Below are 57,671 nucleotides of genomic sequence, written 5' to 3'. Positions count from 1 at the left end.
AAGAAATTGAAAAACAAATAAAAGCAACACTAGTTTGTTAGTCCAAATTCAATCCTAACACTTATAAAAATTAAATAAACTTTTAAAATTAGAACTTTTCTTTTGTCGAGATTCTATTTTTTTTAAACCTATTCATTTTAACTAAAATCTTACATTTATGAATCAAAAAAAATTACTAATCAGCCTTGTGTTCTTAGGCGCTACCCAAGTTAATGCCCAAGAAACCACTACCACATCTGGTGGAAATGCTAGTGGAACAAATGGCTCTTTAAGCTATACGATTGGACAAACTGTATATACTACCTTCTCGGGTACAACAGGTTCCATAGCGCAAGGAGTGCAACAAGCTTTTGAAATTCAAACCGTTTTAGGAACTGAAAATTTTAATATTAACTTACAAATGTCTGTTTTTCCTAATCCAACGTCAAACTGGTTCCAATTAGATATTAAAAATTATGACTTTGAAAAATTAAGTTATCAAATTTTAGATATCAATGGAAAAGTAATTATACAAAGCAAAATTAGTTCAGAAACAACTACAATTACTACAGAAAACATATCTACAAACCTATATTTTGTAAAAGTGTTAGACAATAATAAAGAATTGAAAACCTTTAAAATCATTAAAAAATAAATTCAAATAAACTAAAACTAAAACTAAAATGAAAAAAATCAAACAAATTTTATTATTAACTAATTTAGTAATTGGTTCAATAGCTTTTGCACAAGCACCAGAAAAAATGAGCTATCAAGCCGTGGTACGAAACACTACAAATAACTTAGTGGTAAATCAAGCTGTAGGAATGCAAATTAGCATTTTACAAGGCTCATCTACAGGAACTGCAGTGTATGTAGAAACTCAAACCCCAACTACAAATACAAACGGTTTAGTAAGTATAGAAATTGGTAGCGGTGCTGTAGTATCAGGAAACATGACTACTATCAACTGGGCAAACGGTCCCTATTTCATTAAAACAGAAACGGATCCAACAGGTGGAACTTCTTATACGATTTCAGGAACTTCTCAATTGTTAAGTTCGCCATATGCATTATATGCGAAAACATCAGGAAGTTCTACCCCTGGACCTCAAGGCCCACAGGGTCCACAAGGCCCTACTGGTCTTATCGCAAGCGGATCAATTGCTGGTAATACACCTTATTGGAACGGTTCTTCTTGGGTAACAAATAGCAGTAATATCTTCAATAATGGTGGCAATGTTGGAATTGGAACTTCTAGTCCAAATGCTGCTGCAAAACTTGATATATCATCTACAACGCAAGTATTCTTACCGCCACGTATGACAACTGCTCAACGCAATGCAATTTCTAACACACCTACCGGTGGAATGATTTTTAATACTTCTGAAAACAAACTTCAAGTTTATAAAGCAGCTCTACCTGCACCTGTTGATGGAACAGGAAATTCAGGTACATGGGCTTTGTATGATGGTCCTGCTCAAGGTCAAGTAATTCAACCACTATCTAGTGGAGCGCTAACAAGCATTCAAGCTCAAGTAGCAATACGTGTATCTTCGGGGGACATTGTTTGTAAAATTTACAATGCTCCAAACGGAACGTTGTTAGCTACCTCAACGAATACTATAAATGCGCCATGGGCTGGTTCAGAATTCAATTTTGTAACTGGTTTGTGGAGTTTTAGTGGTTTCAGTTTTGTGGCTGGTACAAATTATTATGTTGAATTCACAGCAACTAATGGAAATAGATTTTTCATTGGTATGGCTAATAATACTTATCCAAGAGGTGCTCATTATACGGGATTACAAGGTTCTACAAATGTAACAGATTTCGACATCGATATGATTGTTAATTATGGAGTATCAGTTCCTGCAGCATGGGAAAACTTACACTAATGTGAGAAAAAAAATGTAAAAGTGCCGCATACTATAGCGGCACTTTTTATATAAATGAAGCACCTAGAAAACAAATTGCTTACTTTGTTTCAAATTCATACCAATTATATTTTCTTGATGATATGAATAATTTATTTATTGTTTTTAGGGTAAGTTAAAAGAAATTAATAAAATCATAGTCATTAAAAAAAGGAATCAACTCGGAATTACTTTTATTTATGTTTATTCTAGTATTAGAAAAAAAATCAAGTCTTAAACTTATGACTAAAGATGTGTATAATTGAGTAATATCAAAATTAAACTAGGATATTATAAACAGAATTTATCAAAACATTCCCCCGAAATTAATCTTTAATTATCCCTTCAACCTTTTAAGTGTTAGAAGAAATCTCGGCCAAAAAATAAAAAAATATTCTAATTTACATGCCTAGTGTTTGCAAATCTTTCGTAAAAAATTTTCACCATTAAATCTGACACCAATACGATTATGAAAGTGTTTTATTTTATTTGAAAAATATGTCGTCTTGTAAAACATTACACATTTTTTTATGAGCTAAATTTAACTTTTTATAAGTTGGTTCAAAACTAGCAGTATTGATACATTTAATTTCTATCAAATCAATAACAAACTGAATACTTTATTTATCAAATAAATAAATTTTGAGAGACATTGAAAACCTTCGTAACTTTGCCCTATGAGACAAATAAAACTAATTTGGGATTTCCGTGGGCCTGCTTCAGCTAAAACAGCAGAACATCATGACATTCATTTGAAAGAATTTTTAGAAAAAGAGAATTACGCCCTAAAAATTACAGGTTTTGAAATTTTAAATGACATGTATGCCATTGCTTATTTAGTTGTGGAAGAAGCTGATATGATTAGGTTTAGAGATGCTTTACGACCACATAGAGGTGAGGTTTTTGAAACAAAAGCATAAAAAAAATCCAAATCCCAAATAAATGATGAGATTTGGATTTCAAAAAAAGAGAAAAATATATTAGTTGAGATTAGGCACAATTACTTTGTCTAAGACATGAATTACACCGTTATCACATTGAACATCCGTTGCTACAATGTTACTAACTCTCATATTGTAGTCAGTAATCTTTGCACCACCAGTAGCATTTACAATAAACGTTTGACCTAAAAAGGTATTAATGTTTGTGTTAGTTGATGGAATACCAGCTGCTAAAATATTAGCACCTGTTACCACATGATATTTTAAAGTTTTCTCTAAAACAGTTTCTGGAATAGCGTTAAGGTTAGCCCAATTGAATTCTGTTAATAAGTTTCCAAACGCCGTATTAGTAGGAGCAAAAACTGTAAAAGGAGAATTTGCAGTACCTGATAAAGTAGCCACAAAGTTTTGATCGGCTTGGTCTGGTCGAGTTAACGCAGCTACTAAAGTTGAGAAATTAGGATTGGCAGTAGCATGAGTTACCACTGTTGGCAAACCTATAACAGCATCAACTTTATGAATGACTCCGTTTGAAGCATCGATGTTTGCACTATTGGTATCAACAGAAGATACACCGTTTAAACGTATTCCATTTGATGAAACATTTACAAACATACTCAATGTGTTAGAAGTAGAAGCTCCGCCTGTAGCTAAGGTTTTTACATAAGTTGTACTTAACTCATTAGAAAATAATTCGTCAGCAATTACGTGATTTAACAAAACTTCTTTAAGTAAAGGCACAGGAACCGCGTCTAAATCTGCAAAATTATTAGCTGCTAGAAAAGCATTAAAAGCAGCATTAGTAGGAGCAAAAACGGTGTAATTTCCAGCAGAATTTAATGTATTAGTTAAGCCTGCCTTATTGAGTGCAGTGACTAAAATTGAAAATTCAGTTCTTGAACTTGCTAGTTGAGCAATAGTTTGCTGTGGAGGAGTTGTTGTGCCTTCTTCATCATCACAACTTGTGCTAAGAAAAGATACAAGTAATAAACTCATAACTTTTAGGGTTACATTTAAATTTTTCATAGTAATTGTTTTTTTTGTTTAAACAAATTTAGTAATTGTTAAACAAAAAATACAACGATTTCGTAAATTTAGCAGATATTTATTTTTTGTTGAACTTTGGTAAACAGTTATTTATGACTTTTAAATGGTTCAAAAAAGAAAATAGTTAGACAAAATAAAAAATCCAAATTCTAATGTATACCTATTAGAATTTGGATTTTTTAAAAATTTTAGTATTTGTGTTTAGTTGGCTACTTCACTAATAAATTTAATTCTCATGAGTCGAAGTTCTTCAGTATCGTAATCGCCATCGAATTCTTTTAAAGCTTTTTCGATACTATCTGATTCAGATTCCATAAAATACTCGTGAATTTCTTCCTGTTGCTCTTCATCTAGAATATCATCTATCCAATATTTAATATTCAATTTTGTACCTGAAAATACAATTTGTTCCATTTCTTTTAACAAATCGTCGAACTTTAAACCTTTGGCAGAAGCAATATCGTCTAAAGCCAGTTTTCTATCAATATTTTGAATGATATACAATTTGTTAGCCGAATTTGCACCAGTCGATTTTACCACTAAATCATCTGGACGAATGATGTCGTGATCTTCTACATATCTTGAAATTAATTCGATGAAAGGTTTTCCGAATTTCTTCGCTTTTCCTTCACCAACTCCGTGAACATTGCTCAATTCATCAATTGAAATTGGATATTTCAGAGCCATATCTTCTAAAGATGGATCTTGGAAAACCACAAAAGGAGGTACATTATGTTTTTTCGCTTCTTTTTTACGTAAATCCTTCAACATAGCCATTAAAGCTTCATCTGCCGTTCCTGTAGATTTTGCTGCAGCGATGATGTTTTCATCCTCTTCTTCGCTATACTCATGATCTTCAGCCACCATGAAAGAATACGGTTTTTTGATGAAATCATTTCCTGCTTGAGTTACTTTTAGAACTCCGTAACTTTCAATATCTTTTGAGATTAAACCTGCAACTAAAACCTGACGAATTAGAGCCATCCAATATTTCTCGTCGTGGTCTTTTCCACTACCGAAAGTTTTAAGCGTATCTATTTTTTGAGCCTTAATTATCGCATTAATTTTACCTACTAAAGCTAAAATAACCTCTTTAGGTTTGAACAATTGTTTCGTATCAATGATGACTTCTAATAAAGTAACAATTTGATTTTGAGCTTCGGTTTTCTTTTTCGGATTTCTAACATTATCATCCATATCTGCACCTTCCCCATTTACCTCATCAAATTCTTCACCGAAATAATGCAATAAATACTTTCTTCTCGACATAGACGTTTCCGCATAAGCCACTACTTCTTGTAACAACGCAAATCCAATTTCTTGTTCCGCAATTGGTTTTCCTGACATGAATTTTTCTAATTTCTCAATGTCTTTGTACGAATAGTAAGCCAAGCAAATCCCTTCTCCATCATCTCGTCCTGCTCTACCAGTTTCCTGATAATAACTTTCTAGCGATTTTGGAATATCGTGGTGTATGACAAATCGTACATCTGGCTTGTCAATTCCCATACCAAAAGCAATCGTTGCAACCACTACATCTACATCTTCCATTAAGAACATGTCTTGATGTTTCGCACGGGTTTTGGCGTCTAATCCAGCATGATAAGGCACTGCTGAAATACCATTAACTTGTAAAACTTGTGCAATTTCTTCCACTTTTTTACGACTTAAACAGTAAATCACACCTGATTTTCCTTTGTGTTGTTTGATAAAACGAATCAAATCGCTTTGAATGTTTTTAGTTTTTGGGCGAATTTCGTAATATAGATTTGGCCTATTAAAAGAGGCTTTAAACGTGTTAGCATTAGGCATATCTAAGTTTTTCAAGATATCTTCTTGAACTTTCGGAGTGGCCGTAGCTGTTAATCCAATAATGGGCACATCGCCTAACTGTTTGATAATGCTTCTTAAATTTCTGTATTCAGGTCGGAAATCGTGCCCCCATTCTGAAATACAATGTGCTTCATCAATAGCTACAAATGAAATTTTTACTGATTTTAAAAACTGAATGTAATCTTCTTTGGTTAAAGATTCAGGTGCTACATACAGCATTTTGGTTTTACCTGATAAAATATCAGCTTTTACCTGATTGACCTCTGTTTTATTAAGCGATGAATTTAAAACATGCGCCACACCAATATCTGACCCCATGCTTCTAATAGCATCCACTTGATTTTTCATTAACGCAATAAGTGGTGAAACTACAATAGCAGTTCCTTCCAAAACCAAAGCAGGCAATTGGTAACATAACGATTTACCACCACCAGTTGGCATAATAACAAAGGTGTTATTACCAGATATAATACTTGTAACTACTTTTTCTTGTAATCCTTTAAATTGAGAAAATCCAAAGTATTTTTTTAATTCCTTGTATAAATCAATATTCTGCTCCGTCATAAAAAAATGGGTTGAACTTATAAACAAATAATTTTAGACAATTATTATTTGAATTTTGTCTAAATTTGCAATTATAAAGATACAACTATTCTTTAAAAACAAAAATATAATTCATTTAATTTTGAATACAACACAAACTATCCTAGAAAACGCCAAGCAATCTATACTTTCACAAAGCGAAAGTATTCAAAAACTAACCCATTATCTTACAGATGATTTCGTAAAAACTGTACAACTAATTTACGAATCGAAAGGAAGATTAGTGGTAACAGGAATTGGAAAAAGTGCTATTATCGCACAGAAAATTGTGGCTACATTAAATTCTACTGGAACACCATCGATTTTTTTACACGCAGCAGAAGCGATTCATGGCGATTTAGGTATGATTCAAACTGGTGATTTGGTGCTATGTATTTCAAAAAGTGGCAACAGTCCGGAAATTAAAGTTTTAGCGCCAATCATAAAAAATTTCGGAACTACTTTAATTGGAATGACTGCGAATCCTACCTCTTTTTTAGCCACTTCATCAGATTTGGTTCTTTTGGCTCATGTAGATGAAGAATCCTGTCCATTAGGTTTAGCGCCTACAAATAGCACAACAGCGCAATTGGTTTTAGGTGATGCGATTGCGGTTTGCTTAATGAAACTAAGAAACTTTCAAGCTGAAGATTTCGCAAAATACCATCCAGGTGGTGCTTTAGGAAAGAAATTATTACTTCGAGTGAAAGACATGTTAAACAATACGCACACACCTCAAGTAACTCCAAATGCTTCTATTAAAAAAGTAATTATGGAAATTTCTGAGAAGCGTTTAGGTGTTACCGCTGTAGTTGAAAACGATAACGTAATCGGAATTATTACCGATGGAGACATTAGAAGAATGTTAACGGATAGAGAAACTTTTTCCGATTTAACGGCACAAGACATAATGACCAAAAATCCGAAATCAATTGCTTCAACGGTTTTAGTTTCAGAAGCTTTGGATGTTTTAGAAGATTATAAAATTACACAATTGATGGTAATTGATAATGGAACTTACAAAGGGGTGTTGCATTTACACGACATTTTAAAAGAAGGAATTGTATAATGGCAAAAAAGAATAAAAAAAACATTAACGAAATGACTTTTTTAGATCATCTTGAAGAACTAAGATGGTTATTAGTAAGAAGTTCAGCAGCGATTTTAATTGGCGGTGCGATTGCTTACTTTTTTAACGAGTTTATTTTTAATACTATTATTTTCGGACCGATGAAAGGTGATTTTATTACCTATCAGTTTTTCTGTGATTTAGCGAATACATATGATTTAGATAAAAGTTTCTGCGATACTACTTTAAATTTTAGCATTCAAAATACAGAAATTGAAGGACAAATTTCATTAATGGTTTGGACTTGTATCACCGCAGGATTCGTCATTTGTTTTCCTTATATTTTATTACAATTTTGGAATTTCATTAGTCCGGCTTTGTATAAAAAAGAAAAAAGAAATGCCGTGAAATTCATCGTAATTTCTTCTTTATTATTCTTTTTAGGTGTGGCTTTTGGATATTTCGTATTGACACCATTATCGTTAAACTTTTTATCAACTTTTTCTGTTTCAGATGTGATTAAAAATGATATAAACGTTAATTCTTACATCGGAACTGTTAAAACCACAACTTTAGCTACAGGTTTAGTATTTGAATTACCCATAATTATCTATTTCTTATCTTCGTTAGGATTAGTCACGCCTGCCTTTTTAAGAGAATACCGTAAATGGGCATATGTAATTATACTAATCATCGCAGCAATTGTAACACCGCCAGACGTAATCAGTCAAATTATAGTAACTATTCCGCTGGTAGTTTTATTCGAAATTAGTATTATTATAAGTGCTTTCATAAATAACAAAAACAAAAAATCTATATCTATAACATAATGAGTAATTTAATCACAGAATTCAACGACTATCGCGCTAAAATGAATGAAAAATTATTAGCCGATGACAACAAAGTAATCAAAAGAATCTTTAATTTAGACACTAATGCATACAGCGAAGGCGCATTAGATGTAAAAACAAAAGAACTATTAGGATTAGTAGCATCAGCCGTTTTACGTTGCGACGATTGCATCAAATACCATTTAGAAACTGCTTACAAAAACGGAGTAAATCGTACAGAAATGATGGAAGCGATGAGTATTGCCACTTTAGTGGGTGGAACCATTGTTATTCCTCACTTAAGAAGAGCATATGAATTTTGGGAAGCGTTGGAAAATGAGCCAATTAAATAATTAGCCAATAAGACAATGTGCCAATTTGGCTATGTAAAAAATTAACTAAATATTAGAAAACAGAATTTTATTTAATGAGTATTTTTTTGATATTTTTACAAGTTCACAAAATTGTCGAATTGCCCTATTGAAAATTGACAAATTAAAAAACATAGGCACATTGCCGAATTGACCAATTGACATATTAAAAAACATGAAATTAAGAGCCGAAAATTTAGTTAAAACATACAAGAAAAGAAGTGTTGTAAAAGGGATTTCAGTAGAAGTAAATCAAGGAGAAATTGTAGGTTTATTAGGTCCGAATGGTGCTGGAAAAACGACTTCTTTTTACATGATTGTAGGTTTAGTTAAGCCGAATTCTGGAAATATTTATTTAGACGACATGAATATTACAGATTTTCCTATGTACAAACGCGCACAAAACGGCATTGGTTATTTGGCACAAGAAGCTTCTGTTTTTAGAAAATTGAGTATTGAAGACAATATTTTATCGGTTTTACAATTGACCAACTTGACCAAAAAAGAACAAGAAGCCAAAATGGAAAGCTTAATTGAAGAGTTTTCTTTAGGTCATATTCGTACCAATCGTGGCGATTTATTATCCGGTGGTGAACGAAGAAGAACAGAAATCGCAAGATGTTTGGCTACAGATCCAAAATTCATTTTATTAGACGAACCTTTTGCTGGAGTTGACCCTGTTGCGGTAGAAGATATCCAGCGAATTGTCGCACAATTGAAAAACAAAAACATCGGAATTTTAATTACCGACCATAACGTTCAAGAAACTTTAGCCATTACAGACAAAACGTATTTAATGTTTGAAGGTGGCATTTTAAAAGCGGGAAAACCAGAAGAATTGGTAGAAGACGAAATGGTAAGAAGAGTGTATTTAGGACAAAATTTCGAATTGAGAAAAACAAAAATAGATTTCAATGCTCCGAAAGAGGCAGAAATAGATTTCTAGAATATAAAAAGGCCTATTAGAAAACGATCTGATAGGCCTTTTTTAATTACTTTTATTTTATACACACTTTCTTTAAATCCTCCACACTTCCGTTAAAAACATTCACATCGACTAATTCGTTGATGCCATGTAGTTTCGCCTTTTCGGTAAATTGCCACATCAAATACTCGTCTTCAATTTTTTCTTTCCATGGATTATAATTAGCAATCCAAAATTGATATTCTGGAAAATCTTCACGCAAAAAATCTTCGTAATATTTTTCGCCAGAATAAATAATAGGTTTCACGCCATAATGTTTTTCAACAAGGGTTAACCAATTTTGCAAACCTACTTTTAGCTTTTCCATAGATTGTCCTTTTGGCATTTTTTCGATATCTAAAATGGGTGGCAAATGTCCTTTTCGTAATTTTACATGTTTGATAAAATGATTTGCTTGCTCTGTCGAATTTTCATCTGGACGATAATAATGATAGGCGCCTTGAATGTAAATGGATTCGGTTAAATTTCGCCAGTTTTTCTTGAACTTCAAATCTACTTTATTACTACCAGCAGTAGCTCGAACGACAACAAATTTCAATTCAAATTGTTCTTCGATAGCTTCTACATTCTCCCAATCTATGGTGCCTTGATACTGTGAAACATCAATTCCAAAAATTTTTCCTTTGTGATTTTCAACTATTTCATTGATTCGCTTATCTTCTAATTTTCTTTGATTAGCTGTTAATTCGTTTGTATTGATTTTAAATCCCAAATAATATAAAATCCCATCTTTTTTCTGATACACAAAAATAATCGTGAACAATAACAAAAAAAGTCCAAGAATCCATTTCACAGATTTCGGACTTATAATCGTTTGTTTTTTACTTTTAGAAGGGTATTTTCTTCTGGTTGCCATTACACTTTCTTAAGCATCGTATTATTTACAACCGATAAAATCACATATAATAAAATGATCATTGGAATTGCAATGAATTCTAAAAGTATTATTAAAATCAAAGAAAGAATTAAAAAAACCACTTGTATTTTATATTTTTCCCAGCTAAAACTTTTCACTTTTAAAGAGAATAAAGGAATTTCGGCATTTAATAAATAGGCACTTAAAGCAGTAATTCCTACTAAAACAAACGGATTACTTAATACATCTACTAATACCTCATAATCTGAATGAAACTGAATCATCGGAATACTCATAATTAATAAAGCATTCGCCGGTGTTGGCAAACCAATAAATGAGTCGGTTTGACGTGTATCTACATTAAATTTAGCCAATCTGTAACAAGAAGCTAAAGTAATTAAGAAACCTATATATGGTACCACGCCCATGTAATACGTATCTTCTGTTAAATTATATTGTGCTTGATTTTCCTGAATATCACCAAGCATTTTATACATCACCAAACCTGGTACTACTCCACTAGTAACCATATCAGCTAAAGAATCTAATTGTAAACCAATTGGACTTTGAACGTTCCAAATTCTAGCAAAGAAACCATCCCAAAAATCGAAGAAAATTCCTAAACAAACCAATGAAAAAGCTTCATTGTAATTTCCGTTAAATGCATGAATCAAAGCTAATAATCCAGCTAATAAATTCAACAAAGTAATAGTGTTAGGAATGTGTTTTTTTATGCTCATCTTCTTAAAATTTTCTTAAATGTGATCAATTCTATAGCAAATGTAAACAATAAAATGAAAGAATTTGAGTTTATTAAGTAAGAAATTATGATATTTGTTGTTAGAACTAAATTTGCTTTGAAGAAGATACTATTTTTATTTGTCCTATTGGCTTCTGTGTCAATTTCGGCTCAAACTATTCGTAAATATTCCAACGAATTTTTAAACATTGGTGTAGATGCTGCAGCGTTAGGGATGAGTAATGCCGTAACTGCGCAAACTGCCGATGTGAATTCGGGATATTGGAATCCTGCCGGAATTTTGCAATTGGAAGACAAACAAATTGCCTTAATGCATGCGAATTATTTTGCCAATATTGCGCAATACGATTACGCAGGTTTTGCAATGCCTATTGATGACCGAAGTGCTTGGGGATTATCTTTAATTCGTTTTGGTGTAGATGACATTTTGAATACCACTCAATTAATTGATAGTGAAGGAAATATAGACTATAACAGGATTTCTCTTTTTTCTACAGCCGATTATGGCGTGACGTTCTCTTATGCCAGAAAATTACCTTTAGAAGGTTTTAATTACGGAGTAAATGCGAAAGTAATTCGAAGAATAATTGGAGATTTCGCTTCTTCTTGGGGATTTGGATTTGATATTGGTTTACAATTTGAAGGCAAAAACGATTGGAAATTCGGCTTGATGCTTCGTGACATTACAACCACTTACAACACTTGGACCATTAACGAAGAAGAATACGAAAAAATTAAAGACGCTGTTCCTGGTGAAAACCAAGAATTACCTGAAACTAGTGAAATAACCTTACCTAAAGCACAATTTGGAATTTCAAAAAAATTCGAATTTCATTACGATTACACCTTAACTACTGCCGCCAATTTGAATATGGAATTTGCCCAAACCAATGATATTATTTCTACAAGTTTGGCTAGTATTAGTCCAGCAGTGGGTTTCGAATTTGGATACATTGATTTAGCATTTTTACGTGCTGGAGTTGGAAATTTTCAACAAATCACCCAAATTGACAATACCAATAAAGTCAGTTTTCAACCGAATATTGGTTTAGGTTTTAAATACAAAGGCATTCAAGTAGATTATGCTTTAACTGATTTAGGCAATCAAAGTGCCGCTTTATATTCGAATGTGTTTTCTGTAAAAGTCGATTTAGGAATTTTTAGAAGATAAATTTTGAGTGTTCAGTCGCAGTAACAGTTCTCAGTCGCAGTGTTCAGTAAAACCAGTATGAATTTGATAAATCTTTTTACTCATAAAAAACCAATATGCTAAAAAAAATACTTTTCTTATTACTTCCAATTTTTAGTTTTTCACAAAACGTTGTTTTATCTGATTATTCAAAAGTAAGTATTTTAACTTGCGGAACGGCTCCTGTTTCTTACGCCATGTACGGACATACAGGTATACGAATTACCGATTTCACTCAACAACTTGATGTGGTTTTTAATTATGGTGCTTTTGATTTTTCAACGCCTAATTTTATGTTGAAATTCGTTAAAGGTGATTTGCAATATTTTGTAACTAGCGATAATTATTACGATTTTGAATACAATTATAAATTAGACGGTAGAAGTATTGTAGCACAAGAATTGAATTTAACATCGCAACAAAAACAACAACTGTTTAACGAACTTAACAGCAGCCTAACTTCAGACGAACGTTTTTATACTTACAAATTTATTGATAAAAATTGTACGACAATGGTGGTAGATAAAATCAATAAAATCTTAGGTTCTGAAGTCTTAAAACAACCAAAATCAGAACAAACTTATAGAGAAATTTTGTATCCCTACATGTCTGATTTTTATATGAAATTAGGGATTCAAATTATTTTTGGCACGAAAGTCGACCAACCTGCCACTCGCCTATTTTTACCGTTAGAATTAGAAAAAGTGTTAGAAACTGCGACTAGCAATGGAAAAAAAATAGCACAACCTACTAAAGTATTAAACGAACAAACAATTAGTGCACCAATTTCATATGTAAATTCAATTTATTCCTTACTGGCTGCTATTATAATTTTAATTTTATTAAATAAAAAAGGCATAAAAATAACCTATTTCATTTTCGCAGGAGTATTAGGTTTATTTTTCAGTTTAGTGGGTTTGTATTCCTTACATGAAGAAATTTTATGGAATTACAACATCTTGTTATTTAACCCATTATTGCTAGTTTTTGCTTTTTATTACTGGAAAAACAATACTTCCAAAATTATTTTATTTGGACAAATTTGTATTGCTTTCACCCTAATTTATTTGGCGTATATCGTAAACAAAGTGCAATTATTAATTGTGTTACCAATTGTAGGGCTACATTTGTTCTGGTTGATTAAGATTGTGATTAGTGAGAAGAAAAGGTAGTATATTTATTGAATATTAATATAATTACCATGTATAAAAGTATTTTTTATGATTATATTTGTAAAAAACTAATTAATGTCAAATAAAGTAACATATAATCAAAATCAATTAAGAGATTATTCTTCTTTATTTTCTAGAAGTGACGCTGAGCTTTGGATGAAGTCAAACTTTGAATCTATTGATTATAAGATTGAACGTTATGATATAAAATGGCAAAACTTTTCAAACGCAACTTATTTGGACTACCTCAAATACGTTTATCAGATTCTTGAAAATTATTACCAAAATGAATATATCTTTAAAAATTCTTTTCTAAATGAATGGTTAATTAAAGAGATTGGGCAAAACAACACAAAAGTTTTTAATGAATTTCGAGTTGGAAATGCTGTAGCAGATTTAGTTATGTTTAATGGTAAGTCAAAAGTATTTGAAATAAAGACTGAATTCGATTCAACAAAGCGATTAAATTTACAAATTGAAAATTACAGCAAAGCTTTCAATCAAATTTTTCTCATCGTTCCAGAGTCAAAATTATCTATTTATTCTAAAATTGATAAAAACATTGGATTGATATCTTTTAATAATAATGAAAAATTAGAAAAATTCATTTTACAAAGAGATGCTTTTACAAATTCTGAAGTGGATTATGATACTATAATGAAAGTTCTTCACACGAATGAATATAAATCTATTGTAGAATCTTTTTATGGCGAATTGCCAATTATGACAAGTTTTAATCAATATAATATATGTAAAGAACTTATAAAAAAGATTCCAAATAATACATTAAATAAAAAATTCATTGAAAAAATGAAAAGTAGAAATTTGGAAAATGCATTATCAAATCGTTATTACAAAGAATTTAATCAAATTAGCCTTGCACTTAAGTTAACTAAGAAGGATAGAGAAATTATGATTAAAAATCTTAAATCACAAATAAAACTATAAAGTATGTATTATCCGTTTTTAAGAGCTAGACAATTTGAACTTATAACTTTACGTGAATTAGCAATTGAAGGCGCTACTCAAGGCTGTATTTTTCCAATACTTGAGCCAGTAAAATCTACATTTAACAATCTGAATTTAGCTTATAAAGTTTTTGAAGAACGTAAACAAAGTGTATACTTAATCGTAAATCCTGCATATGGTGAACTTACTGGTGATGTTGAACATTATTTAGATTATATAAACAATTTAAATAATGATATTGTTTTACCTGCTTTTCATTATAGAAATAATAGAAAATACATTACTCAATGCATAAATAAATACAATCTAAATCAATGCATGTTGATTTGTAAAAATGATATTCATGAAAACGATGAAGATTTTAAAGAATTGGCTCAATTAGATGAAGTTACAATAATAAACACCGAAGACCCATCTAGAAATAGGTCCTTACATAGATTCACACAAAGCCTCGACAAAACTTATATAAGATTAGATGATTTATTTGAAAAACAAGCTAGAAATAGTGATTTTCTAAGTATTGAAGAGCATCGATTTTCCGAAGAACATATTTATTATTCTGAAGACGGATATGATGGTTTTTCAGATTATACGGTATTACCAAGTGAATTCATAGATGGAGGAAGTACTCCTAGAGCTGTAGTAATTCATCTTACATACTTGAATGTTCAAAATCAAATAATGATTAGGCATTTTACTTCCGAAAGCAATGATTCTATTGCTAATATTCAAGGGAAATTTGCTGAAGCCGCCGAAAAAGCAGTTGATTACTGTAGAGCAAATAGCCTTACTAATTCAGCTATTATAGAATTAGAAAATTATTTTGACGAGCAACATTATCCTGGATTAGGTACCGTAAAAAAAATATCAATAAAAAATCATTTGTTGATTTTATCACAATACTTAAGAAATAGATAGTAAAACATGGAAGTTTGCCCAAATTGTTTTGAGGATGCAGAACTTAAAGGATTCATTTCATCTTCAAAAAATATAGGAATCTGCAAAATTTGTGATTCTTCAAATGTACCTTTATTATTAATTGATGAACTTATTGATTTTTTTCAAGGACTTATTGATAATTTTAAAGTTTTGCCTGATGGCGAACCTTTAATATCAAAAATTCAAAGTAATTGGAATTTCTTTTCAACTTTAAATATTGGCTCAATTATTCTTAACGAAGTATTATCAAAAATCACTTCTGAAATAAAAAATTCTGAGTATTTAGTAGACTATACAGATGATATTATTGAAAACTTTTCATTTTGGGAAATATTAAAAGATAATCTGAAAAAATCAAATAGATATATTACAAATATTGAGTATTTAACTGAAGATTTAGGTTGGGATGGTTTTTTTAACACTCAATTTGAACTTAAATCTTCTGATGAACTATACAGAGCAAGAGTACATCATAAAAGCAATCTAGAAGCCTATTCAATAAAAGAAATGATGTGTCCGCCTTTCAATCTGGCTGGTGGCGGTAGAGCTAATCCACTTGGAATTCCTTATTTATACTTAAGCGATAACCCAGAAACTGTTTTGTATGAAGTAAGAGCTTCATATCTTGATGAATTAAGTATTGGATTATTTAATCTAAAAAAAGAAATTGATTTTGTTAAAATTGTTGATTTCACAGAACAAACTTCTTTATTTCAGACAACAAATATAAAACAAACTATAAAATCAAAACTTTTAAGAGATGAAATAAGTAGAGACTTATCAAAACCAATGAGGAGATATGATAGTGAAATTGAGTACATTCCTACCCAATTTATTTGTGAATTTATCAAAATCTTCACTGGGGCAAGTGGAATAAGATTTTGCAGTTCATTAGATCCATCTGGAAAAAATATAGTTATGTTTAATCAAGAATTAATGGAATGCAAAAATGTTTTCCTAAAGAAAATTGACAAAATGCATTTAAAAGCTGTTGACCATAAAACAAAAGACTCCTAAAATAAGGAGTCTTTTGATATTTATTAAAAACCAACTTACGCTTTTCCAGCAGCAATCAAATTTAAAGCGGAACCAGCAACAAACCAACCTATTTGGCTTTCGTTGTACGTATGATTTGCTAAAATAACATCTTTTGTGCCGTCTGTGTGGACAAACTCTAAAGTTAAAGGTTTTCCCGGTGCGAATTCTGTCAAATCTAAGAAATTGATCACATCATCTTCTTGAATTTTATTGTAATCGGCTTCGTTAGCAAAAGTTAGTGCTAACATTCCTTGTTTCTTCAAATTCGTTTCGTGAATACGTGCAAATGATTTTACTAAAACTGCTACAACACCTAAAAAACGGGGTTCCATAGCCGCATGTTCACGCGAAGAACCTTCCCCATAATTGTGATCTCCCACAACTATTGAAGGAATACCAGCAGCTTTGTAAGTACGAGCTACAGCAGGAACTTCTGCATAGTCACCAGTTACTTGATTTTTTACGGAATTCGTTTTCCCATTGAAAGCATTTTCGGCTCCAATTAACATATTATTTGAAATATTATCTAAATGTCCACGAAAACGCAACCACGGTCCGGCCATAGAAATATGATCTGTGGTACATTTTCCGAACGCTTTAATTAACAACTTCGCCCCTTCGATGTTTTTACCGTTCCAAGGTGCAAAGGGTTCTAATAATTGCAATCTATCTGAAGTTGGCGAAACCACAACCTCAACTGAAGCACCATCTTCAGCAGGCGCTTGAAAGCCGGCATCTTTTACATCAAAACCTTTAGTCGGTAATTCATCTCCTTTTGGAGGATTTAATTTTACTTCTTCACCCGTATCACTTAGTAAAGTATCTGTTAACGGATTAAAATCTAAACGACCAGAAATTGCTATAGCGGCCACCATTTCTGGTGAAGTTACAAACGCATGAGTATTCGGATTTCCATCGGCTCTTTTAGAAAAATTACGGTTAAAGGAATGAATGATGGTGTTTTTCTCTTGTTTGTCTGCTCCAGCTCTGTCCCATTGTCCGATACATGGTCCGCAGGCATTAGTAAAAACTTTTGTTCCCATTTTTTCGAAAGTGGCGATAATTCCGTCTCTTTCGATTGTATATCGAATTTGTTCTGAACCTGGATTGATTCCGAATTCAGCTTTTGGAGTGATGCCGTGAGCAACAGCTTGCTCTACAATTGATGCGGCTCGACTCATATCTTCATAAGAAGAATTCGTACAAGAACCAATTAAACCCCATTCTACTTTTATGGGCCAACCGTTTTGAGCGGCTTCTACTTTCATTTGTGAAACTGGCGTTCCCCTGTCTGGTGTAAAAGGACCGTTAATATGTGGTTCTAACTCTGATAAGTTAATTTCAATTAATTGATCGAAATATTGCTCTGGATTCGCATATACTTCGGCATCACCTGTTAAATAATTCGCCACTTTATCTGCTGCATTTACTACATCTTGTCTTCCAGTAGCGGCTAAATACCTTCTCATCGAATCATCGTAACCGAAAGTCGAAGTGGTCGCTCCAATTTCTGCACCCATATTACAAATGGTACCTTTTCCTGTGCAAGACATGGATAACGCACCTTCACCGAAATATTCTAAAATAGCACCTGTTCCACCTTTAACAGTCAAAATATCTGCCACTTTTAAAATAACATCTTTTGGAGAGGTCCAACCGTTTAACTTACCTGTTAATTTTACTCCGATTAGTTTTGGAAATTTCAATTCCCAAGACATTCCGGACATGACATCAACAGCATCCGCACCACCTACTCCGATGGCTAACATTCCTAAACCACCTGCATTAACCGTATGTGAATCGGTACCAATCATCATTCCGCCAGGAAAAGCATAATTTTCTAAAACGATTTGGTGTATAATTCCAGAACCCGGTTTCCAGAACCCAATTCCGTATTTGTTAGAAACAGAAGAAAGAAAATCGAATACTTCTTTGGATTGTTTATTGGCGAAAGCTAAATCTTCCACAGCTCCCGATTTGGCTTGAATTAAGTGATCACAATGCACAGTTGTTGGAACCGCAACTGTTTTTTTTCCGGCACGCATAAATTGCAACAAAGCCATTTGAGCCGTAGCGTCTTGACAAGCTACTCGATCTGGAGCAAAATCTACATAATCGACACCTCTTTTAAAAGTTGAAGTAGGTGTTTTTTCCCATAAATGAGCATATAAAATTTTCTCCGTTAAGGTAAGTGGACGACCAACTAATTCACGAGCTTTGTCTACTCGCTCCGCCATAGTTGCATACACTTTTTCAATCATTTGAATATCGAATGCCATAGTATTTATTTTTATGTTGTTGTTTTATTTTTATTTATCACAATTTACAAAAAATAAAGAAGGTAAAAAAGAAAAAGCTCGAGTTTAACGCTCGAGCTTTTAAAATTATATATATGTAATCAATTGATTATAAAACCATTTGCTTATTTGAAGGGGCGAATTTTGTTAAATTGATGCCTTCAACCGCTTTTTTGTATTCTTCAATCGTAGGTGTTCTTCCTAATATAGTAGATAAAACCACTACTGGTGTAGAAGAAAGTAACGATTCTCCTTTTTTCTCATCCGTATCTTCTACCACACGACCTTGGAACAAACGGGTTGAAGTAGCCATAACTGTATCTCCTTTAGAGGCTTTTTCTTGGTTACCCATACATAAGTTACAACCTGGGCGCTCTAAATACAACATGTTTTCGTATTCTGTACGTGCCGCACCTTTAGGCGCATTATCATCAAATTCGAAACCTGAGTATCTTTGTAACACTTCCCAGTCGCCTTCCGCTTTTAATTCATCTACAATATTATATGTTGGAGGAGCTACTACAAGAGGTGCGTTAAATTTCACTTCACCATTTTGCGCTTCTACATTTTTAAGCATTTGTGCTAAGATTTTCATATCACCTTTGTGCACCATACAAGAACCGATAAATCCTAAATCTACTTGTTTGTCACCGCCGTAGAATGAAAGAGGACGAATGGTATCGTGTGTATAACGTTTTGAAACGTCTTTGTTGTTTACATCTGGATCAGCAATCATTGGCTCATTAATCACATCTAAGTCGATTTCAACTTCCGCGTAATATTTTGCATTGGCATCTGGACGTAAACCTGGTTTTTCACCTGATTTAATTTCAGCAATACGTTTATTTGCTTTATTGATTAATCCTTGAAGCACTTGCGTTTTGTTATCCATTCCTTTATCAATCATGATTTGGATTCTTCCCTTCGCAATTTCTAAAGATTCAATTAATGTGTCATCTTCAGAAATACAAATTGAAGCTTTGGCTTTCATTTCAGCGGTCCAATCTGTAAAAGTAAAAGCTTGATCGGCAGTAAGCGTTCCTAAGTGTACTTCGATAATTCTTCCTTGGAAAACATTTTCTCCACCAAATTTATGTAACATTTGTGCTTGAGTAGCGTGAACTACATCACGGAAATCCATGTAACTAGCCATTTGACCTTTGAAAGTCACTTTCACAGATTCTGGGATTGGCATAGAAGCTTCTCCAGTCGCTAAAGCTAAAGCAACTGTACCTGAATCGGCACCGAAAGCTACACCTTTAGACATTCTTGTATGTGAATCACCACCAATGATGATGGCCCATTCATCTACAGTAATATCGTTAAGTACTTTATGAATAACGTCTGTCATCGCGTGATATTCTCCTTTTGGATCACGCGCTGTAATTAAACCGAAGTCGTTCATAAACTTCATTAATTTCGGAATATTCGCTTGTGCTTTTTTATCCCAAACAGAAGCCGTATGACAACCTGATTGATAAGCACCATCAACAATTGGAGAAATGACTGTTGCTGCCATTGATTCTAATTCTTGAGCTGTCATTAATCCTGTAGTATCTTGAGAACCCACAATATTCACCGTTACACGAACATCAGAACCTGCATGTAAGGCTTTTTTAGAGATAGTTCCCACCGAATTTCTATTGAAAATTTTCTCTACAGCGGTTAAACCTTGTCCTTCAACAGAAACTTCTTTAGATGGAGCGTAAACTAATGGCGCTTCAATTCCTAAAGTTTTAGCTGCAAAAGTTTGAATTTTTTTACCAAAAACTATCGCATACGAACCACCAGCTTTGATGAATTCCATTTTCTGAGGCGTGAATGCTTTAGAAATGTCGATTAATTCTTGGTCTCCGTTATATAATTTTTTTGTTTTTGTATTGATAGTAAGCACTGTTCCTGTTGCTACAGAATATACTTCTTCTAAAATTGGATCACCACTTTCATTACGAACTACTTCTCCATTAGCGTCTGTCTTTTTTACCCAGTTTTTCAAATCGATTCCAATTCCACCCGTTACATCCACTGTTGTTAAGAAAATTGGAGAAATTCCGTTAGTTCCTGCTACGATTGGTGCGAAGTTTACGAATGGCACATAAGGACTCGCTTGTTTCCCTGTCCAAAGCGCTACGTTATTGACACCTGACATACGAGAAGAACCTACACCCATAGTTCCTTTTTCTGCAACTAACATTACTGATTTATCAGGATGTTGCGCTTGTAAGGCTTTTATTTCTTGTTGTGCTTGAGGCGAAATCATACATTTTCCATGCAATTCACGATCTGAACGTGAATGTGCTTGATTTCCTGGCGATAACAAATCGGTAGAAATATCTCCTTCACCTGCTATGAAAGTCACAACTTTGATTTCTTCAGCAACTTCTGGAAGTTTGGTAAAAAATTCTGCTTTTGCGTAACTTTCTAAAATTTCTCTTGCAACTTCATTATTACTTTCGAAAGCTGCTTTCAAACGATCCATATCTGCATCGTAAAGATATACTTGAGTTTTAAGAACTTCAGCAGCCGCTTTAGCAATAGCGATATCATTTCCTAATGCTAAATCCAATAATACTCCAATAGATGGACCACCTTTCATGTGAGATAATAATTCGAAAGCGAATTCTGGAGTAATTTCATTGACTACTTCTTTACCTAGAATTATTTCTTTTAAGAAATTTGCTTTCTCAGTAGCAGCACTTGTAGTTCCTGGTAAAGTATTGTAGATAAAAAATTGAAGCGCATCGTTTCTGTATTCATTAGTAACCTCTTTAATTAGCGCTATAATTTCGCTTAATAATTCAGCGCTATCAATTGGTTTTGGATGAAGACCTTGGCCTTTACGATCTTCAATTTCCTTAATATATTCTTTATAAAGATTCATTTCCATATCGAATTCTATATTATAAATTAGTTTGTTTGTTTGTGTTTTTTTCTAAAGTGGTACAAATTTAAATAATTCTTTTTGGATTAAAAAATTTATAACAAAAAACGATATTCGCAAAATTATTATTTGTAATTATTCTATTTTACTGAATTAAATTCAAAAATAGCTATAAAAAAAACAACTTCTTTAGGAATTCTTAATTTTAAGAAATTAAACTACGAATTTCGAAAAAAACAACATAGTATTTTGTCAAATTGATAAAACCAATCTGAACAAGTCGCTATTTTTTATATTTAAACATCCAATCATACATAGCGTCTTGATGAAACAAACTCTCGACACTTCCATGATTCCCACCTTTTATTATGGTTAGTGTTGCATCTGCATTGGGATTGCATTTTTTTATAGCATTATAAACCTTCTGAGATTCAGATAGTTTTACAATATAATCTTTATCACCATGTTGAATCCACATAGGAACTTTAGCCAAATTACAACCATCTGCAACATTTCCACCGCCACAAATCGCCACAGCTGCGGTGACTCTGTCTGGATATTTTCCAACGAAATGCATGGTTCCGTAACCTCCTAAACTCATTCCACAAACATAAACGCGTTTTTCATCTGTAGGATAATTTTTTTGAACGTAGGTTAGAATTTCTAATACTTTATCTGGATTCCAATTTCCCGAAGCAATTTGAGGTGCAATTACGATCGCATTTATTTTTCTTCCTTTATCCATCGCACGTAAAACACCATAACGCTTTACCCTATTTAAATCTGTTCCGGAAAGACTTTTCCCATGAAGAAAAATTAAAACTGGAAGTTTCTCTTCTTTAGTAACGGTTTTTGGAATTTGAAGCCAAAATGGATAAGTTGTTTTTCCAATAACTGTATGTAATTTCTCTTCTGGTTGTTGAAAAGAAAATGTAATAACTAGAAATAAAAGGATCAGTTTTTTCATGAGAATGGTTCAGATTTAATTTCAAATCAGTACAAATGTAACAACTTAACCAAACAACTAAAACTATGTTCCCTTAAAGTTTTATTAAAATAAAAGTAAAAAATTCATCCTAATTCAAAATTAATTATAACTTTGTAATTCAAAGTACTTTTAATTATTAAATTTATCAACGATGGAAACCACAGAAAAAACAAACTATTTTTACCGCCAACCGGGTGTAAAATCGAGTATCGTAATTACGATATTGAGTACAATTATGCTTATTATAGCTTTAAATTCAGATGAAAATAACTTTAAGATGCTCGAGTTTTTTGCTTTTTTTACAATTGTAGTAGAATTAGCATTTGGAGTTATAGTAACATATCATGTATTAAAATATAAAGAAAAGTATAAGCATTTACTTCCGTTTTTATTTTTAAACTGGTTTATTGGATGCTTTTCCACAAATGTATTTATCAATATTTTTGAAAATTTACCAATATGGGTGTATGTAACAACTTTTGTTTTTTGCTTTACTAATTTTGCTATTTATTCGAACTACAAACATAAATATGCTTCACCTCTATTCTATCTTATCAATGGAAGTACTTTTTTGCTGATTATTTATTACAGTGTATATTTAATACCATTTGCACCTTACTCATTTATTGGAATTATTGCATTAGGTTTAGGCTTTTATGGAATTGTTCCCCTAATTGTTACCGTAGTGCATGTTTTAACTATCATAAAAGCAATTCCCAATCAGCGACCTAATTTAATTGCCTTTTCAACAGGATTCATTCTTCCTAGTGTAAGTTTTATCATTTTTACCGTTTTATTAAACAATGAAAGTAAAAAAATAAATGCTTTTAGTACTACAAATTCCTTTGAAGAAACAAGTATTGATTTGCCTACTTACATCGTCATTTCACAAAATCTAAACCCAAACTTTTTTAACGAAATCATTCTAAAAAAAGACCTCGTTTATATTGCATCAGAAAACTTTTTTGAATTTAGAGGTTTTGGTGATTTTGGAACCAAACAATATAATGAAAGAAAAACACATAATCCGATTATAAATTTAGCTTATGTGTTTTGCGAACCTTTAAATATTAGCAAAGATGATAGAATAAATATTTTAAAATCGAACTTTGATAAAAGATTGGAAACCGAAGAACAATTATGGAGTGGTACTGATTTATTTACAAAAAACATCAAAGAAGATGTGAAGATTTTTGCAGATCATAGATTGGCGTATACAGAAATTACTATGGATATTGCTTGTGCAGAAAAAACTTGGGGACAAAAAGAAGCCATCTATTCGTTTCAACTTCCAGAAGGTGCAGTGGCTACATCCTTATCACTTTGGGTAAATGGAGTAGAAAGAAAAGGCGTATTAACTACCAAAGAAAAAGCTGAAAAAGCATATAAACAAATAGTCGGTGTAGAGGCAAGAGACCCATCTTTAATGCAATGGAAAGAGGGAAACCGAGTAGTGGTGAGAGTATTTCCAATTAGTTACGAATTACCTAGAACATTTAAATGTGGCTTTACTACTCCACTTCAGGTGGATAAAAATAAAATGATTTACGAAAGTCTGGATATAAAAGGTCCAAATATTAATGCTGCCAAAACCATTTCCAGACTGCAAGTAGTAGGAAGCTCTACTATTAAAACATCTAAAAATTTTGAACTAAAAGAAAAATTTCAAATAAATGAATCGATAGGTTTAGAAAGTTGGAATGCTGAAATGCCGTTAAACGTTAAGACCTATTCAAAATCTTTTGTATGGAAAAACAAAGTGTATGAAATAAATGAAATAGAAACTACAAAAAGTCAGTTTACACCAAGTGAAATTATTTTGGATTTAAATAGCAATTGGAAATTAGACGAAATTGAATCTCTATTGAGCAATAACAATCAAAAATACTATGTAATTCGTGATGATGAAAAACAAGAAATCAATAATCAGAATTATAAAATTGTATTTGAGAAATTTGAAAATCTTAGCTATTCGCTTCTTCCTTTTTACAACTTAAAAGAAAAGAGTTTAGTTGTAACAAAATGCGGAATGATGTCTGCAAACTTTGAAGAATTAGCAACCTCTAAATACTTAAAAAAAGTAAAAACTACTACCAAAAATAAAAAGATTAAAGTTATAAATATATCGGATAACTTAAATCCATTTTGGCAAACGGTAAAAGAACAAAAATACATTACATATGCTAAAATGGATTTGAAAAACTGTATAAACACAATTCAAACCCATAGTTTTCCCATAAATAAAAGTGCAGAGAATCTAATAAATATTGAGTCGGCGAATATTTCCATTCAAGAAAATGACTTAACCACTGAAACAGAAAAAAACGGCAACAATCATATTTTCAGAATGTATGCCTTTAATAAAGTCTTAGAAGAACAAGTAAAAATACAGAGTGATACTACAGCTCAAAATCAGTTTGTTTCATTGGCTAAAGAAGCAAATATTGTAACCCCTATTTCATCATTACTGGTTTTAGAAACAGATGAAGATTACGAAAAAAATGGGATTGAAAAAAATGTGAACACATTAGGAAATGCTTCCATCAAAAATGACGGAGCTGTTCCGGAACCGCACGAATGGGCATTAATTTTCTTAGCATTAGGAATGTTGTTTTTTTATTATAAAAACCAAAGAAAAACCGCATAATGATTTCATACTTAGAAAAATACAAGATACATATAATTGCCACTTTAGTAATTGGATTGTTAGCGTTTAACCATAAAATTTTATTTTTTGGATTAGACAGTGACTTTTTCGGCATCTTGTTTTCTGTTATTTTATTTATAATAGGAAGTAGAACTACTAAAATAAAAATCAATTATTTACTTATAGCTATAATTATAGGATTTGAATTTATAAGTTATAGATTGCATACCAAGTCGTTACATTTTTTGTCATTGATGCTTTTAATCTGCTTGGTGTATTATAGCATAACTAAGAGATTTTCTTTTATTGCTTTCATTTGTATTTTGTTATTTTCTAGTGTATTTAATAAATTTTTCGAACATTTAACCACCGAGATTAAGCAACAACTTTGTTATGTGGTTTTTATCACTTTAAAAAATGTGATTGAAATTGATAAAATTGAAGGCGTTAATTTTTATATTGAAGGTGCAAAAATTACAATTGATACGGCTTGTATGGGACTTTCCATGTTTAAAACAGGCTTATTAACTGGTGCCATACTTTTAACCTTAGAAGAAAAAAAGGAAAAAAAATATTTTGGAATTTTTCCAATTATCCTTTTCTCAATCGCCTTAATTGTTTTAAATATTATTTCCAATTACTTCAGAATTGTAACTTTAATTCTTTTAGATTGTACACAAGAAAATGCCTTACATCATAGTGTTGGACTGGTTTGTTTTACGATGTATCAAGTGGTACCAATGTTAGTATTGATTCGGTATTTTAAACCAAAAATCACTACCGAAACTACAACAACTAAACATCTAAATATCGCACCAATTGGTATAGCCTTAATTTTAGTGTTGATTACCAGTGTAGAAATGAAAAAAGAACAAAATCTCGATTTATTAGTTAATTTGAATCCAGCATACAATTTAAAAAACGGGAAATGGGTCAATTCGGAAGTCTTTAAAATTATAGAAGAGCAAAAACTAATTTATATAAAAACACCAATACACAAACCTTTAATTTGTTGGACAGGCGACGGATATCGCATTTTCGAATCGAAAGAAATCACTCGAAACCATGAGACCATTTGGTATAATAAAATGGAGAAAAACAAGGTTATATACGATTCGTATTGGTGGTATGAATGTGGCAATAAAAAATACAACTCGTTTATTGAAGTCATGCTCATGAAATTGATTTATAACCAACCCATCCGCTTGATTAATGAAATCAGTATAGAAAGCAAAAAGCCTAACAGAAGTTAGGCTTTTTATATATTAAAACAATTTTCTAATAATATCTTCTTCTGAAATTCCTTCGGCGTCTGCTTTGTAATTTTTTACTATTCTGTGACGTAAAATTCCGAAAGCTACCGCTTGGATATCTTCAATATCTGGAGAAAATTTTCCATTTATAGCGGCATTAGTTTTTGCTGCTAAAATTAAACTTTGCGAAGCACGTGGTCCAGCGCCCCAATCTAAATAATTTTTAACAAAATCTGTAGCCAATGGATTATTTGGACGCGTTTTTGAAACTAAAGATACCGCATATTCTATTACATTATCTGTAACTGGAATTTTTCTGATTAGATTTTGATATTCTATAATTTCTTCGGCAGAAAACAAAGGATTGATGGTTACTTTTACATCAGATGTTGTAGCTTTTACCACTTGTACTTCCTCTTCAAAAGTAGGATAATCTAGATTTATAGCGAACATGAAACGGTCTAATTGTGCTTCTGGTAACGGATAAGTTCCTTCTTGTTCGATAGGGTTTTGTGTAGCTAAAACGAAAAACGGTAAATCTAATTTAAAACTTTGCCCGGCAACAGTAACTGACTTTTCTTGCATGGCTTCTAATAAAGCTGCTTGCGTTTTTGGTGGTGTTCTGTTGATCTCATCTGCCAAAATAATATTTGAAAAAATTGGTCCTTTTATGAATTTAAAATTTCTAGATTCATCTAAAATTTCACTTCCTAAGATATCAGAAGGCATTAAATCTGGCGTAAACTGAATGCGTTTAAAATTTAATCCTAATGCTTCAGAAATGGTATTTACCATTAAGGTTTTGGCTAAACCAGGCACACCTACTAAAAGTGCATGACCACCAGAAAAAATACTCAAAACAATTTGATTCACTACTTCATCCTGACCTACAATAATTTTAGCAATTTCTTGTTTTAATTGCTTTTGTTTTTGAACTAATTTTTCAATTGCTGCTACGTCTGACATATTTTTTAAAAGATAAAAGGTAAAAGTAAAAAGATAAAAATTTCTTTTAAAATGAAATTATTTTTTTAACCAGTTGTTTTCGAATGTACAATCTTTATAATCTGCACTTATTTTGATATGATTTTTCTCAATTTTTTCAGCCAACCATTTGTTAATTTCTTTAAACTGTTTGTCTGAAAGCGCTAATTCTTTTATTTTCATATAATCTGTGCTAAAATCTGCTTTGTGTTCTTCTGTTTTTTTGTTTACTTTTAAAATTTTGAAGAATTTTGTGCCTTGTCTTTCTTGTTCGATAAACACTTTAGACATTTCATTTTCCTTTAAAAGATTAACTTGATTGTATAATTCTGGTGGTAATTTTGAGATCTCAAAACGCGCTTCAGATGAACGAGGATTTAATAATAACCCACCATTAGTTTTAGTTTCTTTATCGTCTGATGATGCTTTAGCAGCATCTTCAAAAGTAATTTCACCTTTTTCTATTTTTGTTCTTATAGCTTCAATTTTTTCAGCAGCTTCTCTCATGGCCTGAGAAGATACTTTTGGCGTAATTACAATATGACGAAGTTCAATATCTTGACCAATAATTTTATCAATCATAATGATATGATATCCAAATTCTGTTTCAAAAGGTTCAGAAATTTCTCCTTCATTTAAACGAAAAGCCACATCTTTAAATTCTTTTACAAACTGTGTTTTTTTATTCATTTTATAATAACCACCGTTTGAACTTGAACCAGGATCTTCAGAATAAATTACGGCTTTACTATAAAAACTTCCGCCATTATTAATTACATCGTTTCTAATTTCGTTTAACTTATCAATTACTTTTTGTTTGTCTTCTTTAGAAACAACGGGTTTAATTACAATTTGCGACAGTTCAATTTCTGCTCCAATAGTTGGAATTTCTTCTTTAGGAATACCATTAAAAAATTGCTTCACTTCATCTGGTGTAACAGTAATATCATCTACAATTTTACGTTGCATTTGCGACGTTAATTTGTTCATTTTAATGATTTCGAAAAAATAGCTTCTAAAATCTTGCTCGTCTTTTTTCTTGTAATAAGCGAATAATTTTTCTTTAGAACCCATTTGCTCTACCAAAGCATCCATCTGGTTATCCATGTACGTATTCACTTCTTCATCTGTAACTACAATACTATCTTGAATGGCCTGATGCGCATACAATTTATCTTCTAACTGCTTCCCTAATAATTCGCAACGTGTAATATTTTGGGTATCTATATTTTGAGTTTTTAATTCTAAATACATTAAATCGATATCTGAATCTAATACGATATAATTTCCTACTACAGCTGCTACACCATCTACTTTTTGTTTCTTTTGTGCAAAAGTAACTACTGAAATCAGTAAGAATGCAAAAGCAAAAAAGTTAGTTTTATTTAAAAATTTCGAAATCATTGTCTTTAATGGCATCATTTGTTATTTCTGTTTGAATTTTATTTATTAAATCTGTTTTTCTTTTATTTAAAAGTATTTGTTTTATTGTTGGCGCGATATAATCTAAAGGAACAATATTGTTTTTAGGAATCATATTTTTCACCTTAACCAACCAAACCGAAGTGGCATCTACATATTGATATGAAATACCAGCATCAATATATTTTGAAAAATTATCCTGATTTACAAAAGGCAACCTTTCATATACTTGTTCTATATCTACCCAAACACTATCATTAAATGCGTAATCTTTAAATTGTATGGCTAAATTTTTAAGTTCTTTTTTATCTTTTTCTTTAAAACTAGAAAACTTGGCGCTAATGCTTTTTAATTTATTATTTCCTTTAACCAAGTTAATATATCTTAACTTCACTAACGGATTATTGGCTTTAAAATTATTTTTATTTAGTGTATAATAATTCTCAATTTCTTCTTTTGTAATTAGAGTATCAACTTTGGTAACTACTAATTGCTCGAGATAAGCTTTTGAATATAAATCTATTTTGTATTGATTGATTAATTCATCCAGCTCAGTTTGTTTACTTTTACTAATATTTTTTGTTGCATTATTCATAAGCAACTGCTGCATTGCCCATCGATTAATGAAATCTTTTACTAGTGCAATACTGTCTTTCTTTGGTGTGCCAGAAGGGATTAAATTTTCTAAATCATTCTGATACAAATAACTATCATTTACTCTAGCTATTGCTTTTTCTTTGTTTGTATTTTCTTTACTACAAGAAAGTACTAGTAACAAAAAAATGGAACAACCAAAGTATTTCATTATATATTATTTTAATTGCTGTTTTACTTTTTCAAAAACTTCTCGGTTTATTTTTACAGTAAATTCCTTTTTTAAAGTATCTACCCAATTTGCTTCTAGAAATTGTTGATAGTCGTTGATTACTCTGCTTTTACATTCATCAAAGCTTTTAGTTTCCGAGGGTTTTATATTCTTTACATAAACCAGAAAAGAATAATTTGCATCTTTATAGGTATTTTTAGCCCCTTTGGTAAGTACAGGAATTTTATCTAAAACATCATAATTTTTTTCAAAAACACCCGATTTTACCATTATTTGCACTTTATTATCTTTATTAAATTTGGCTTTAATATCCTCAATACTTTTCCCTTTTAGAAGCATCTTTTGTGCTGATTCTAGAACTTTTGCATCAGTAGAAGATAAAATATCTACATCATATCTTTCTTTCCAAATGTATTTGGTTAGATTGTCATTATAGTAATTTTTCAGCCCGATGGTGTCTAATTTTGATTTCGTCCAAATTTCTTTTTCCATTAAATCAAAAAGCAACAATCCGTCTCTGTATTCTTCCATAACGTTTTTGAAATCTGAAAATTCATTTTCCAAATTATCGGTGTAATAAGCGATTAATTGCTCACTTTTCCATGACTCATACAACTCAGCTACTAATTTTTTTAGTGGTTTAGTAGTTAATTTATTTTTCTGTTGAGAGAAAATATAAGATGCAAATGAATTGGTTGCTACTTTTTTATTTTTCTCAATCACTAAAACTTCACTTTCTAAGGCAGAATTATCTTTTGGAAGTTCCCAAGTTTGACTATATATGGCGTCTGTAACTAATTTTTCAATATTTTGGTAATTCTTAGTATTAGTTACTACCGAATATTTTGATTTAAGCTTGTTAGCTAAAGTGTTCGTAATTATAATAGAACGCTCATCTCTTTTAATTTTAGCTTCTAATTCTGACTTAGATTCTTCCATCTTTTTTAAAGGATGCTTTTCTATAAGTTTTACAATATGCCAACCAAAACCTGATTCAAATGGTTGGGAAATTTCGCCTTGTTTTTCTAATGAAAAAGCAACATTTTCGAAAGCTTCCGAACTCAACTGCCCAGTACCAAATCGTTGTAAAACGCCACCTTTAGCTGCACTTGATTTATCTTCTGAAAACTGACTTGCTAAAGCCTCAAAACTTTCACCTTGCTGAATTTTTTTAGAAATATCATCAATAGTTTGTTTCGCTTTGGCTTTGGCTTCTTCTGTAGCATCTGCAGGATTTAAAATCATAATATGCGCTACAGTAACTTCACCTTTATTATCTCTAATATCTGTAACTTTAATAATATGATATCCGAAACGAGTTCTTACCGGATTAGAAAGTGCTCCGATTTTAGTTTTATATGCTGCACTCTCAAAAGGGTAAACCATTCTAAAAGCAGAAAAATAGCCTAAATTACCTTTATTTTCAGCTACAGACGGATCTTGAGAATTTGCTAATGCTACCGCCTCAAAACTTTCTCCTTTTTCAATTCTTCTTTTCAAATCTAATGCTTTGTTGTAAAAAACTAAAGTATCTGATCCTTTAATATTTTCATCAAAAGTTATTAATATGTGGGAAGCTTTTACTTCTTTTAAACTTCTGCTATATGCTTCTTCTATAAGTTGGTTGGTAACCTTTGAATCGTTTAAGTACGTTTTTGATAACTGATTTCTGTATGAATTTAGTTCGTTTTGATATTTAGAACCGTTTTGCAATCCTAATTTATAGGCTTTATTTACTTTTAATTTATAGCCTACAAACAAATCTAAATACTGATTTAAGTCTTTCTGAGAATCATCTTTCACCAAATCTAAATTTTTTAAATAAATTCGCTTAAATTCCTCAACATTATAGGAAGTAGTATCAATTGAAAATAAAACTTCTTTTGAATTTTGAGCCCTTGAAATGCAAGAGATAATTAAAAATAACGTTAAAAATAAGTTTTGTAATTTCATTGTTTTTAAATAGATTTTGATTGCAACAAGCAAAAATATGAAATGATTACAATTAAACAACTAATTGAAGATATATTAACTAAAATTTTAGAATCAAAAAACAAAATTATAGACCATCTATCTTTTTTTTCTTAGTTTTTAAAATAAATCTTTCTTTTTTATTTTTTTTTTATATTTTTGTTATTTGAATAAAGAACCCCAATAATATAAAATAAATGAAAAACAATTTACTTAAATTCTACTTATCTGGTTTTGTTACTTTTATAAGTTTAATTTCCACAGCTCAACCGGTTGATCCACCTGCAGATCCTGACCCACTACCTGCTCCAATTGATTCCCAAATAATTTGGTTAGTCATAGGCGCAATAGTCATAGCGTATTACACTATTAAAAAAAATAAGGTAGCCAATACCTAATTATTCTCGAACACTTCTAATTCAATTAGAAGTGTTTTTTTTTTTTTTTTTTTTGCAAATAAATTATAAGATAAATACCCCAAATTTATTACCTATAATATTTATGAATTCTTTTTCACACAACAACAATTATATTACAATTGGAATTGTTATTTTCTTTGTAAATTTAATTTTGTACAGCACCTGTTCTTTTCTAGAATATCCTGTGACACATAACCTATTTTGGTATTTAAGAATACCTTTATTGTTAGTAATTTACCTACTTTCGGGAGAAAAAAACGTAGTTTATATTGTCTCGTTAATACTTTATCAAATTGCATCTTTATTTTTTGCATTTGGCAGTACTAATCTTTTCATATTAGGTAGTGTCGCATCACTTTCTTATAAATTATGTTTACTTTATCTTCTTTTTCCTTTAGTTGTAAAAAAAGATTATTTAAAAATTGCAATTTTATGTCTTCCTTTATTTATTATTTATTTATTAATTGTAGATTTAGTGGCAACAGATTTAGGATCTACTAAATTTTTATGGATAACAAATTCGCTAGTTACATCTATTATGGGTGGAATTGCAATTGTACATTATAATAGAAACTATGATTTAAAAGGATATTGGTTAATTATTAGTTCCATTTTGTTCATCATACAGATTGGTGCATTTTTTATCAATAAATTTTATTTAAAAAACGGATCTATATATCAAATGGTAATTTTTTCATCGGGAATATCTCATTTTGCATTTTATAAATTTATCGTTTTAAGAGAAAATGAATTAAAAAAAATGAGTCTTTAAAAAGACTCATTTTTTTTAATTCATTTTATTTTTTATTTGCTCTTGCAATAAGTGTATTTTTTAATAACATGGCAATTGTCATAGGACCAACTCCTCCAGGAACTGGTGTGATGTATGAAGCTTTTTTAGAAACGTTTTCAAAATCTACATCACCAACAATTTTATAACCTTTTTCTGTTGTTTCGTCGATTACACGTGTAATTCCAACATCAATAATTACTGCGTCATCTTTAATCATTTCTGCTTTTAAATAATTTGGGACACCTAAAGCAGAAATAATAATATCTGCTTGAGAAGTAATCTGAGTAATATTTTTGGTATGTGTATGTGTAACCGTTACTGTTGAATTTCCTGGAAAACCTTTTCTACCCATTAAAATACTCATTGGCCGTCCTACAATGTGGCTTCTTCCAATCACAACTGTATGCTTTCCTTGAGTTTGTACGTTATATCTTTCCAATAATTCTAAAATCCCAAATGGTGTAGCTGGAATAAACGTGCTCATATCCAACGCCATTTTTCCAAAATTCTCTGGATGAAATCCGTCTACATCTTTAGAAGGGTGAATGGCCATAATCACTTCTTGCGTATCAATTTGTGGCGGCAAAGGCAATTGCACAATAAACCCATCGATATTGCTGTCTTCGTTTAATTCTTTAATTTTTTTTAGTAACTCTGTTTCAGAAGTGGTACTTGGCATTTTAATTAAGGTAGACTCAAAACCCACTCTTTCGCAAGCCTTTACTTTACTACCAACATACGTTAAACTTGCGCCATCATTTCCTACAATAATAGCTGCTAAATGAGGTACTTTTTCGCCTTTAGCTTTCATTTTTGCTACTTCTGCAGCAATTTCTTCCTTAATTTCTTCTGATACTTTTTTTCCGTCGAGTAGTTGCATGTGTATAAATTTGTGTGTTGTATTTATATAAAAAAGACGCGATACATCGCGTCTTTACATCATTTCATTCTAGGCATTGATGGCATTCCTTTCATTCCGCCCATCATTTGCATCAGTTTTTTTCCGCCTCCGCCTTGCATCATTTTCATCATTTTGCTCATTTGATCGAATTGTTTCATCAATTGATTTACTTCTTCAATTTTTCTTCCTGCTCCTTTAGCAATTCTTGTTTTTCTTTTCACATCAATTATGGCTGGCTTACTTCTTTCTGCTGGAGTCATCGATTGAATAATAGCTTCTACATGTTTAAAAGCATCATCTTCTATTTCAACATCTTTTAAGGCTTTACCTGCACCAGGAATCATTCCGACAAGATCTTTCATGCTTCCCATTTTTTTTATTTGTTGAATTTGAGCCAAGAAATCATCAAAACCAAATTCATTTTTAGCAATTTTCTTCTGAATTTTTCTAGCTTCTTCTTCATCGTATTGTGCTTGAGCTCTTTCCACTAAAGACACCACATCTCCCATTCCTAAAATTCTTTCAGCCATACGAGAAGGATAGAACACATCAATAGCATCCATTTTTTCTCCAGTACCGATAAATTTTATAGGTTTATTGACAACCGATTTAATAGAGATAGCTGCTCCACCACGAGTATCACCATCTAATTTTGTTAAAATAACTCCGTCAAAGTTTAGTCTGTCATTAAAAGCTTTGGCTGTATTTACTGCATCTTGACCCGTCATGGCATCCACAACAAACAAAGTTTCATGTGGCGTAATTGCTTTATGAACGTTTGCAATTTCGTTCATCATTTCTTCATCCACTGCTAAACGACCAGCTGTGTCAATAATTACTACGTTAAAACCGTTAGCTTTTGCATGCTTAATAGCGTTTTCAGCAATAGAAACTGCATTCTTATTTTCAGGTTCTGAATATACTTCTACACCAATTTGATCTCCAACAACGTGCAACTGGTTAATTGCAGCCGGACGGTAAATATCACAAGCAACTAATAATGGTTTTTTATTTTTCTTAGTTTTTAAGAAATTGGCTAACTTTCCAGAAAAAGTTGTTTTACCAGACCCTTGTAAACCAGACATTAAAATTACGGTAGGATTTCCAGATAAATTAACACCCGCAACATCACCACCCATTAATTCTGTCAATTCATCTTTAACTAATTTCACCAACAACTGACCTGGTTGTAAAGTAGTTAATACGTTTTCTCCTATAGCTTTGTCTTTTACACGAGTGGTAAAATCTTTAGCAATTTTAAAATTAACATCGGCATCTAATAACGCACGACGCACTTCTTTTAACGTATCAGCAACATTTACATCGGTAATTTTTCCGTGTCCTTTTAGTATATGGAATGCTTTATCTAACTTATCGGTAAGATTATCAAACATAATAATTGAGCTTTTTAATGAAGTGCAAATTTAGTAATTTGATTTTTAAGATATCAAATTATTGAAATAAAAAAAACCGCTTATTTTCATAAACGGTTAAATTTTTAATAAAAACTTATTATTTTTTTGAACAACAAGATTTTTTAGCTGCTGTTGAACAAGATTTACCATCTTTTTTATCTGTACAAGCTTTTTCAGTCTTAGCCTTTTTCTTTTCTTTTTCTTTGAAAGTTACTACTGAAGCTGAAGAAACCATAAACGCCATAATAGCAACGATTGACAATACTTTTTTCATGATATTTATTTTTAAATTAATTTATTAAATAATTATAGAATTCAAATATATAAAATTTTATAAATGAAAATAATAAAATTATCTTAATTTTTTTCAAAAGTCAGATAATCAGTTCCACCGTTGCCTCCACTAACATGAATAAGTTCGATTTTTGTTGCATTGTAAGAAATAATATTCCAATCTTCAGTTAATTCTGTAAAAGTTGCTGGAGTAGAAAAGGCAATATTAAAATCTAAATCGTTACTTGGACTATCATCCAGACTATTATCTGAGGTTACCGACCAAACACCTGTAACTGTTGTACTTCCGTTTACTGCGGTTAGTACATTATTTGCACCAAAAGTAAAAATATAATTTGCAAAGTTGTTAGTTTCTATGCTGCCAGAATCGTTATAAAGCGTAATTCTCCAATTTCCATTGTTTACCGTATTGATCACTGGTGTTGGATCTACAGAATTGTTTGATGGACTGTCATCATTGTCATTACAAGTCATTGCTGTGGTTAGCATAAAAAATAATGCAAAAGCTGAGATTAATTTGATTTTTTTCATAATAGTAGTTTTATCATATAACGTAAAAAATAGCAAAATATTGTGCTTACACTCTGACTATCAACACTTTTGTATTTGACATAATTCAAAAAACTCAAAAAATGTTATGAAAAATTTTTTAAACATTGCTTTTTTGTTTCACAATACTCACAATTTCATTTTTAGAAACTACACCCGATTGTCGCCATAACATTTTTCCGTTTTGAAACAACATCATAGTGGGAACACCTTTTACTTGAAATTGAGCTGCAATTTCTTGATTTTTATCTACATCAACTTTAATGATACTTACTGTTTCACCTAAATCTTCTTTAACTTCTACTAAAATTGGTGCTAAAGCTTGACAAGGTCCGCACCAAGTAGCAAAAAAGTCAATTAATACGGGCTTATTTCCATTAATTAATTCTTGAAATTTACTCATCTTTTCTGTTTTTTGTAGGTAGATTGCAACCTCTTGGACCGCAACCTAAATTAAAAATTGCCTGAAATAAAAAGAAAATTCCAAATGCAACAAAAACCCATTGCTGCTGTTCATAAGCCGAGTAAAAACAAAAACTTGATACAGCAATTCTAAAATAGCGCATAAAATGCCAATTATCAAATAGTATTTTCTTCATCTTTTCAATTCTTTAAGTAAAAGTACAAAACTAAAACGTTTGCTTTGTAACAAAGATTACATTAAAACTGAAAATAAATGAAAGGTTGCGGCCCGGCAGAAGCAGTTGCAAAAACTAGCCAGAAAACTAATCCTAAAACAATAGCTCTAGTAATTAGAGGCATCGCTTTAAATACATTTTGAATGGCAACAGTTACTTTTTCTGGAATATAATGCCAAAAATAACCTAAGAACATTAAGACAAATACGTTTTGATACCCTTGAGTAATCGTTAACCACTGATTGAAATCGAAAGTAACTTTTCCAATATTTTGAATGATTTGTAACGCCGTAGTAAAATCTTTTGCACGGAAGAAAATCCAACAGAAGGCTACAAAATGAAACGTAACAACTATAGCAAAAAACTTTAAAAAGGGAGTAATAAAGAATATCTTACGTTTTGCTGGCGGATAATATTCTAAAAATATTTTATGAACAGCTAAGGCCATTCCGTGTAAAGCACCCCAAATTATGAATCGCAAACTTGCACCGTGCCACAATCCTCCTAACAACATAGTAGTCATTAAGTTAACATTAGTGTACATGGTTTTTTCTTTTTCTTTAGAAAATAAAAATGTAAAAGCAAAAATTACGGTTGAAGCTACTGCAATAAGTAAAGGAATTGTACTTGTTGCTGAAAAAGAAATTCCCCAAATAATTAAACCTACAAAAAACAAACCAGGAAATAAAAACCCTGCAAACGTTCCGTAACGGTTTCCTCCTACTGAAATGTATAAGAAATCTTTTAACCAAGTAGATAAGGAAATGTGCCAACGACGCCAAAAATCTGTAATTGATGTCGATTTATATGGCGAACGGAAGTTGGTTGGTAATTTGAAACCTAATAATAAAGCCACACCAATTGCCATATCTGAATATCCCGAAAAATCACAATAAATTTGAATGGTATAGCCATAAGAAGCCATTAAGTTTTCGAAAGGCGTGTAACTATTTGGCAAATCGAAAACCCGATCTACAAAGTTTAAAGAGATATAATCAGAGATTACTGTTTTTTTAATTAAACCTCCAATTATCAATAAAAAAGCGCGGTTAATATCGTCTTGTGTAACATTTAATTTCTGATAAATTTGTGGTAAGAAATCTTTCGCTCTAACGATTGGTCCAGCTACTAATTGCGGGAAAAAGGAAACGAAAAATAAATAGTCCACAAATCGTTTGGTAGGTTCGATTTCTTTTCGATACACTTCAATAATGTAACTGATAGATTGAAAGGTGTAAAACGAAATTCCCACAGGTAAAATCACGTCAAATCCTTTTAAATTTCCTTGAGAAATTTGATTCCATGTATCAATTAAAAAATTACTGTATTTGAAATACCCTAAAAATCCTAAATTCAGAATAATACTAAACGTTAAGCATAGTTTTTTGTTTAAAACACTTGAAGTTCGATGAACTAAATTTCCTAAATTATAGTCTACTACCGCAGAACCTAGTAATAATAAAAAGTAAATCCCACTTGATTTATAGTAGAAAAACAAAGAAAAAATAATCACGTAAATCATACGCAACGTATTTGCTTTTCTTAGCAAAATATACCAAAAATAAAAAACTAAAAATAAGCCTAAAAATAAGCCTGTATTAAAAAGCAAAGGTTCTTTTTCGTTATAAACGAACCATTTTTCTACTACTTCTGGAGTAACCTTTCCTATATTTTTATAAAACCATTCTTGTAACACGCTTCTTTATTTTTCAGATTTATATAATTCGTATGATTGAATGAATGCATCAAAAAACAATTCGCCTTGTTTTTCGTAACCTGCATTCGAATAATGCACTTTATCTCGTGCCATTAAACCCATTCTCGAATTGATATTAATATTTTTATTTCCACCAAAAACCTCTAATAAATTCCAAACCGCATACTTTTCTGTTGCAGCCATTTCTATGATTTTTTCAGCGTATTTTTCGATGTAAATATTTTTATGTTTTCTATGTAAAACTGATGGTGGCGAAGTGGTAACCAAAATGGATGCTTCTGGACATTTTTGTTTTATGCCATCAATCATTGTTTTTAAATTTTCGAAATAAGTAGCAACATCTTGTTTATCAAAACTTTCATTGGTTCCTAAAGAAATCACAAATAAATCAGCTTCTAAGGCAGGTAATTGTTCAAAAAACAAAGGAAATTTATTGTAATCGTTACTTTTCGCACCATTCACACCAATAGAAGAATACGTAACACCCGGATTTTCATTTTCTAAAATCAAGCCATTTAAAGCAAAATCATTAACATTTTCATTGCCGATAATTGTAACTTTATCAATTGGAGTAGTAGCTGTATAATTGCTTGAATTAGCCGTATTTTCTAGCGCTATTGGTTCATAAACATATTTAACTGTTGTAACCGTTTTGTACGTTGTAACCGATTTTCCTCCGGGAATTTTTAAAATCTTTCCATCACGAATATTATCTGATGTTAAACCGTTAGCGGCTTTTAATTGTTTTAAAGAAATGTTGTATTTATCAGCAATTCCACCTAAAACTTCACCTGGTTTTACTTTATGTGAACTTGTGGCAGGTGTTTTTACAGCGACTTTTTCTTGAGTGGTATAACTTTTTTTAGCAAAAGCTACATTAAAATAATTTTCATTTTTTGGAGAAATAACTTTCAGTTTCGTAAAATCGAATTGAGCATCTTTTACCAACATATCTATATGAAAACTTTTTTGTTTCGGTTCGAAAGAAATTCCACTTAAACCTACTGGTTTTGATAAATCTGCATATAAATTTCTAGTTGCAGAAAATCCGCCAGAACCTGTAAAACGAATTGGAGCACTATTATTTGTTCCGGCTAAACTGTAAGGAAAAGTAAATCCAAAACCAGCGTTTCCAAAAACTTGTTGCATTCTTCTTCGAATTTTAGCGGTATACAAATCGGCTTGAATGTGCGAATCGCCAATATGTACCATTCGTACTTTTCTGTCTTGATTTTCTTCTAACAAATATAATTTTTCGAAAACATTAGCTAAAGCTTTCTCGTTTAAAATGACATTACCAAACGCCTCAAAATTGGCGGTATCGATAGCTACAGCACTACTATCCTTTTCCACTTTTAACGAATCCGTTTGTGAAAAACCAAGAGTTGTAAAAAGTAATAGATATAAAAACTTATTCATTTACAGTATCGTTTACTACGGGAACCGAATCATTAACTACTGCTTTTGGTTTTGCTTTTTTCTTAGCTAAAGCTCGTAATTTTTTATATTCTTGATATCCTGTATCTATTTGTTTATAAATTAGTTGTGCAATTTCTTTGGCACCTCTATGATTAAAATGTGTGTAATCTTTATTCGCTCTAGCAGGCACATTTTCTACCCATTTCACCATCGAACCATCGCCACCCATAAGTGTGTATAAGTTTACCAAACCAGCTTCCGCTTTTACAGCGTAGCGTTTTTGTGCCAATACTAAAGGAGAAACCGCAGAATCTGATTTCATTTCCATGTCGTATTTAGTGGATTTATCGGCAGTTGTGATGATTAAAATGGCTGCTCCAGGAAAACATTCTTTGATGTGTTTGACAACTGAAGTCATTTTTCTTTCGTACCAAGAATAATTTAAAGAGCCATAATTTAATACGTTGGTTCCGAATTGTAAAATAATTAAATCATAGCCTAATTTTTGTTGAAAAGCGTTCATTAAATCTACATTCAAGGAACCTAAAGGCAAACCAGAATTTCCTCGCGATGAAAAATTATCAACGTGAATTCCCTTTCCATTATCGAAATTAAAACCATAAAACGGAATAGAATCTGCATTAATGAAATTCACTTTTACATTTTTAACATTATCAGCAACTTGAGTGGTATTTAACATCGAAATCGGATTCAGTTTTTTGTAAACTGTATCTTTTCCGAATATTTGACGCAAACTTGCTTTTCTGTTTTTAGAACTTCCGTAAAAAAGTGTCGGATTGTTTAAAGTGGTAGCAAAACGATTTCTTCCTGCTTTGTATTTTACCCAAGTAGCATTAACTGTATCTTTTGCAAAAAATACTGAACCATTTACTCCAAAAGAACGTAAAGGACTTTTAGTTTTTAAATAAGATTGAGCTTTCCAATTGGAAGAAAATTCATGAAGTATAGAACCTCTAGAACCCGCAGATTCTGAAGTAATATTTACAAAACCTACACCTTCTCCACCAAAAACACTTTGAAACTGTGTTCGAACATCTTGTACAATCATATCGCCATCGGTCATCGAATCGCCGAAATAAGCAATACGAGCTTTTCCTTTTTTACTGGTTTCTAATTGGTATAATTTCTCGAAAAATGGAATCAAATATTGATATCCTTTATATTGTTCAAATTTTTCACTAGAAAATTTAATTCCAAGTGGATTCGAGACAAATGAAATTGTTTTGTTGGTTAATGTATCTTCATCAGATAAATTTCCACCTTCAGCCACGGCTTCTAACATTAAACTATCCACCACTACATTTTTGCTATTCGCAGTAGTATCAGGAAATAATTTTCTAGGTAAAAAGGTTTTAAACCCAATAAAAGAAGCAATGGCAATGACAACAATTAGCCACGATTGAAAAAAATAGGATTTGTTTTGGTTCACTTTATTATTTTATAAGGCGCTATTTTTTTGCCACGAAGGCACTAAGGCGCAAAGTTTTTATTTTAATGTTGTACTTCAAACTTCGTAATTCGTAAATCTTACTTCGTAAATTTTACTTTTACATACGTTCCGGAACACTAATCCCTAATAATCCGAAAGCATTTTTAATGACGTTACTAACTGAATTGGACAATTGCACTCTGAAAACTTTTTTATTCACATCATCTTCTCCTAAAATCGACACATTCTGATAGAATGAATTGAATTCTTTTACTAAATCGTATGTATAATTCGCTATTAAGGCTGGACTATGATTTTCAGCTGCATTTTGAATAATTTCTGGGAACAATTGTACTTGTTTGATTAATTCTTTTTCTTTTTCATGTAAGGCATCAAGTTGCGATTCTTGACTATAATCGAAAGTAGCTTTTCTTAAAATCGATTGAATACGAGCGTAAGTATATTGAATAAAAGGCCCAGTATTTCCGTTGAAATCTACTGATTCTTCAGGATTAAACATCATTTGCTTTTTCGGATCTACCTTTAACATGTAATACTTTAATGCCCCTAAACCAATTGTTTGATACAAACTAGCTTTGTCTTCAGCGGAATAGTCTTCTAATTTTCCTAAATCTTCTGAAATTTGTTTGGCTGTTGCAGTCATTTCAGCCATTAAATCATCGGCATCTACTACAGTTCCTTCACGAGATTTCATTTTTCCTGAAGGCAATTCTACCATTCCGTAGGATAAATGAAATAAGTGTTCAGCCCAATCGTATCCTAATTTTTTCAATATTAAAAATAAGACTTTAAAATGATAATCTTGCTCATTTCCAACCGTATACACCATTCCACCAATGTCTGAAAAATCTCTTACACGTTGAATAGCAGTTCCGATATCTTGAGTCATATATACCGAAGTTCCATCAGAACGCAGTACAATTTTTTCATCTAAACCATCTGGCGTTAAATCAATCCAAACCGAACCATCTTCTTTTTTAAAGAAAACACCATTGTTTAAACCTTCTTCTACGACATCTTTTCCTAATAAATACGTGTTGCTTTCGTAATAATAACTATCAAAATCAACACCTAAATTATTGTATGTTACTGCAAAACCATCATACACCCATTGGTTCATGGTTTTCCAAAGTTCGATTACTTCTGATTTTCCATTTTCCCAATCTAAAAGCATTTGTTGTGCTTCTAAGATTAGCGGCGCTTGTTTTTTGGCTTCTTCTTCAGTTTTTCCTTCTGCCATTAAAGCTGCAATTTCAACTTTATAAGCTTTATCAAATTCCACATAAAAATTACCCACCAATTTATCACCTTTTAAACCTGTTGAAGCTGGCGTTGCTCCGTTTCCGAATTTCTGCCAAGCCAACATCGATTTACAGATATGAATTCCTCTGTCGTTGATAATTTGTGTTTTATATACTTTTTTTCCTGATGCCTTGATAATTTCAGCAACCGAATATCCCAATAAATTATTTCTGATATGACCTAAATGCAAAGGTTTATTGGTGTTTGGTGAAGAATATTCTACCATAACCGCTTTTTCACCTTCTTTTGGCGCTACAAAACCGAATTTTTCAATATTTTTAATACTATTGAAATATTTCAAGTAATATTCATCTGAAATTACAAGATTTAAAAACCCTGCAACCACGTTAAACTTAGCAACCTCAGCTACATTTTCTACTAAAAACTCACCGATTTTTGTACCAATTTCTACAGGATTTCCTTTAATTTGTTTCACCAAAGGAAAAACCACCATAGTAATATCTCCTTCAAAATCTTTTTTAGTCGACTGAAATTCAACTCGTTCTATTGAAATTTGAAACAGTTGTTCAACGGCATTCTGAATGGGTGCGGAAAGAATTTCTTGTAAAGACATAATCGTTTTTTTTATAGCGTGCAAAGATAGAATTTTTAACGTATTGAAAAGTCAATTTGTAACAAAAATGCAGAAATTTTGTCTAACCTTACAATTGCAAAAATTATTAAGAAACAATTAACATAGAATCAACATTAGTTAAATAGTTTTGCACCGTTTTTAAAAATCATCAATCCATCACAAAAATTCAAAAAAAAGAAATGAAATTAATTAAATTTTTTAGCGCAATTATGTTGCTAACTACCACTTTAATGTGGTCTCAAGAAACAAAACCAGGTGTAATTTCTGGAAAAATTATTGACAAAGCTACAAATGAACCTGTAGGTTTTTCTACAGTTAGTATTTTAGATGGCACAAAACCAGTGGCAGGTGTGTCTACAAAAGAAGATGGTAGTTTTGAAATTAAAAACTTAGAATTAAAAAGTTTGACCGTAAAAGTGAATTTTATTGGATATAATGATGCTTCAAGAACGGTAACATTAACCGAGGAAAACAAAGAAATTAATTTAGGAAATATTACTTTAGAGGCAAGTACAAATACCATTGAAACTGTTTCTATTGTTAAAGAACGTTCTACTATCGAGCAAAAAGCAGATAGAAAAGTGGTAACAATTGGAAGAGATTTAATTGCTTCTGGAACTACAGCTTCAGAAATTTTTAATAACATTCCGACCGTAAGCATTGACCCACAAACTAAAGAATTAAGTTTAAGAGGAAATTCAAATGTTCGTGTTTTAATTGACGGAAAGCCTACAAATATTGATGCAGCGCAATTGCTTCAACAAATTCCTTCAGCATCTATCAAGCAAGTAGAATTAATTACGAATCCTTCTTCAAAATATAATCCAGAAGGAAATAGTGGAATTATCAATATTATTTTAAACAAAAACAGTCAAACTGGATTTAATGGTAGTATTAACTCGGGTTATACATTCGGAATCACACCGAAAACTAACCAATCGTTAAACTTAAATTATAAGGTTGGAAAGGTAAATTTTTATACAAATTATGGTTTCAATCATGGAAGAAATAGAAGTGAAGGTTTTGTGGAATCTGACCGACAAAATTTACAAAACAGACAAGATTTTGATTTCACTAATACCAATACTTCACACTTAGCAAAAGTTGGAGTTGATTACTACATTAACGATAACAATACCCTTTCTTTCTTCACCAATTGGAACTTAGCAGACGGTAAAGGAATTTCAAATACATTCATTAACTATGTAGATAACACTTCAAATATTGATGAATTACAGAAAAATACAAATAACAGTGGAAACAGTACACAAACATATGACTTGAACTACAAACACAACTTCAAGAAAAAAGGAGAATACATTGAATTTCAAGCAAATTATGCTAAAACTACAAACGAAGACTTATCGCTTTTTGACAATAATAATGTGTTGCGATTGAACGATTTAGACAGCAAAACGAATTACACACAATTTAACATAGACTATACGAATCCAATTGATGAAAACACAAAAATTGAAATTGGATATGAAAGTAGAATTCAAGACGGACAAAATAACTTTTATAATGAATCTTTACCGTTTTTCGGTTCAAATCCGTTTAGTTTTAATAGAAACATTCATGCTGTTTACACCAACTACAGTAAATCATTCGGAAAATTTAGCGCACAAGTTGGCGTAAGAGTAGAACAATATAATTTAGATGCTCGATTTGAAAGAAACGAAAAAAATCCAGACTATTACGAAGCTACTAATGTTGAAGATGATATTTTTACAGCTTATCCATCTGCGTATTTGTCATACAAACTAGATGATTCTAACACATTTAATGTTAATTATACCAGAAGGGTTGACCGACCAAGTATCGGACAAATTAATCCGATTAGAGAATGGACAACGCCTTTGTTAGAATCTAGAGGAAATCCAGCTTTAGAACCACAATTTACGAACTCTTTCGAAATCAACCATACTAAAATTTTCAAAATAGGTTCTGTAACTTCTGCTGTATTTTATCGATTAATTAACGCTGAAATATCTCGAGTTATTTTTCCTAACCCATTAAACAGCATTCAAAACATTATGTCTTTTGACAATTTTGATAACAACAGTCAGTTAGGTGCTGAAGTAAACGCCAATTTAAAATTAACTAAATGGTGGTCTACCAATGCGAGTGCCGATTTATACTACAAAACAGTAAGAGGAACAGTTACTAATGCGGACACAAATTTACCAGAAAACAAAGAAATTGATGTGACTACTTTTAATACGCGTTTAAACAACACTTTTACAGTAACAAAAAAATTACGATTTAACTTGTTTGGAATGTACAGAAGTAGAGATTTAGGGTTACAATTTTTAAGAACACCAATGTACAGAGCTGATTTTGGCGCTAACTACAGTGTTTTAAAAGGAAAAGGAACCGTTTCTGCCAGATTAAACGACATGTTCAGAACTCAGTTTTTCGGATTTAACGGAAATATTCCTTACCGTCAAGATGGTGAATTCCGATTTGAAAGCAGAACGTTTTACATAGGTTTCAATTACAATTTTGGAAGTGGTAAAAATAAAGAATTACAAAGAAAACAAAGAGACAAACAAGAAACACAAGGTGGTGGAATGTTTTAATCATTTTTGAGTTACGATTTACTATTTTTGATTTAAATCTGATTCAACAAAAAAAAGCGTCTTGATCATTTCAGGACGCTTTTTTTGTTATTATTTTGTTTATAAACCAATTTAACCAATTGTATTTGTTGAGATTTTACCTACATTTGTTTGGAACAAATTGAAACCATGGAAAATAGTACAACAACTGAAATAACACAACCAATTAAACCAAGAAATAATAAAAAGAAAATTATTCTTATTTCTTCAATTTGTTTAGTAGTATTCTTTTCACTTTTGTTTATTTGGATAAAATTCAATAAAAAAGAACCTTTTTGCTTAAAAGACGAAACACAAATTTATGACTATTATAAAAAATCCGTTGTTTTAGTCAAAAACACTTATACTTATGAAATTTCAATTAATGGATCTGAACCTTTTTCTATAGATCCCAAATTATTATTAAGCCAGAAAAAGAGTTCTTTCTTCGAAGATTTTAAAAAAGAAATTACTGGAACTGGATTTTTCGTTTCAGAAGAAGGTCATATTGTAACCAATCATCATGTGGTTGAGCCTTGGTTTTTTAAGAAAGCGGATGAAGAACATGAAAATGAAGATGAAGAATATTATGATCCTGAAATAGCAAACATTAAAAGTTTAATTATTGAAAATATTTGCCCTACCACTGATCCAAAAAAATACAAAGAAGTTTTAAAAAATAGTTTGAAAGATGGAGTATCTCAAATCAATTTAATTGATGATGAGGAAGCCATCAATCAACTTTATAAAATGAATACGGAAAACGGAAAAACTTTAGAAAATAAAGAAGCATACGTTTCAACAACTTTGGATACTTCATCAATGGAGAATGACACATCTAACGTAAATAATTCCGAAGAATTTGAAACTGAAGAATATAACGAAATAAGAAATGAAGGAGATGAAATTTATGAGAAAAAAATAGCTTTACAAAACAGCAAGATATATTATTTTAATGAATATGAAGATAAAATAGAGTTTGCAAGCGAAGCCATTAAAATAACTTGTAAACTTATTGATACAAGTATAGCTTTACATGGTTCCAATTCAGATTGGTTAAAATGCAAAGTAATCAAACTAGCAGAAGGAACTGATATCGATTTAGCACTATTACAATTAGAAATTGAAACTTTACCAGAAGAAGTGGAAAACATAGTAGATTTAGAGAATGCAGTTGAAAGCGACAGTAATATTAAACCAGGTTCAGAAGCTATTTTAATTGGTTATCCGCTGGGAATGGAACTGGCAAAATCAAAAAAAGGAGATTTAAAAGTCCAAATTTACGATGGAAAAATAAGTAAAGAATCTGACGGAATTAAGCTTCAATACAGTACAACTTCAACACATGGTGCGAGTGGCTCACCTATTTTTAATAGTTGTGGACAGTTGATTGCTGTTAATTACTCTGGATATGATTTTACACAAGGTTACAACTTTGGTATAGTATCAAAACATATCCATTCACTCTTAAATTAAAAAAAGCGTCTTGAAGAAAAATCGAGACGCTTTTTTTATATAACTTAAAAATTTATTTACCATCTAATAATTACACTTCCCCAAGTAAAACCTGAACCGAAAGCAGCTAAAACTACTAAATCGCCACTTTTGATTTTACCTTTCTCCCACGCTTCCGTTAAAGCAATAGGAATTGAGGCTGCTGTAGTATTTCCATAATTCATGATGTTATTGTATACCTGATCATCAGTTAATTTAAATTTCTGTTGGATGAATTGAGAAATTCTTAAATTCGCTTGATGTGGCACTAACAAATTAATATCGGAAACTTCTAAATTATTAGCCTGTAAACCTTCGTTAATCACTTCACTAAAACGCACTACTGCATTTTTAAATACAAATTGTCCATTCATATAAGGATAATAACTTTCGTCACTCGGGTCGTTATCTGCAATTACATCTGTAATCCAACGCTTACCCATTCCTGGTGCAATTAAAGCCAATTCTTCTGCATGTTGTCCTTCCGAATGCAAATGCGTAGATAAGATTCCTTTAGTTACATCTTCTTCTCTTGAAAGTACGGCTGCTCCTGCTCCATCTCCAAAAATTACAGACACACCACGACCTCTATCTGTCATATCTAAACCCGTAGAATGCACTTCAGAGCCAATTACCAAAATATTTTTATACATTCCGGTTTTAATATATTGATCAGCAATAGAAATTGCATAAACAAATCCTGAACATTGATTTCTAACATCTAAAGCTCCAACTGTTTTTAAACCTAAGTCGCGTTGCACAAGCACTCCTGGTCCTGGAAAATAATAATCTGGTGAAAGTGTAGCAAAAATTACAAAATCGATATCTTCTTTCGAAACATTAGCACGTTGAATGGCAATTTCAGCGGCTTTTACACCCATTGAAGTGGTAGTATCTTCACCTCTAATTACATGACGGCGTTCTTTAATTCCGGTTCTTTCCTGAATCCATTCGTCATTGGTATCCATTATTTTGGATAAATCATCGTTAGTTACAACATTTTCTGGCACATAATAGCCTAAACCTGATATTTTTGAATGATACATAATTAAATTTTAGAGCACAAATTTAAGAAATTTATAATTAATTCGTAATTAAGTAGGCTTTAATTACAAATATGTTAAAATATAGTAAAAAAATTTGACCACAGCACTTTAAATCTTACTTTAGATGCTTAAAATTTAACGCAAAATTGAAATGAAGAAATTAGTTACATTCTTATTTTTAGGTATTGGATTTTCTAGTGTTATCGCACAAGAAAATGTTACGTATCAAAAACCCTCTAAAGAAATTTTGGAACTTGCAGACTACCAACGTGCACCATCTGTAAGCATGGATTCTAAAAAAGAGTACATGTTATTGAGTTACAGAAATACGTATAAAACTCTAGATGACTTGAATCAAGAAGAAATGCGTTTAGGTGGCTTACGCATCAATCCAGTTACAAACATTTCTAGTACAGTTACTTACATTAACAATTTGAAGTTAAGAAAAGTAAAAGAAAAAAACGAAATCCAAATAAAAGGTTTGCCAGAAAATGCATTACTAACTAATATTAGTTGGTCACCAAATGAAAAGAAAATTGCATTTACAAACACTACAAAAGCTGGTGTTGAGTTATGGATAGTAGATGTGGTTTCTGCAACGGCATCTAAAATTACATCTGATAATTTGAATGCAAATTTAGGAAGTCCGTTCAATTGGATGAACGACAATGAAACGCTTTTGGTTAAAGTATTGCCTAAAAACAGAAAACCTTTAATTGATGAGAAAAAAAGTTTACCAAAAGGACCAACCGTTTCAACTGCAGACGGTTCGAAATCACAAAACAGAACCTATCAAGATTTATTAAAAAACAAAACGGATGAAGCTAATTTTGAATCGTTAGTAACTTCGGAATTATATAAAGTTTCGTTATCAGGAAAATCGGAATTATTTAAATCTGCTGATATTTATGCGGGTGAAAGTTTTTCTCCTGATGGAAACTACTTAATGTTAACTACTATACAAAAGCCTTTTTCTTACATTGTTCCACTAAGTAGATTTCCTCAAAAATCGGTTGTATATGATGTTACAGGAAAAGAAATCAAACTAGTTAACGAAGTACCTTTAACAGAAATAATGCCTAAAGGATTTTCTTCAGTTAGAAAAGGAAAAAGAAACATGAGTTGGCGAGCTGATCAACCTGCTACTTTATCTTATGTTGAAGCTTTAGACGAAGGTGATCAAGCTAAAAATGTAACGCATAGAGATGAAATTTTTGTATGGGAAGCGCCATTTACAAAAGCAGCTACATCTTTCTTTAAAACGAAGCAACGTTTTGGAGGAATTATGTGGGGAAATGAAAACTATGCCATTGTGTATGATAGTTGGTATGATACCAGAAATGCTAAAACGTATTTAGTAAACCCATCTAACTTAACGGCTGAAGCCAAAATTATTTCAGATAGAAATTCGCAAGATATTTATTCCGATCCAGGGAACTTTGAAACCAAGAAAAACCAATACAATCGTTATGTGTTAGCAATTGAAAACGACAACGCCTACTTAATTGGAAACGGTTTTACCAAAAACGGTCAATTTCCTTTTATTGATGAATTCAATTTGAAAACTTTAAAAACAAAACGTTTGTACACGTCTAGTTATACAGATAAAAAAGAAGATTTATTATCTATAGAAGATTTCAAAAAAGGAGAAGTTTTAGTGATGTTGCAATCTAAAAATGAATATCCAAACTATTTTATGAGAAATATTAAATCTAAAAATAGTTTGACACAAATTACTGCTTTTGCTAATCCATTTGAAAGTATTAAAAACGTGTATAAAGAAGTAATCAAATACAAAAGAAAAGACGGTGTGGAACTTTCTGGAACTTTGTATTTACCAGCAAATTATGACCGAAAAGCTAAAAAAGAAAAATTACCTTTATTAATTTGGGCTTATCCAGCAGAATTTAAAGATAAAAACTCAGCCGGTCAAAGTGATAAAAACCCGAATGAATTTACATTTCCAAACTATGGATCGTTTGTGTATTGGGTAACTAAAGGATACGCTGTTTTAGACGATGCTTCTTTCCCTATTATTGGGGAAGGCACTACAGAACCAAATGATACTTTTATACCTCAATTGGTTTCTAATGCAGAAGCTGCCATTGATGCTGTAGATAATTTAGGTTTTATTAATAGAAAAAAAGTTGCAGTTGGCGGACACAGTTACGGTGCATTTATGACAGCTAATTTGCTTTCGCACTCTAATTTATTTGCTTGTGGAATTGCGAGAAGTGGCGCTTACAACAGAACTTTAACTCCATTTGGTTTCCAAAGTGAACAACGTAATTTTTGGGATGTTCCAGAAATTTATGCAGGAATGTCACCTTTCAATACAGCAGATAAAATGAAAACTCCGTTATTATTAGTTCATGGTGATGCTGATAATAATCCAGGAACTTTTACCTTACAATCTGAGCGTTACTTTCAAGCGTTAAAAGGCTTAGGCGCACCAGTTCGTTTGGTTTTATTACCTAAAGAAAGTCATGGTTATGCGGCAAAGGATAACATTTTACATCTTTTATGGGAACAAGATCAGTTCTTAGAAAAGTACCTAAAAAACTAATTCAAACTAAAATCGACTTGTACCATTACAAGTCGATTTTTTTTAAATATACGATTGAGGTTTTTGCAATATCTTTTTCACTTTCAAAAAAAATAGTTTGATTCTCCAATTTTGATTCAATTAAATAGTGATTGCCTTTAAAATAAGAAACTTGTACTTCAACACGTATTTCAGATTTATCTACAACTTTCAATTGATGTGGATAAATTAATTGAACTTTACCATTTAATTCCACTTCATTTACGTCACCAAACAAAGCCGCAGTATATTTATGTTTCGGATTGTAATACAATTCTTTTGGAGAAGCTTTTTCTAAAATGGTTTTATCTTTTAAGACAATCACCTCATCTGAAAATGAAAGTACGTCGTTTATGTCATGACTGGCTACTAAAGTTGTAATTTGTTTATCTTTTAAATAAGTGAAGATTTTACGTCTTAGATCGTTTTTTCTAAAATTATCTATATGAGAAAAAGGCTCGTCTAAAAGTAAAACCTCTGGTTCTTGAGCTAATACTCTGGCTAAAGCTACTCGTTGCATTTGTCCTCCACTTAAAAACTTCGCTTTAACATTTTTAAATTCTGACATTTCAACCAATTCTAACAATTCGTCAATGCGGTTTTGTTTCTCTTCAGGATAAAAGTTAGATAAAAATTTACCCACATTTTCACCAACTGTAATAAAAGGCATTAAATCAAAATCTTGAGCCAAATATTTCATAAAAAGCATTCCAGGAACTAAATGAAATTTCGGTCCTAAAATCTGAGTATCTTTCCAAAAAAAAGTACCATTATCGCAATCTAAAAGTCCATATATAATTTTTAATAACGAACTTTTTCCACATCCACTCTCTCCAATAATTGATAATTGTTTGCCAACTTCCACTGTGAAGCTAATGTTTTCTAGTGTTGAGCTAGTAGAATATGAAAAATTATTTAAGTTTATTTTTAACATTGATTGTATTATTTTTTTTTTATCTTGCAACACCCAAAATTATTAAAAATAAACTAAGAATGATTAAAAAATTATTTACCTTGATGTTAGTGTCTTGCTCATTTGTAGCAAGTGCACAATTTGGAATTGAAGCAAATTATGGATTAAACGGTTCATATGAGCCAAGTTATAATGGGTTCACTCATTTTGGCGCTGGTATTACCTATGAATTTGATGACAAATTTGGAGCAAAATTAGATTTTGGAATAGATGATTTTTCTGTTCAGAATGATGTAAGAGGTACGAAAACTGGAGTCTCTAATTTTAGAGTGACTGCTCAAGGTACCATTAACTTAAGTAGCTTAGCCGATACACGTGCTTTTTATAACAAATTTAATGTTATAGCACATGGTGGTGCAGGTATATCTATTTTGAATTCAGATATTGCCGATAACCAAAAAACAGATCATCTATTAAATTTAGTCTTTGGTATTACTCCAAGATATGAAGTTGCAGAAAACTTTTTTTTAACTGCAGATTTTTCTTTTGTAGCCAATGTTTCTCAACATTATTTATTTAATGGTGAAGTTTCGTACGACGGACCTGCAAATTCATTTACAGGTTTAATGTATAATGCTTCATTAGGTATGGCATACAAATTTGGGAAATAATCCAAAATTATAACTTTAAAAAAAAAGAGGAACATAAGTAATGTCCCTCTTTTTTTTGTGCAATAAATTAAATTTACTGTCCATTTTTAGCATCTTCAATCATTTTATCATTTGCTAAAATTGCGAACTCAACGCGTCTATTTTTACCTCTTCCTTCTTCTGTTTCATTAGAATCTATAGGATCTGCTTCTCCCATTCCTAGTATAGAAAAACGAGAGCTAACTAATCCTTTACTTGCTAAATAGTTTTTTACAGCTGCAGCACGTTGATCTGATAAATTCAAATTATATTCATCAGCACCTTTACTATCTGTATATCCATAAATTTTTATATTAGTATCTGGATAGTTTTTAAACACAGGAACCAACTTGTCTAAATTAGCTTTAGCTGCAGAAGTTAACGTTGCTTTATTAAAATCAAATCGCACGGCATTTTCACCTAATACTAATTTAATCCCTTCACCAACTCTTTCAACTTGAGCACCTGGAAGTTGCTCTTGAATTTCACGAGCCTGCTTGTCCATTTTTTTCCCAATTAAGCCACCTGCAACTCCACCAACAACTCCACCAATTACAGCACCCAAAGCTCCTTTTCCGCCTTTTCCAACGTTATTGCCTAAAACTGCACCCAAAACTGCACCTCCAGCGGCACCAATAACTGCACCTCTTTGTGTTTTGTTAGAATTTTTAACTGCCTTACAACTTGTAAAAACTGTAGACGAAAGTAAAACTATACTTAAGCCAATTGCTATCTTTTTTTTCATTTTTTATTAATTAAGTATTTTTATTAATTACCTATTTTATCGAACTGAAATACAATTTCAGCCGTATTACTTCCAACCGCAGCTTTGTCAATTAATTGAAAAGAAGTTTCTGTTTGATTGGCTACCTTTAAAACATAACCACTTGTTGTATGTTTTGCCTTAATACCTTCACTTAAAAACTTCATAACAAAATTTCCATCTTTATTAACATACCAAGTAATTTTACTTTCGAAAGTCGCACAATTCGCTTTATTTAAAACTACTTCACCGGTATTATTATTAGACACTAATGTCCACATACTTTCCTCAAAACATTTTGCATCAGCAATGTTAAAAGAAGTAACCTTAAAAACATCTGAACCTACATATTTCACTGAAGAAACTAACCAATCACCTTTCATTAATCTTTCCGTTTTGTTATCTAACTTTGTATTAGCAACAGTTTGCTTAGGTTTACATCCTAATGCAAAAACGGACAGTACAATAATTAACATTGTTTTTTTCATAGTTTTTTAATTTAAAATTTATACCGCAAAGTTATTGAATTTTATTACAAAATAGCGCTTTAAATGTTTTTAATCCAAAACAGACAATTTGTCACTTTTTACAATTTGGTACTTATTTTGAATACTTTTTAATGTAATTTTAAAACATAAATACTATGACATCAGGAAAAATTAATGTTTCGGTTGAAAACATATTTCCCCTAATCAAGAAGTTTCTATATAGTGACCATGAAATTTTCTTGAGAGAATTAATTTCTAATGGAACCGATGCCACCTTAAAATTAAAACATTTAACAAGCATTGGTGAAGCCAAAACAGAATATGGCAACCCTATAATTGAAATTAAAATAGACAAAGAAGGGAAAAAACTTCACATTATCGATCAAGGAATTGGTATGACTTCAGACGAAGTGGAAAAATATATCAATCAACTGGCGTTTTCTGGAGCCGAAGAATTTTTAAACAAATATGAAGAATCTGCAAAAGATTCTGGAATTATTGGTCATTTTGGTTTAGGATTTTATTCTGCTTTTATGGTTGCTTCTAAAGTAGAGATTTTTACCAAATCTTTCAAAGACGAACCAGCAGCACATTGGACTTGCGATGGTAGTCCAGAATTCACCTTAGAACCTCATGATAAAACAGATAGAGGAACTGAAATTGTATTACACATAGCAGAAGATTCTCTAGAGTTTTTAGAAGAATTTAAAATCCGTGAATTACTTACGAAATACAATAAATTTATGCCAATTCCGATTAAATTCGGAACAAAAAAAGAGGCATTACCTAAACCTGAAGATGCAGGGGACGATTACAAACCTGAATATATAGATGTAGATAATTTTATCAACAATCCAAATCCGGCTTGGACCAAACAACCTTCTGAATTAAAAGACGAAGATTATAAAAGTTTTTACAGAGAATTATACCCAACTCAATTTGAAGAGCCTTTATTTAATATTCACTTAAATGTAGATTATCCGTTTAACTTAACCGGTATTTTATATTTCCCTAAATTAGGATCCGATTTACAAATTCAGAAAGACAAAATTCAATTGTACCAAAATCAGGTTTTTGTAACGGATAATGTTGAAGGAATTGTACCTGAATTTTTATTAATGTTAAAAGGAGTTGTAGATTCTCCGGACATTCCATTAAACGTATCGCGTTCTGGTTTACAAGCGGATAGTAATGTGAAGAAAATTTCAAATTACATTACTCGTAAAGTGGCGGATAAATTAAAAGCCTTATTTAACGAAAACCGTGAAGATTTCGAAGCTAAATGGAATGACATTAAAATTGTATTAGAATACGGAATGCTTTCAGAACCGAAATTTTATGAAAAAGCAGGCGATTTCGTTTTATATCCAACAACAGAAAACAAACATTATACTTTAGCCGAATTAAAAGAAGCTACTAAAGATTTACAAACCGATAAAGACGGCAAATTAGTCATCTTATATGCGTCTAATAAAGAAACACAACACAGTTATATCGATATTGCTAAAGCAAAAGGTTATGAAGTGTTATTGTTAGATTCCCCAATTGTATCTCATTTAATTCAGAAATTAGAAGCGGATAATGAGAATTTAACTTTTGCTCGTGTAGATGCCGATCCTATCGATAAATTAATAAATAAAGAAGAAATTCAAATTTCGAAATTATCAGATACTGAAAAAGAAACATTGAAAACGTCATTAGAAGCAGTAATTCCTAAAGCGTATTCGGTACAATTAGAATCGTTAGATAGCGATGCGACACCATTTATCATTACCCAACCGGAATTCATGCGCCGTATGAAAGAAATGAGTCAAAGCAGTGGTGGCGGCATGTTCGGAATGGGTAATATGCCTGAAATGTATAATTTAGTGGTAAATGCCAATTCGGAATTAGCCACTTCTATTTTACAAGCTAAAGATGATGCTCAAAAAGAATTAGTAAAAAACGCGTTAGATTTAGCTAAATTATCTCAAGGTTTATTAAAAGGTGAAGAATTAACCGCTTTTGTAAAAAGAAGTTTTGAAACATTAAAATAAAGCTTTTATCATTCTGAATTTATTTCAGAATCACAATTTAATCCTGCAAGAATTTAAAACTCATGCAGGATTTTTTTATATTTGAAAGAAAAATGACAACCAAACCACTACTCTATTTTAAAAACGACTCGGAATGGCGAGCATGGCTACATGAAAATCACAGTTTGCATACAGCAGTTGAATTGGTATTTCATAAAGTTTCCAGTGAAACGGAAAGCATGCGCTGGGAAGAAGCGGTAAAAGTTGCCATTTGTTATGGCTGGATCGATTCAACAGTGCGTAAAATTGATGAACATAGCAGAAAACAAACCTTTACACCAAGAAAAGACAAAAGCGTTTGGAGTAAAGTCAATAAAGACTATATCGAAGAGTTAATCGCTCAAAATTTAATGTATGAAAGTGGTTTAAAAAAAATTGAAACTGCCAAACAAAACGGTTCTTGGGAAAGTTTAGATGCGGTTGAAAACTTAGAAATCCCGGAAGACTTACAAGCAGCTTTTCAACAAAAACCAAATGCTTTTGAAAATTACAACAACTTCAGTAAAAGCTATAAAAAAAGCTATTTGTATTGGCTAAATCAAGCTAAAAGAGAAGAAACCAGACAAAATAGAATTTCAGAAATCATTTCGCTTTGCGAGAATAATATAAAATCGAGATAAATGAAACAATTTTTTTTTCATTTATTAAAAATTATAGTACCAATTGTGCTTTTCTTTTTGGTCTTAGAAATTGCTATCCGAAAGATTCCAAATGATTATCAATTAAAAAAAGAGTATTTAAACCAAAACAAAAACAAAATCAACACATTAATTTTAGGAAGTTCGCATACTTTTTATGGTTTAAATCCTACGTATTTTTCGAAAAACACATTTAATGCGGCTTATGTTTCGCAAACTTTAGATCTAGATTTAGAAATTTTAAAAACCCAGCAACCAAAACTTAAAAATCTAAAAACTATTATAGTTCCGATTTCTTACTTCAGTCTTTTTGAAACTTTAGAAACTGATGTTGAAAAATGGCGAGTTAAAAACTATGTATTATATTATGGTTTCGAAAACAAATATAGATTTACCGATAATTTTGAAACCTTAAATAACGACGTTTCATTGCATTTTAAAAAAGCCATAAAACATTATGTTTTAAAAAAATCTTACCTAACCTCATCAAATTTGGGTTTTGGAATTCGCTTTAAAACAGAAAATAAAAAAGAATTTAAAGGGAAATTCACCGCTAAAAAACATACGGTTAAAAACTTTTCACTTTATAAAAAGAATTTAAACGCGTTATGCGAAATGATAGCAATTTGTCGAAAAAACAACATAAAAATACTATTCATCACCACACCAACACATCGCTCTTATTACAATAACTTAAGTACGATTCAGTTAGAAAAAACAATGCGAACCATTTCGTATCTTGTAAAAAAGAACAGTAACTGCTCGTACTTCAATTTCTTACAATCGAATTTATTTACTAACGAAGACTTTTACGATGCCGATCATTTGAATGAAGCCGGAGCAGCAAAACTATCTGAGTATTTAAACCAAAAAATTAATTCCCAATAACTGTTCCGCCTTCTTCTTTTTTATCTTCTTTCAATATGTTTTGCTCTATTTTTGCCGCTTTATTTTTAGTTGGTAATTTGTAATTAAGGGTAAATCCGAATTTTCGAGTATCGTTTTTATTGTATGATAATAAAGGTTCGTTTACTGGTCTAAAATAACTTCTATTCATATTAAAAATATCATCTCCAAAAATGGTAAGTGTCAATTGATCGTTTAAGAATTTTTTACTGAAGGTTACATC

General features: G+C 31.3%; 48 protein-coding genes (1 of these 48 only partly in view). 22 read left to right on the top strand and 26 right to left on the bottom strand.

Going from position 1 to position 57,671, the window contains the following annotated elements:
* Window positions 1–157 precede the first annotated feature (157 nt).
* The 3 genes from G4D72_RS02460 (at window position 158) to G4D72_RS02450 (ending at window position 2,809) form a co-directional block, all read left to right on the top strand.
* A complete protein-coding gene (locus G4D72_RS02460; protein ID WP_166075999.1) occupies window positions 158–634 on the top strand; it encodes a T9SS type A sorting domain-containing protein in 477 nt (158 codons plus the stop codon).
* Between the two features lie 28 nt (window positions 635–662).
* Window positions 663–1,871 carry a hypothetical protein gene (locus tag G4D72_RS13330; RefSeq protein WP_207784837.1) on the top strand — a complete coding sequence of 403 codons (1,209 nt, stop codon included), beginning with the start codon at window positions 663–665 and terminating at the stop codon, window positions 1,869–1,871.
* 695 nt (window positions 1,872–2,566) lie between these two features.
* Window positions 2,567–2,809: a hypothetical protein gene (locus tag G4D72_RS02450; protein WP_166075998.1), complete on the top strand. Its 243-nt coding sequence runs from the start codon at window positions 2,567–2,569 to the stop codon at window positions 2,807–2,809.
* 60 nt (window positions 2,810–2,869) lie between these two features.
* Here G4D72_RS02450 and G4D72_RS02445 read toward each other — a convergent pair whose 3' ends face one another.
* Together G4D72_RS02445 and recQ are read right to left on the bottom strand one after the other, a co-directional pair.
* Complete coding sequence (locus tag G4D72_RS02445; RefSeq protein WP_166075997.1) at window positions 2,870–3,856, bottom strand: fasciclin domain-containing protein; 987 nt, start codon at window positions 3,854–3,856, stop codon at window positions 2,870–2,872.
* A 222-nt stretch (window positions 3,857–4,078) separates the two neighbouring features.
* A complete protein-coding gene (recQ, locus tag G4D72_RS02440; RefSeq protein ID WP_166075996.1) occupies window positions 4,079–6,274 on the bottom strand; it encodes a DNA helicase RecQ in 2,196 nt (731 codons plus the stop codon).
* A 121-nt stretch (window positions 6,275–6,395) separates the two neighbouring features.
* Between recQ and G4D72_RS02435 the strand changes: the two genes are divergently transcribed.
* The 4 genes from G4D72_RS02435 (at window position 6,396) to lptB (ending at window position 9,508) form a co-directional block, all read left to right on the top strand.
* The gene (locus G4D72_RS02435) at window positions 6,396–7,361 is read left to right on the top strand and encodes a KpsF/GutQ family sugar-phosphate isomerase (RefSeq protein ID WP_166075995.1); all 966 of its coding nucleotides are present in this window, start codon (window positions 6,396–6,398) and stop codon (window positions 7,359–7,361) included.
* Window positions 7,361–8,191, top strand: a complete 831-nt coding sequence (gene tatC / locus G4D72_RS02430; protein ID WP_235922426.1) for a twin-arginine translocase subunit TatC — start codon at window positions 7,361–7,363, stop codon at window positions 8,189–8,191. Before G4D72_RS02435 ends, tatC begins: the two co-directional genes overlap by 1 nt.
* Entirely contained in the window at window positions 8,191–8,544 is a 354-nt protein-coding gene (locus G4D72_RS02425; protein WP_166075994.1) for a carboxymuconolactone decarboxylase family protein, read from the top strand. The genes tatC and G4D72_RS02425 overlap by 1 nt, the downstream gene beginning before the upstream one ends.
* A gap of 193 nt (window positions 8,545–8,737) precedes the next feature.
* Window positions 8,738–9,508, top strand: a complete 771-nt coding sequence (lptB, locus tag G4D72_RS02420) for an LPS export ABC transporter ATP-binding protein (RefSeq protein WP_166075993.1) — start codon at window positions 8,738–8,740, stop codon at window positions 9,506–9,508.
* A gap of 52 nt (window positions 9,509–9,560) precedes the next feature.
* Here the strand turns inward: lptB and G4D72_RS02415 are convergent, their stop codons facing one another.
* A complete protein-coding gene (locus G4D72_RS02415) occupies window positions 9,561–10,403 on the bottom strand; it encodes a GH25 family lysozyme (protein WP_166075992.1) in 843 nt (280 codons plus the stop codon).
* On the bottom strand, window positions 10,403–11,137 hold the full coding sequence (locus G4D72_RS02410; protein WP_166076093.1) for a CDP-alcohol phosphatidyltransferase family protein: 735 nt from the start codon (window positions 11,135–11,137) through the stop codon (window positions 10,403–10,405). The genes G4D72_RS02415 and G4D72_RS02410 overlap by 1 nt, the downstream gene beginning before the upstream one ends.
* 123 nt (window positions 11,138–11,260) lie before the next feature.
* Between G4D72_RS02410 and G4D72_RS02405 the strand changes: the two genes are divergently transcribed.
* The 5 genes from G4D72_RS02405 to G4D72_RS02385 all read left to right on the top strand — a co-directional run bounded on the left by G4D72_RS02405 (window position 11,261) and on the right by G4D72_RS02385 (window position 16,449).
* A complete protein-coding gene (locus G4D72_RS02405) occupies window positions 11,261–12,334 on the top strand; it encodes a putative type IX sorting system protein PorV2 (protein WP_262887212.1) in 1,074 nt (357 codons plus the stop codon).
* Window positions 12,335–12,429: 95 nt separating this feature from the next.
* A complete protein-coding gene (locus G4D72_RS02400) occupies window positions 12,430–13,524 on the top strand; it encodes a lipoprotein N-acyltransferase Lnb domain-containing protein (protein WP_166075990.1) in 1,095 nt (364 codons plus the stop codon).
* Window positions 13,525–13,599: 75 nt separating this feature from the next.
* Window positions 13,600–14,472, top strand: coding sequence for a sce7726 family protein (locus tag G4D72_RS02395; protein WP_166075989.1), 873 nt, complete (start codon window positions 13,600–13,602; stop codon window positions 14,470–14,472).
* Between the two features lie 3 nt (window positions 14,473–14,475).
* The gene (locus G4D72_RS02390) at window positions 14,476–15,411 is read left to right on the top strand and encodes a sce7725 family protein (protein WP_166075988.1); all 936 of its coding nucleotides are present in this window, start codon (window positions 14,476–14,478) and stop codon (window positions 15,409–15,411) included.
* 6 nt (window positions 15,412–15,417) lie between these two features.
* The gene (locus tag G4D72_RS02385; protein WP_166075987.1) at window positions 15,418–16,449 is read left to right on the top strand and encodes an RES family NAD+ phosphorylase; all 1,032 of its coding nucleotides are present in this window, start codon (window positions 15,418–15,420) and stop codon (window positions 16,447–16,449) included.
* 35 nt (window positions 16,450–16,484) lie between these two features.
* On the opposite strand, the gene G4D72_RS02380 is transcribed toward G4D72_RS02385, so the two are convergent.
* The 3 genes from G4D72_RS02380 to G4D72_RS02370 form a co-directional block, all read right to left on the bottom strand.
* On the bottom strand, window positions 16,485–18,749 hold the full coding sequence (locus G4D72_RS02380) for an aconitate hydratase (RefSeq protein WP_166075986.1): 2,265 nt from the start codon (window positions 18,747–18,749) through the stop codon (window positions 16,485–16,487).
* Window positions 18,750–18,876: 127 nt separating this feature from the next.
* On the bottom strand, window positions 18,877–21,648 hold the full coding sequence (locus tag G4D72_RS02375) for a bifunctional aconitate hydratase 2/2-methylisocitrate dehydratase (protein WP_166076092.1): 2,772 nt from the start codon (window positions 21,646–21,648) through the stop codon (window positions 18,877–18,879).
* 283 nt (window positions 21,649–21,931) lie between these two features.
* Window positions 21,932–22,615, bottom strand: coding sequence for a carboxylesterase family protein (locus G4D72_RS02370; RefSeq protein ID WP_166075985.1), 684 nt, complete (start codon window positions 22,613–22,615; stop codon window positions 21,932–21,934).
* 172 nt (window positions 22,616–22,787) lie between these two features.
* On the opposite strand from G4D72_RS02370, the gene G4D72_RS02365 reads away from it, so the two are divergent.
* The gene (locus tag G4D72_RS02365) at window positions 22,788–25,283 is read left to right on the top strand and encodes an XrtN system VIT domain-containing protein (RefSeq protein ID WP_166075983.1); all 2,496 of its coding nucleotides are present in this window, start codon (window positions 22,788–22,790) and stop codon (window positions 25,281–25,283) included.
* The gene (gene xrtN, locus G4D72_RS02360; protein WP_166075982.1) at window positions 25,283–26,536 is read left to right on the top strand and encodes an exosortase N; all 1,254 of its coding nucleotides are present in this window, start codon (window positions 25,283–25,285) and stop codon (window positions 26,534–26,536) included. Before G4D72_RS02365 ends, xrtN begins: the two co-directional genes overlap by 1 nt.
* A 12-nt stretch (window positions 26,537–26,548) precedes the next feature.
* Here the strand turns inward: xrtN and G4D72_RS02355 are convergent, their stop codons facing one another.
* The 4 genes from G4D72_RS02355 to G4D72_RS02340 are packed head-to-tail and all read right to left on the bottom strand — an operon-like array spanning window position 26,549 to window position 31,721.
* Window positions 26,549–27,502: an AAA family ATPase gene (locus G4D72_RS02355; protein ID WP_166075981.1), complete on the bottom strand. Its 954-nt coding sequence runs from the start codon at window positions 27,500–27,502 to the stop codon at window positions 26,549–26,551.
* Window positions 27,503–27,559: 57 nt separating this feature from the next.
* Window positions 27,560–28,939 carry a peptidylprolyl isomerase gene (locus G4D72_RS02350; protein ID WP_166076091.1) on the bottom strand — a complete coding sequence of 460 codons (1,380 nt, stop codon included), beginning with the start codon at window positions 28,937–28,939 and terminating at the stop codon, window positions 27,560–27,562.
* Window positions 28,902–29,747 (bottom strand): hypothetical protein, encoded by an 846-nt coding sequence (locus G4D72_RS02345; RefSeq protein WP_166075980.1) that lies wholly within the window; start codon window positions 29,745–29,747, stop codon window positions 28,902–28,904. The genes G4D72_RS02350 and G4D72_RS02345 overlap by 38 nt, the downstream gene beginning before the upstream one ends.
* A gap of 6 nt (window positions 29,748–29,753) precedes the next feature.
* Window positions 29,754–31,721, bottom strand: a complete 1,968-nt coding sequence (locus tag G4D72_RS02340) for a peptidylprolyl isomerase (RefSeq protein ID WP_166075979.1) — start codon at window positions 31,719–31,721, stop codon at window positions 29,754–29,756.
* 519 nt (window positions 31,722–32,240) lie between these two features.
* Between G4D72_RS02340 and G4D72_RS02335 the strand changes: the two genes are divergently transcribed.
* Window positions 32,241–32,930 (top strand): hypothetical protein, encoded by a 690-nt coding sequence (locus G4D72_RS02335; RefSeq protein WP_166075978.1) that lies wholly within the window; start codon window positions 32,241–32,243, stop codon window positions 32,928–32,930.
* A 25-nt stretch (window positions 32,931–32,955) separates the two neighbouring features.
* On the opposite strand, the gene G4D72_RS02330 is transcribed toward G4D72_RS02335, so the two are convergent.
* The 10 genes from G4D72_RS02330 to argS all read right to left on the bottom strand — a co-directional run bounded on the left by G4D72_RS02330 (window position 32,956) and on the right by argS (window position 43,231).
* Complete coding sequence (locus G4D72_RS02330; protein WP_166075977.1) at window positions 32,956–33,831, bottom strand: bifunctional 5,10-methylenetetrahydrofolate dehydrogenase/5,10-methenyltetrahydrofolate cyclohydrolase; 876 nt, start codon at window positions 33,829–33,831, stop codon at window positions 32,956–32,958.
* Window positions 33,832–33,890: 59 nt separating this feature from the next.
* Window positions 33,891–35,246, bottom strand: coding sequence for a signal recognition particle protein (ffh, locus tag G4D72_RS02325; RefSeq protein ID WP_166075976.1), 1,356 nt, complete (start codon window positions 35,244–35,246; stop codon window positions 33,891–33,893).
* A gap of 118 nt (window positions 35,247–35,364) precedes the next feature.
* The gene (locus G4D72_RS02320; protein ID WP_166075975.1) at window positions 35,365–35,541 is read right to left on the bottom strand and encodes a hypothetical protein; all 177 of its coding nucleotides are present in this window, start codon (window positions 35,539–35,541) and stop codon (window positions 35,365–35,367) included.
* An 83-nt stretch (window positions 35,542–35,624) separates the two neighbouring features.
* Window positions 35,625–36,092, bottom strand: a complete 468-nt coding sequence (locus tag G4D72_RS02315) for a hypothetical protein (protein ID WP_166075974.1) — start codon at window positions 36,090–36,092, stop codon at window positions 35,625–35,627.
* A 118-nt stretch (window positions 36,093–36,210) separates the two neighbouring features.
* Window positions 36,211–36,513, bottom strand: a complete 303-nt coding sequence (trxA, locus tag G4D72_RS02310; protein ID WP_166075973.1) for a thioredoxin — start codon at window positions 36,511–36,513, stop codon at window positions 36,211–36,213.
* A complete protein-coding gene (locus tag G4D72_RS02305; protein ID WP_166075972.1) occupies window positions 36,506–36,709 on the bottom strand; it encodes a hypothetical protein in 204 nt (67 codons plus the stop codon). Before G4D72_RS02305 ends, trxA begins: the two co-directional genes overlap by 8 nt.
* 61 nt (window positions 36,710–36,770) lie before the next feature.
* Window positions 36,771–38,444, bottom strand: a complete 1,674-nt coding sequence (locus G4D72_RS02300) for an MBOAT family O-acyltransferase (RefSeq protein ID WP_166075971.1) — start codon at window positions 38,442–38,444, stop codon at window positions 36,771–36,773.
* A 6-nt stretch (window positions 38,445–38,450) separates the two neighbouring features.
* Window positions 38,451–39,884 (bottom strand): GDSL-type esterase/lipase family protein, encoded by a 1,434-nt coding sequence (locus tag G4D72_RS02295; RefSeq protein WP_166075970.1) that lies wholly within the window; start codon window positions 39,882–39,884, stop codon window positions 38,451–38,453.
* On the bottom strand, window positions 39,877–41,334 hold the full coding sequence (locus tag G4D72_RS02290; RefSeq protein ID WP_166075969.1) for an SGNH/GDSL hydrolase family protein: 1,458 nt from the start codon (window positions 41,332–41,334) through the stop codon (window positions 39,877–39,879). Before G4D72_RS02290 ends, G4D72_RS02295 begins: the two co-directional genes overlap by 8 nt.
* Before the next feature lie 118 nt (window positions 41,335–41,452).
* On the bottom strand, window positions 41,453–43,231 hold the full coding sequence (gene argS / locus G4D72_RS02285) for an arginine--tRNA ligase (RefSeq protein WP_166075968.1): 1,779 nt from the start codon (window positions 43,229–43,231) through the stop codon (window positions 41,453–41,455).
* A gap of 200 nt (window positions 43,232–43,431) precedes the next feature.
* On the opposite strand from argS, the gene G4D72_RS02280 reads away from it, so the two are divergent.
* Window positions 43,432–45,834, top strand: coding sequence for a TonB-dependent receptor domain-containing protein (locus tag G4D72_RS02280; RefSeq protein ID WP_166075967.1), 2,403 nt, complete (start codon window positions 43,432–43,434; stop codon window positions 45,832–45,834).
* A 168-nt stretch (window positions 45,835–46,002) separates the two neighbouring features.
* Window positions 46,003–47,328 (top strand): S1 family peptidase, encoded by a 1,326-nt coding sequence (locus G4D72_RS02275; RefSeq protein ID WP_166075966.1) that lies wholly within the window; start codon window positions 46,003–46,005, stop codon window positions 47,326–47,328.
* Window positions 47,329–47,384: 56 nt separating this feature from the next.
* On the opposite strand, the gene G4D72_RS02270 is transcribed toward G4D72_RS02275, so the two are convergent.
* Window positions 47,385–48,392, bottom strand: coding sequence for a 3-oxoacyl-ACP synthase III family protein (locus G4D72_RS02270; protein WP_166075965.1), 1,008 nt, complete (start codon window positions 48,390–48,392; stop codon window positions 47,385–47,387).
* A 151-nt stretch (window positions 48,393–48,543) separates the two neighbouring features.
* Between G4D72_RS02270 and G4D72_RS02265 the strand changes: the two genes are divergently transcribed.
* Entirely contained in the window at window positions 48,544–50,958 is a 2,415-nt protein-coding gene (locus tag G4D72_RS02265) for a S9 family peptidase (RefSeq protein ID WP_166075964.1), read from the top strand.
* 25 nt (window positions 50,959–50,983) lie between these two features.
* On the opposite strand, the gene G4D72_RS02260 is transcribed toward G4D72_RS02265, so the two are convergent.
* On the bottom strand, window positions 50,984–51,910 hold the full coding sequence (locus tag G4D72_RS02260) for an ABC transporter ATP-binding protein (protein ID WP_166075963.1): 927 nt from the start codon (window positions 51,908–51,910) through the stop codon (window positions 50,984–50,986).
* A 59-nt stretch (window positions 51,911–51,969) separates the two neighbouring features.
* Here G4D72_RS02260 and G4D72_RS02255 point away from each other — a divergent pair, with 59 nt between their 5' ends.
* Entirely contained in the window at window positions 51,970–52,560 is a 591-nt protein-coding gene (locus G4D72_RS02255) for an outer membrane beta-barrel protein (RefSeq protein ID WP_166075962.1), read from the top strand.
* A 73-nt stretch (window positions 52,561–52,633) separates the two neighbouring features.
* Here G4D72_RS02255 and G4D72_RS02250 read toward each other — a convergent pair whose 3' ends face one another.
* Both G4D72_RS02250 and G4D72_RS02245 read right to left on the bottom strand, forming a co-directional pair.
* Window positions 52,634–53,323, bottom strand: coding sequence for an OmpA family protein (locus G4D72_RS02250; protein ID WP_166075961.1), 690 nt, complete (start codon window positions 53,321–53,323; stop codon window positions 52,634–52,636).
* Window positions 53,324–53,346: 23 nt separating this feature from the next.
* Window positions 53,347–53,829: a lipocalin family protein gene (locus G4D72_RS02245; RefSeq protein WP_166075960.1), complete on the bottom strand. Its 483-nt coding sequence runs from the start codon at window positions 53,827–53,829 to the stop codon at window positions 53,347–53,349.
* A 155-nt stretch (window positions 53,830–53,984) separates the two neighbouring features.
* On the opposite strand from G4D72_RS02245, the gene htpG reads away from it, so the two are divergent.
* The 3 genes from htpG (at window position 53,985) to G4D72_RS02230 (ending at window position 57,430) form a co-directional block, all read left to right on the top strand.
* On the top strand, window positions 53,985–55,865 hold the full coding sequence (htpG, locus tag G4D72_RS02240; protein WP_166075959.1) for a molecular chaperone HtpG: 1,881 nt from the start codon (window positions 53,985–53,987) through the stop codon (window positions 55,863–55,865).
* Window positions 55,866–55,957: 92 nt separating this feature from the next.
* The gene (locus G4D72_RS02235; RefSeq protein ID WP_166075957.1) at window positions 55,958–56,524 is read left to right on the top strand and encodes a YdeI/OmpD-associated family protein; all 567 of its coding nucleotides are present in this window, start codon (window positions 55,958–55,960) and stop codon (window positions 56,522–56,524) included.
* Entirely contained in the window at window positions 56,525–57,430 is a 906-nt protein-coding gene (locus tag G4D72_RS02230; RefSeq protein ID WP_166075956.1) for a D-alanyl-lipoteichoic acid biosynthesis protein DltD, read from the top strand.
* Here the strand turns inward: G4D72_RS02230 and G4D72_RS02225 are convergent.
* Window positions 57,417–57,671: the end of a TonB-dependent receptor domain-containing protein gene (locus G4D72_RS02225; protein WP_166075955.1), read on the bottom strand. 1,869 nt of this gene lie beyond the right edge of the window; 255 of the gene's 2,124 nt are visible here — the last part of the coding sequence; the start codon falls outside the window, past its right edge; the stop codon is at window positions 57,417–57,419. The genes G4D72_RS02230 and G4D72_RS02225 overlap by 14 nt on opposite strands.

Source organism: Flavobacterium difficile (genome assembly GCF_011392115.1).
GTDB classification, from domain to species: domain Bacteria; phylum Bacteroidota; class Bacteroidia; order Flavobacteriales; family Flavobacteriaceae; genus Flavobacterium; species Flavobacterium difficile.
The sequence above is the reverse complement of the archived record's forward strand: the minus strand, read 5'-3'. Positions and strand labels throughout refer to the sequence as shown.

Excerpts from the sequence above, each read along its gene's own strand:
- G4D72_RS02320 (WP_166075975.1), bottom strand. The coding sequence starts at position 35,541 with ATGAAAAAAGTATTGTCAATCGTTGCTATTATGGCGTTTATGGTTTCT.
- G4D72_RS02305 (WP_166075972.1), bottom strand. The coding sequence starts at position 36,709 with ATGAAGAAAATACTATTTGATAATTGGCATTTTATGCGCTATTTTAGA.
- G4D72_RS02345 (WP_166075980.1), bottom strand. The coding sequence starts at position 29,747 with ATGAAATACTTTGGTTGTTCCATTTTTTTGTTACTAGTACTTTCTTGT.
- G4D72_RS02245 (WP_166075960.1), bottom strand. The coding sequence starts at position 53,829 with ATGAAAAAAACAATGTTAATTATTGTACTGTCCGTTTTTGCATTAGGA.
- xrtN (WP_166075982.1), top strand. The coding sequence starts at position 25,283 with ATGATTTCATACTTAGAAAAATACAAGATACATATAATTGCCACTTTA.
- G4D72_RS02295 (WP_166075970.1), bottom strand. The coding sequence starts at position 39,884 with ATGAATAAGTTTTTATATCTATTACTTTTTACAACTCTTGGTTTTTCA.
- G4D72_RS02235 (WP_166075957.1), top strand. The coding sequence starts at position 55,958 with ATGACAACCAAACCACTACTCTATTTTAAAAACGACTCGGAATGGCGA.
- G4D72_RS02445 (WP_166075997.1), bottom strand. The coding sequence starts at position 3,856 with ATGAAAAATTTAAATGTAACCCTAAAAGTTATGAGTTTATTACTTGTA.
- G4D72_RS02280 (WP_166075967.1), top strand. The coding sequence starts at position 43,432 with ATGAAATTAATTAAATTTTTTAGCGCAATTATGTTGCTAACTACCACT.
- G4D72_RS02395 (WP_166075989.1), top strand. The coding sequence starts at position 13,600 with ATGTCAAATAAAGTAACATATAATCAAAATCAATTAAGAGATTATTCT.
- recQ (WP_166075996.1), bottom strand. The coding sequence starts at position 6,274 with ATGACGGAGCAGAATATTGATTTATACAAGGAATTAAAAAAATACTTT.
- G4D72_RS02415 (WP_166075992.1), bottom strand. The coding sequence starts at position 10,403 with ATGGCAACCAGAAGAAAATACCCTTCTAAAAGTAAAAAACAAACGATT.
- G4D72_RS02390 (WP_166075988.1), top strand. The coding sequence starts at position 14,476 with ATGTATTATCCGTTTTTAAGAGCTAGACAATTTGAACTTATAACTTTA.
- G4D72_RS02385 (WP_166075987.1), top strand. The coding sequence starts at position 15,418 with ATGGAAGTTTGCCCAAATTGTTTTGAGGATGCAGAACTTAAAGGATTC.
- argS (WP_166075968.1), bottom strand. The coding sequence starts at position 43,231 with ATGTCTTTACAAGAAATTCTTTCCGCACCCATTCAGAATGCCGTTGAA.
- tatC (WP_235922426.1), top strand. The coding sequence starts at position 7,361 with ATGGCAAAAAAGAATAAAAAAAACATTAACGAAATGACTTTTTTAGAT.
- G4D72_RS02400 (WP_166075990.1), top strand. The coding sequence starts at position 12,430 with ATGCTAAAAAAAATACTTTTCTTATTACTTCCAATTTTTAGTTTTTCA.
- G4D72_RS02365 (WP_166075983.1), top strand. The coding sequence starts at position 22,788 with ATGGAAACCACAGAAAAAACAAACTATTTTTACCGCCAACCGGGTGTA.
- G4D72_RS02450 (WP_166075998.1), top strand. The coding sequence starts at position 2,567 with ATGAGACAAATAAAACTAATTTGGGATTTCCGTGGGCCTGCTTCAGCT.
- G4D72_RS02370 (WP_166075985.1), bottom strand. The coding sequence starts at position 22,615 with ATGAAAAAACTGATCCTTTTATTTCTAGTTATTACATTTTCTTTTCAA.
- G4D72_RS02350 (WP_166076091.1), bottom strand. The coding sequence starts at position 28,939 with ATGCCATTAAAGACAATGATTTCGAAATTTTTAAATAAAACTAACTTT.
- lptB (WP_166075993.1), top strand. The coding sequence starts at position 8,738 with ATGAAATTAAGAGCCGAAAATTTAGTTAAAACATACAAGAAAAGAAGT.
- G4D72_RS02275 (WP_166075966.1), top strand. The coding sequence starts at position 46,003 with ATGGAAAATAGTACAACAACTGAAATAACACAACCAATTAAACCAAGA.
- trxA (WP_166075973.1), bottom strand. The coding sequence starts at position 36,513 with ATGAGTAAATTTCAAGAATTAATTAATGGAAATAAGCCCGTATTAATT.
- htpG (WP_166075959.1), top strand. The coding sequence starts at position 53,985 with ATGACATCAGGAAAAATTAATGTTTCGGTTGAAAACATATTTCCCCTA.
- G4D72_RS02270 (WP_166075965.1), bottom strand. The coding sequence starts at position 48,392 with ATGTATCATTCAAAAATATCAGGTTTAGGCTATTATGTGCCAGAAAAT.
- G4D72_RS02340 (WP_166075979.1), bottom strand. The coding sequence starts at position 31,721 with ATGAAATTACAAAACTTATTTTTAACGTTATTTTTAATTATCTCTTGC.
- G4D72_RS02330 (WP_166075977.1), bottom strand. The coding sequence starts at position 33,831 with ATGCAACTACTCGACGGAAAAAAAGTATCAGAAGAAATTAAGGAAGAA.
- G4D72_RS02315 (WP_166075974.1), bottom strand. The coding sequence starts at position 36,092 with ATGAAAAAAATCAAATTAATCTCAGCTTTTGCATTATTTTTTATGCTA.
- G4D72_RS02425 (WP_166075994.1), top strand. The coding sequence starts at position 8,191 with ATGAGTAATTTAATCACAGAATTCAACGACTATCGCGCTAAAATGAAT.
- G4D72_RS02380 (WP_166075986.1), bottom strand. The coding sequence starts at position 18,749 with ATGGCATTCGATATTCAAATGATTGAAAAAGTGTATGCAACTATGGCG.
- G4D72_RS02265 (WP_166075964.1), top strand. The coding sequence starts at position 48,544 with ATGAAGAAATTAGTTACATTCTTATTTTTAGGTATTGGATTTTCTAGT.
- G4D72_RS02250 (WP_166075961.1), bottom strand. The coding sequence starts at position 53,323 with ATGAAAAAAAAGATAGCAATTGGCTTAAGTATAGTTTTACTTTCGTCT.
- G4D72_RS02375 (WP_166076092.1), bottom strand. The coding sequence starts at position 21,648 with ATGAATCTTTATAAAGAATATATTAAGGAAATTGAAGATCGTAAAGGC.
- G4D72_RS02260 (WP_166075963.1), bottom strand. The coding sequence starts at position 51,910 with ATGTTAAAAATAAACTTAAATAATTTTTCATATTCTACTAGCTCAACA.
- G4D72_RS02230 (WP_166075956.1), top strand. The coding sequence starts at position 56,525 with ATGAAACAATTTTTTTTTCATTTATTAAAAATTATAGTACCAATTGTG.
- G4D72_RS02460 (WP_166075999.1), top strand. The coding sequence starts at position 158 with ATGAATCAAAAAAAATTACTAATCAGCCTTGTGTTCTTAGGCGCTACC.
- G4D72_RS02355 (WP_166075981.1), bottom strand. The coding sequence starts at position 27,502 with ATGTCAGACGTAGCAGCAATTGAAAAATTAGTTCAAAAACAAAAGCAA.
- ffh (WP_166075976.1), bottom strand. The coding sequence starts at position 35,246 with ATGTTTGATAATCTTACCGATAAGTTAGATAAAGCATTCCATATACTA.
- G4D72_RS02255 (WP_166075962.1), top strand. The coding sequence starts at position 51,970 with ATGATTAAAAAATTATTTACCTTGATGTTAGTGTCTTGCTCATTTGTA.
- G4D72_RS02335 (WP_166075978.1), top strand. The coding sequence starts at position 32,241 with ATGAATTCTTTTTCACACAACAACAATTATATTACAATTGGAATTGTT.
- G4D72_RS13330 (WP_207784837.1), top strand. The coding sequence starts at position 663 with ATGAAAAAAATCAAACAAATTTTATTATTAACTAATTTAGTAATTGGT.